This is a genomic window from Clostridium sp. YIM B02500, assembly GCF_022324665.1.
Classification (GTDB): Bacteria; Bacillota; Clostridia; order Clostridiales; family Clostridiaceae; genus Clostridium; species Clostridium beijerinckii.
This window is the reverse complement of record NZ_JAKGTE010000008.1, coordinates 57672-115342: the sequence shown is the minus strand read 5'-3', so window position 1 is coordinate 115342 and position 57671 is coordinate 57672. Positions and strand designations below refer to the sequence as shown.

Below are 57671 nucleotides of genomic sequence, written 5' to 3'. Positions count from 1 at the left end.
GAAATGCTTAAACTCACAGTAGCTACATTAACAAGCGACATGACCTTAAATAAGACTCTTGAAGGTAAAAGTGCAAATGAGATTTTAAAGGCTGCAGGAATTGTATGCGAAAGAGATATTAAGCTTATTGTAGTTAATACTATAAAGCAGCATCCATTTGCAACAGTTGAAATGCTTATGCCACTTGTACCATTAATAAGAGTAAAGAATTTTGAAATAGCTTTGGATACAGCACTTGAAATAGAACAAGGATTCAGGCACACAGCAACAATTCATTCTCAATCAATTGAAAGATTAAATGTAGCAGCAAAAGTAATGCAGACGGCAGTATTTGTTAAAAATGGTGCTTCACTCGTAGGAATTGGATGTAATGGTGAAGGTGATACCAGCTTTACAATTGCTACAATCACAGGAGAAGGCACTACTACAGCAAGGCATTTTGCAAGAAGAAGACGATGTTCCCTAACAAATGGTTTTTCAATTAGGTAGGAAAGGAGAGGAAGTTTTGAAAAGTGTGTATATTAAAACAAAAATATATTCAGGAGAAAATTCTCTGAAGCGCCTAGAGAAATTTAAAAATACAGACATCTGTGTGGTATGTGATCAATTTCTTGTGAAAAACGGCAGCGTAAAAGGTCTATTGAGTTTTATTAATGACAGTAATAATGTTTCTGTTTTTGATGAGGTTATTCCAGACCCGCCACTAAATGTAATTGGAAAAGGTGTTGCTCTTATTAAGAAAAATAATCCTAGCATAGTTATTGCGTATGGTGGAGGCTCTGCTATAGATACAGCAAAGGGAATTATTTATTTCGCAAAACAGCAAAACTTTATTGATAAAGTTAATTTTATAGCAATTCCAACTACAAGTGGAACTGGATCTGAGGTAACGTCAGCGACAGTAGTTACTGATACTGAGACAAAAACAAAGCATATTATTTTTGATGATGTGATGCTACCAGATGAAGCGATCTTAGATGCCAATCTAACAGTTTCTGTTCCAGCAGACATTACTGCAAATACAGGAATAGACGTTTTAACTCACGCAATAGAAGCATATGTTGCAAAAGATGCAAATGTATATTCAGATGCATTAGCTGAAAAAGCTGTTGAATTGGTCATTGAATCTTTAGTACAGTGCTATAAACAAGGTAATGACATCGCAGCAAGGAAAAAAATGCATGAAGCATCTAATTTGGCAGGTATGGCTTTTAATATAGCGGGTCTTGGTATAAATCATAGCATTGCTCATCAATTAGGAGGTAGATTTCATATTCCACACGGACTTGCCAATTCAATCTTGGTGAATATTGTAATAGATTATAACTGTGAAGATCATGAGATTTTAAAGAAATACGCTAAATTAGTTTATAAAACTGGTATGGTGGAAAAAGCACAAAGTGATGAATTCGCAGTTGAAGTTTTAAAAACATATATTAAAACACTGACGAAGATTATGAACATGCCTCAAAACTTAAAAGAGTGTGGTGTAGATAAAAATGAATTTGACAATGTAAAATCAATTATAGCTGAAAATGCACTAAAGGATGGATGTACACAAGCAAATAGAAGAGAAATTACAAAATTTGGTATGGAAAGACTGATTCAATTAGTGTACTAACCTAATCTTAGTATGATAGAATATATTTAGAAAAATATATTCTTGTGATGTATGAAGGAGTGGGTTAAATGCATGAATTCCATGATAGAACAAAAGGTGAAATCGTTGACAGCAATATGCAGATTGATGAGAATTTAATTAATAAATTTAATATAATCAATTTATTCGGCAAAGAAACATTAGAAGATATACAGGAAAAGATATCTAGAGCAACAGGCCTTGCATTTGTTACTGTTGATTATAAAGGTGAACCAATTACCAAAATGACTTCTTTCACAGAATTTTGTAGCGAGATTAGAAAAAATAAGAAAGCAGAATGTGTCTGTAAGTCTTCCGATGCTTTTGGTGGAATTCAGGCAGCAGTTACACAAAAGAATTGTGTATATTTTTGCCCTTGTGGATTACTTGAAATTGCAATACCTATAATCGTTAGAGGCCATTACCTAGGTGGCTTTATTGGCGGACAAGTGAGATGCTTAGATGCACCTTCAGGAGTAAGTAAACTTGAAAATGTAATAAAACATTCTCAAAATTATAGGGAAGATAAGCATATGTTAAGTTTGTTTGAGTCTGTTCAATTATATGATTATGAAAAATTTATGAGTGTTGCGGAATTAATTTCTCTTATTATAAATCAATTGGGAGAGAAAGAAGCATATAGATTAATGCAAAAAAACTCATTAAAAAAGGAAGTTGAGGAATTAAATAATTCTAAAAAAGAACTTGAAATAGAAAATGCATTGAAAAAAAATGAACTTATAAATCTCAGAGCTCAATTAAACCCACATTTTTTAATCAATGTTTTGAATTCGATTTCTAATTTAGCAGCTATTGAAGATTCACCTAAGACAAATGAAATGATTGTAATGTTTGCAGATTATTTAAAGCAGAGTTTAGGTAGTCAAAAGAGCTATACAAATTTATCAGATGAATTCGAAAATATTGAAAAATATTTAAAGATTCAGAAAGTTAAGTATGGAGATTTGCTTCAATATTCAATTAACATGAATGAAAAAATGCATTATCAAAGAATCCCAAGCCATATTATTATGCCATTTGTGGAATATGCTGTTTTTTATGGAATTGCAACAAAGAATAATGGCGGAAAAGTAGCGGTAACTTCTTATTATGAAGGTAAGGATGTTGTTATATGTATTTCTGACAATGGATCTGGATTTAGTGATGAGGCAATAGCTAAGAAATTCAAGATATATAAAGGTGGTTATGAGGGAGAATCTATTCAGATAAGCATCTCCAATGCAAGAGAAAAGCTCATAACATTATTTGGTGAAAAGTATGATACTTTTATTGAAAATACTGAAGGAGAAGGTACAAGGAGTATTATAAGATTTCCAATAAAATTCGAAGAAAGGAATGTCTAGATGTGTATGGAGTATTAATTGCGGATGATGAACCACTAATGAGAGCATCTTTAAAGGTTATGATATCTAAAGTTGAAGGATTTGAGGTCTTATATTCTGTTGGTAGCGGTGAGCAGGCAGTTGAGATATGTAAAAATAATAAAATAGATATTGTTTTTATGGATATCATGATGCCTGGTGAATCAGGGATAGAATCTAGTAAAAAGATATACACCATTAATCCAAGTACCACTATTTTTATTGTATCATCTTATAACAGTTTTGATTTTGCAATTGAAGCTTTAAAAACTAAAGTTAAAGAGTATATATCAAAACCTGTATCCTTTTCTCAAATAGAAAAATTATTGAGCAATTATAAAGATGAGAATCAGAATGTTAAAAGTGAGATAGAAGGGAATAAGTATGACAGTCTACTTTTAATAATTAAAGAAAAAAATTACAAAAAAATGTATTATGAAATTCCTAAGATAATAGATGAGATGTGTTCTTCTAAAAAGTCTGATACAAAGTTACTAAGAGAAGAATTTATGCAAATAGGAGAAAATCTTATTAATTCTGTCCAACTGCTAAACAAAAAGCCCAAAAAGCTTAATGAGCTATTTCCGATGGAAGAAGATTTAGGCAATGAGAAAAGATTTTTCGAATTTTGGTTATTCAAGGTTATGAATTATGTTTTTCAACAAAATAGCATAAAAAAGTATTCAATATTAAATGATGTGTTTAGTTATATTGAAAATAATATTGAAGAAGAGATTGGATTAAATGAGATAATTAATAATTGTTCAGTAAGCCAAGGTTATTTAAGTAGAATTTTTAAAAGGCAGTTTAACATAAGTGTTATGGAATATTTGCATATGAGAAAGATTAATATGGCGAAAAGTTATTTTTGTTTTACTGATTTAAGTATTACGGATGTTGCATTTAAACTTGGATATAATGAGAGCAGTTATTTTAGCAAAGTGTTTAAGAAGTATGAAAATACAACGGTTTATAAATATAAAAAAATGTTGTAGAATCAGAAAATCAAGGTGGGTGGTAAAATATGAGCGAATATTTTGTTACATCAGAATCTGTAACAGAAGGACATCCTGATAAAATTTGCGATCAGATATCGGATGGAATCTTAGATGCGTATTTAGCACAGGATAATAATTCAAGAGTTGCAGTAGAAACAATGGTCTCAAAGAATACAATTATGATAGCAGGAGAGGTTACTTCAAATGCAAAGGTAAATATTGTTGAGGTTGCAAGAGAGGTTGTAAAAAATATTGGTTATACGAAAGAAGAATATGGTTTTGATTATAAGACCTGCCTAGTGTTTACAAATATCAATAAACAGTCTCCAGATATTGCTTTAGGTGTTGACAAAATAGAAGAAAACAGGAAGATTACTAAAGCAATATTAGGAGCTGGTGATCAAGGAATTATGTACGGGTATGCCTTTAATGAGACTGATAATTATATGCCATTAACGTGTGATCTATCTAATAAACTTACAATGAGGTTATCTAAACTTAGAAAAAGTGAAGGAATTCCTTGGATTCGTCCTGATGGTAAATCTCAGGTTACAATGAAATATGATAGTAATGGGAATCCAATTAACATTTCAAGCATAGTAATTTCAATTCAACATGATCCGGATATTGACTATGATTATATGAAAAATGTTATTGAATATGAGGTTATTCGTAATGTTATTGATAGCAAGTGGATTAAATATGATACGAAGATACATATTAATCCTACCGGAAGATTTGTTATAGGTGGTCCTGCAGGCGATACTGGTTTAACGGGACGAAAAATTATGGTAGATACTTATGGTGGAATTGGAAGACATGGTGGTGGAGCCTTTTCAGGAAAAGACCCCACAAAAGTAGATAGATCAGCAGCATATATGGCAAGGTATGTGGCAAAAAATATAGTTGCTGCAAAGCTGGCTGACAAGGTTGAATTATCCTTAAGCTATGTAATTGGAGAAGCTGAACCAGAAGCAATAACTATTAATACATTTGGAACTGAGAAAATAGATATTAAAGATATAAGAAAAATAATTAAAGAGACTTTTTCTTTTTCGGTTGCTAATATCTTAGAGCAACTTGATTTAAAGAAACCACAATTTTTTAATACATCCGCCTATGGTCATTTTGGGCGTGAAAATAAAAATTTTAAATGGGAAAAAACTGATAAAATGGAACTTTTAAGAAAGAAGGCAATGCAATGTGTTTTGGAAAATTTTAAATAGTATTTAAGGAGTTTGATGTTATGAATATCTATGCATTAATAGCAGCATTTGGTGGAGGAGCTTTAGGAGCACTTCTTGGATCAATACCTGCTTTTATTTTAACGGGAATTTTAGCAGTTGTTGGAGGAATTTTAGGATTAGCAGGTATTGCTGAACCAACGGTTGGAAATATTACTTTTGGTTCTTTTTTAGGTCCTCATATTGCATTTGCAGCAGGAGTAGCGGCAGCAGCATTTGCTGGGAATAAAAGAAAAACATTGAGCAATGCAAACGATGTATTAACACCATTATATTCAATTAATGATTATACAGTAATACTCGTTGGAGGCCTATTCGGAGTTATAGGTTTTTTATGTCACTATGTTTATGGTGCAGTATTGAACTTTAAAACAGACCTTCCTGCTATTTCTGTTTTCACCGTTTTGATGATTTCGAGATTAGTATTTGGTAAGACAGGTCCGGTTGGTAAGTATACTGGGGCAGGCAAAAGAGATTGGCTTCCTGATACAAAAACATTAGTTAATCATATTGTGCTTGGATTAACAGTTGGAATTGTTGTAAGCGGTATTGCTATATCAATGGTTAATTCGGGTGTATCGCCTAAAGTTATGTCTATGTATCCTATCGTTTGCTTTGGAATTAGTGCAACTTCATTGATTTTCTTGCAGACTGGTTTTGGAGTTCCGGTAACACATCATATCACTTTACCAGCTGCAGCGGCTACAGTTATGACAGGAAATATATTTATAGGTGTTTGCGTAGGAATTGCCTGTGCAATAGCTTGGTTAATTGCAGGAAAAGTTATTAACAGTTATTGTGATACTTATATAGACCCACCAGCTACAGTAATATTTATTTCAATGTTTATTATTAATGCGATGTTCATTTAGATTTATATGTTAAAAAATAAGGAGGAATTTATTATGAATAATGAAGCTTTAGGAATGGTTGAAACAAAAGGCTTAGTTAGTGCAATAGAAGCAGCTGATGCAATGACAAAGGCAGCGAATGTTATGCTTGTTGGATATGAAAAAATTGGATCAGGGCTTGTAACTGTAATGGTTCGCGGGGATGTTGGAGCAGTAAAAGCGGCTGTAGATGCTGGAGTTGCAGCTGCAAGAAATGTTGGCGAAGTGATTTCGCAACATGTTATTCCAAGACCACATATTGATACAGAAAAGATATTACCAAAAACTTTATAGAGTTTTTATAGGATATCTAGAGAGTGAGTTGATAAAATGCATAGCGAAGATGTAGTAAAGTTAATTACTAAAATAGTTGTAGATAAAATCAAAGCATTAGAGAATTATAAAATTCCTATTGGCGTATCAAATAGGCATGTGCACCTAAGTCAAAAGGATTTAGATATTCTATATGGTCTAGGATATAGCTTAACTAAAAAAATTGATTTGAAACAACCAGGACAATTTGCAGCTAATGAAACTGTAACTATTAGAGGTCCTAAAGGTGAATTTGAAAATGTCCGTATTTTAGGGCCTATAAGAAGTGAAAGTCAGGTTGAAGTTTCAATGACAGATAGTTTTAGGTTGGGGGTAAAACCTCCAATTAAAGAATCAGGACAACTAGAAAATACTCCAGGACTTGAAATTATAGGACCTAAAGGGAGTGTGAAAATTCCAAACGGAACAATCATTGCTTTAAGACATATTCATATGACACCTGAATATGCTGAGAAAATGGGAGTGAAAGATAAGGAAATTGTTGAAGTGGAAACTATGGGCGAAAGACATGGTATCTTAGGCAATGTTTTAATAAGGGTTTCTGATAAGTCTTCTCTTGAAATGCATGTGGATGTTGATGAAGCTAATGCTTGTGCTTTAAAAAATGATGACTTTGTTATCCTGCATAGGAAGTAAGCAGTTAGTTACAAATTAATTATGATAGGAGAGATAAGAATGTTAATAAATAGTGACATATTAACAGAATTCTCCAATTTGATTGCTGAAAATAGAAGTAATTCATTTGAAGGAGAGCTTAAAACGGGAGTAGACCTAGGAACGGCCAATATTGTTGTATCAGTTGTAGATTCTAATAATAATCCTATTGCAGGAGCTACTTACCCTTCTACTGTTGTTAAAGATGGAATTGTAGTAGATTTTGTAGGTGCTATAAATATAGTTAAAAGTTTAAAAGCTGAGGTTGAAGAAATAATTGGTAGGGAGCTTCTAACAGCAGCAACTGCTGTACCACCAGGAATTATTTCCGGTAATGTAAAGTGTATATCCAATGTTGTAGAAGCAGCAGGATTTGAAGTTATAAATGTTGTGGATGAGCCAACAGCGGCAGCTAGGGTGATAAACATTAAGGACGGTGCAGTTGTTGATGTTGGAGGTGGAACAACAGGGATTAGTATATTGAAGGATGGACAAGTGATTTTTACTGCTGATGAAGCAACTGGGGGTACACATATGACACTTGTACTTGCAGGATATTATGGAATATCAATTAAGGAAGCAGAAGAATTAAAGAAAGATCCTAAGAAAGACAAAGATATATTTCCAATTATTAAACCTGTAGTTCAAAAGATGGCGTCAATAGTAAAACGATATTTAAATGGTTATGATGTTTCAGAAATTTATGTTGTTGGAGGAGCTTCTTCCTTTGAGGAATTTAATGATGTTTTTGAAAAAGAAATAGGTATTAAAACTATAAAGTTTAATGAACCTTTATTAGTAACGCCTTTAGGCATTGCAATGAACTGTAATAGAGGATGAAAATTTAAAAAAGAGGTGTATATAAATGGATGTAGATGTAGTTTTAGTTGAAAAACTTGTTAGGCAAGCAATAGAGGAAGTGAAAAATAAAAACTTATTAAATTTGGATAAATTTGAGTCTGTAAAAAATTACGGTATTTTTGGAACTATGGATGCGGCAGTTGAAGCATCATTTGTAGCACAAAAACAATTATTAAATGCTTCTATGACGGACAAACAAAAATATGTGGATACTATAAAAGCTACTATCTTGAAGAAAGAAAATTTAGAATTGATCTCAAGAATGTCTGTTGAAGAAACAGAAATCGGCAAATATGAACATAAGTTAATTAAAAATAGAGTAGCAGCTGAAAAAACACCGGGAATAGAAGATTTAACTACAGAGGCTATGACAGGAGATAATGGACTTACTTTGGTTGAATATTGTCCATTTGGAGTAATTGGTGCTATTACTCCTACTACAAATCCTACTGAAACTATTATTTGTAATTCTATTTCTATGATTGCGGGCGGGAATACAGTAGTGTTTAGTCCACACCCAAGAGGAAAAAATGTTTCAATAAAATTAGTAACTATGTTAAATAAAGCATTAGAAGAGGCAGGGGCTCCTGATAATCTTATAGCAACAGTTAAAGAACCTTCTATTGAAAATACAAATATTATGATGGAGCATCCAAAAATCCGAATGCTCGTAGCAACTGGTGGACCAGCCATAGTTAATAAGGTTATGTCTACGGGGAAAAAAGCTATTGGAGCGGGGGCAGGAAATCCTCCTGTTGTTGTTGATGAAACTGCTGATATAGAAAAAGCTGCTATTGATATTGTTAATGGATGCAGTTTTGATAATAATGTCCCTTGTATAGCTGAAAAAGAAGTCTTTGCGGTTGATCAAATATGTGATTATTTAATACATTACATGAAACTGAATGGAGCCTATGAAATTAAAGATAGAGACTTGATTCAAAAACTTTTAGATTTAGTTACAAATGAAAATGGCGGACCTAAGGTTTCTTTTGTAGGAAAGAGTGCACCATATATCTTAAATAAGCTTGGTATTTCAGTAGATGAGAATATTAAAGTAATTATAATGGAAGTAGAGAAAAATCATCATTTCGTTTTGGAAGAAATGATGATGCCTATTCTACCTATTGTAAGAACAAAAGATGTAGATGAGGCTATTGAATGTGCTTACATTGCTGAGCATGGAAATAGACATACAGCTATAATGCATTCAAAGAATGTTGACAAGCTCACTAAAATGGCAAGACTTTTAGAAACAACTATTTTTGTCAAAAATGCACCATCTTATGCTGGAATAGGTGTTGGTGGGGAAGGAACTACAACATTTACTATTGCAGGCCCTACTGGTGAAGGTTTAACAACAGCAAGGTCTTTCTGCAGAAAACGTAGGTGCGTTATGGTAGATGCATTTAATATAAGATAATGTAGTCAGTATGATAGTATATTTCCCTTTATACTTTGTCACTATGTTTACCTAGTAGATTACTATTAGAAAACATACTTCATTGTTTAATGGGAAATATTTATCATATTATGGAATTAATATTTTCTCTCATATATCTTAAAGAAAAAATTTGCAATAAAGAGAAGATGTGTTCAGGCGGTACTTTTTCAATGAAATAGAATTGGAGTAGAGAAGTTATGGAAAAAAGCTTTATTGATTTAATAAAAGATGCTGGAATAATTGGAGCCGGTGGAGCTGGTTTTCCAACACATGTGAAATTAAATGCAAAAGTTAAAACCGTAATAGTGAATGGTGCAGAATGTGAACCATTGCTAAAGGTAGACCAACAATTGATGGATAAGAAAGGAGATGAAATTCTTTACGCATTAGACAAAGTTGTTGATGAGACCGAAAGTGAGGTAGGGATAATTGCGCTAAAAGGGAAATATAAAAGCGCAATAAATACCTTAAATTCAAAAATCAAAGATTATCCTAAATTACAACTGTTTATGTTGGAAAATTTTTATCCTGCTGGAGATGAGCAAATTCTTGTATATGAAGTTACAAATAAGATTGTGCCAGAGGGTGGAATCCCTCTAAATGTAGGAGTCATAGTAATTAATGTAGAGACACTATTGAATGTGTATAATGCAATTAATGGTATTCCTGTCACTGAAAAATATTTAACCATCACTGGCGAGGTTAAGAATCCAATAACAGTTAAAGTACCTATAGGAATTTCTATTGAAGAAGCAATTGAAATTGCAGGCGGCAGCTCTATAAGTGATTTTTGCGTTATAGACGGCGGACCAATGATGGGAAAAATAGTAGAGGATATTCAAAGTCCAATCAAAAAAAATACAAAGGGGCTAATAGTGCTTAAAAAGGAGCATAAAATAGTACAATCTAAAATAAAGAGTATACAATCTACCATAAGAGATGCAAGAATAGCGTGTTGTCAGTGTTCCTTATGTACGGAAGTATGTCCGAGACATTTGCTAGGGCATAAAATTGAACCATCTAAAATAATGAGAATTGCTAGTTATGGCAAGACTTGTAGTACAGAAATATCACCTACAAATACTTTTCTTTGTAGCGAATGTGCTATTTGTGAACAAGTGTGTATTATGGGATTACAACCTTGGAAGTTAAATAGATTCTTTAAAGGGGAATTAAGCAAAAACGGTATAAGAAATCCTCATAATAGGATACCCGAAAAGGCTGATGAATTTAGAAGGTATAGAAAATTTCCTGTTGAGAGATTAAAGCAAAGGCTTGACATAAATAAATATAATTCAGATTCACTTTTAGAAGAGAAAGAATACGATTTTCAAAAAGTTACAATATTACGATCACAACATATAGGGGCAAAAGCTGAACCTATAGTTAAAATTGGAGATAAAGTTCAAAAAGGTGATTTGATAGGAGAAATTTCAGATGGGAAGCTAGGAGCTAAGATCCATGCAAGCATAGATGGAATTATAAAAGAAATAACAGATGAAAGTATAGTTATAGTTAAATAATATATTCATTATTAATCTATGAAAGGGGAAGAGAAAGCAATGAGAAGGTCTATTGGATTACTTGAATATAAAAGTATTGCAAAGGGAATGGAAGCATGTGATGAAATGCTTAAATCTTCAAATGTCAAATTAGTTTTAGCTTCACCAGTATGTCCTGGGAAATACATAGTGATATTATCTGGAGATGTAGGGGCAGTTGAAAATGCTGTTAAGGTAGGGATTAATATTGGAGGCAGTTATCTTATAAGTGATTATTTGATAGCAAATGTTCATGAAAATGTATTCCCGGCGATTACAGGAACAATTGATATTGGAAAAATCGATTCGTTGGGAATTGTTGAAACTATATCAGCAGTAGCTTCTATAATTGCAGGCGACGTAGCATTGAAAGCTGCAAATATAGATTTATTAGAAATAAGAATTGCAAAAGGGCTTTGTGGAAAAGGATATATGTTAATGACTGGAGAAGTGTCCGCCGTAAAATCTGCAGTTGAAGCTTGCGAAAGTAGACTTATTGAAACAGGTGAAATCATAAGTACAGTTACAATACCATCACCAAGTAAGGAATTGATTTCAAGCTTGCTTTAGGAATAGGAGTGAATATAAAGTAAAAAAGATATACTTATCTATTTATTACTTCATATATAAAGAGATAGTCTGATAAACTTCATGAAATTAATGTATTATATCATTTTTATGAAGTTTATCAGACTATTCTCTACACGAATATATATTTTCATCATATCTCAATTTACCTATTAGAAATTTGCTTTATCAATAATAAATTCATCTAGCTTCTTTCCTTCTGAGCTAATTGCGCATACTTTAATATAATCACTCTCTATATCTACAATTAAATAATGGTAAACAGCTATCGGAGCAACTACTATTCCATGTTTACTTTTGTATTTATCTCTAAGCTTTTCGCTGCCACCACCAGTAATTATTTGATTAACTTTTCTTTTATAGCAGAAATCTCCATTACTAAATGAACCGTCTATGATTCTTCTTGAATAGTTATGCTCATGGCCCGAGAAGACTATATCTATATCGCAGTCATCAACTATTTCCCAAAAAGCATCTCTATAGTCTGGATATAAATCTAGACAGTGGCCAAGATGGGCACCTGTAGGAAATGCTGGGGAATGAATAAAAACAAGTTTATTTCTTATAGGCTTAGAAGCTGCTTCTTTAAACCAACTAAGCTGATCTTTACTAATTTTGTGAGTTGAAGCAAAATGGAAGGCATTAAGTATTATAAGCCTTGTATCTTCGAAATCCTTATAATATACAGTTTTATTGTAACCTTCTAGATAAGAGTTAGGGTTTAAGTCATTATAAATTTGGCCTAGGACTTTTTCAAATCTATCATCTATCGGTTCTATATTAACCTCGTGGTTGCCTACTATTGGAAGTAATAACTTATTTGGATGATAGTTCTCGATTATGTTTCGGAATCTATCTAATTGATAAGCTAGAACTTCTTCTTTGTTGCTTCCAGCAACAGTATCTCCACACACTACAATAAATTGTGGAGATGGTTCTATTTTAGTACTTTCGTTCATTTTTGTATCCGAAATCATCTAAACCTTTAATAATTAAAGCAGGATATATGACTTTCTTTTTCATTGCTCTAGCAGTGTCGATGAGCTTAATTTTATTTGAAGTAGTTATAAAAATATGAAATAGTGCGGCATCTAACCTTCTATATCCTACTGAATTCATGGATTCATACAGTTCAATAATTCCCTGTGAAATATTTCCCTTAAGAGGATTGGTTGATAAGAATTTATCTAGCTCTATTCCTTTAATGTACTCACGTACTATATAGTTCTCGCTAAAGGTATAGAGCTTAGGAAAATGTGAGTTTATTTGTGCCATTGCTAAAGTTTCTATTTCATCAGCACATACGTGTCTTTTCTTAAAAATTTTTATACACCTTTCTGAGTCGATTTTATATACTTTGCCTTGCGTGCCTGCACCTAGAAGTTGAAGCGTATTTATATCTAAACCAGAATATTTTGCTATAACAATCACCTTATCAATAAATTAGTGTCAATATTAGCATATGATTAAAAGGTTGTTTTGATATATTAAAAAATGTAGGTTTTATTCGTTTAAAGATTATATATAGTCATAATACTGAGAAACAATAATAAAATATTATCAGCATGCAATTTATAAGCGTTTTTAGAGGGGAGGAATTTTATGATTTATAATATTTTAATTGGAGGAGCAGCTGGGCTAGGAATGGAGACCATTTCCTCTATATTAGAGAAAGTTTTAAAAAGAAAAGGCTTTGAAATATTTACTATACAAGACTATATGTCAAGGGTAAGAGGCGGGCATAATTTTTTTCAAATACGCTTTGGAAATGAGCAAATAAATTCCCATTGGGATGATATCGATGGAATAATCGCTTTAGACAGAGAAACAATAGATCTTCACATCGGCAGATTAAAGGAAGATGGGTTTATAATTGCTGACGAGCAAATTAAGCTTGAGGATAAAAGATTCTTTGGCCTTACTCTTAAGGCTTTAGCTAAAAGCATTGGAAATCCAAAAGTATATGGTAGCATAGCTTTGGGCGTTTTTGTAAAGTTATTTAATTTGGATTTAAGTGGCATTAAGGAAGTGTTAGCAGAAAAGTTCAAAGAGGGAATCGCCAATAAAAATTTCAATGCATTTGAAAAAGGATACAAGCTAGTTGCAGCAAAGTATCAAATTGAACCTAAGAACAATGATGAGAGTATTTTAATTGGAGGAAATGATGCTGTTGCTCTTGGGGCTATTGCAGCAGGATGTAAGTTTTATTCTGCTTATCCAATGACACCATCTACAAGTATAATGAATTATCTTGCTTCAAAGATGAATGAAGCAGAAATTGTGGTTGAACAGGCTGAAGATGAAATTGCTTCAATAAATATGGCTATTGGAGCCTCTTATGCAGGTGTTAGAGCAATGACAGGGTCGTCTGGAGGAGGATTTGCGCTAATGGTAGAGGCAGTAGGCTTATCCGGAATGCTTGAGGTGCCTCTTGTAATAGCAGAGATACAAAGGCCTGGGCCTACAACAGGTTTGCCAACAAGAACAGAACAAGCAGATTTGAAATTTGTTATAGCCTCATCACCAGGGGAAATACCTAAAATGGTAATAGCATTAAGGGAACCAGAAGATGCATTTTATCAAACTATAAGAGCATTTAATCTTGCTGATAAGTATCAAATACCAGTTATTTTACTTGGAGATCAGTTTTTAGCTGATAGTATAAGAACTGTAAAGCCTTTTAATTTTAATAAGATTAAAGTAGAAAGGTATTTAAAAGATGATGAATATATAAATGCTAAAGATTATAAGCGTTATGAATTAACAAAGACAGGTGTTTCGCCACGTATAACGCCAGGTAAAATACCAGGATTGACAGTATTGGTAGATAGTGATGAACATGATGAATATGGACATATTACTGAATCAGGTGAAGTAAGAAATAAAATGAATGATAAGAGACTAATGAAAATGGAATATTTAAAAGAAGAACTTTTAGAACCTGAATTCATCGGTGAAGAAAATGCAGATACTTTAATTTTAGCATGGGGATCATTATATAGTCCGGTTAAGGAAGCTATAAAACTTCTTAATGGACGTTCAGGAAATAATAATAAATACTGCTCATTAGTATTTGGGGATGTCTGGCCTTTACCTGAGAAAAATCTTAGGAAGTATGCAAAAAAAGTAAAAAATATAATAAACATAGAGCAAAATGCGACAGGACAACTAGCAGGACTTATTAGAGAATATACAGGTATTGAATGCAATAGCAGTATCTTAAAATATGATGGAAGACCTATTTCATCTCAAGAAATATACAGTAAGCTAATTGGAGGTGAGCAATAATGAATAATGAAATATTTCTAACATCAGAAACAGCTTGGTGTCCAGGATGTGGGGATCATAATATTCTTGATGCTCTAAAGCAAGCACTTATAGATTTAGGTAAGGCTCCACACGAAGTGCTTATTGTTGGTGGAATAGGTCAAGCTGCTAAAACACCTCAATATATAAATACTAATGGATTTTGTGGCCTTCATGGAAGATCATTACCACCTGCAGTTGCGGCAAAGATTGTAAATAAAAGATTAACTGTAATAGTAAATACAGGAGAAGGGGATTCTTATGGAGAAGGAGGAAATCACTTTATTCATAATATTAGGCGTAATGTAGATATAACACATTTTGTTCACGATAACCAAATATATGGGTTAACAAAAGGACAAGCATCACCTACAACTGACATCGGACATGTAACAGATGTTCAGCCAAATGGGTCAAATAACATTCCTATGAATCCAGTAGCGCTTGCAATAACGCTTGGTGCCGGTTTTGTTGCTAGAGCATTTAGTGGAGATAAGGAGCATTTGAAGAAAGTTATGATTGAAGCTATTAATCATAAAGGATACGCTCTTGTTGATATTTTACAGCCATGTGTGTCATTTAATAAAGTTAATACATTCCAATGGTATAATAAAAGAGTTTATAAGCTTGGAAAAGGATACGATCCAAGCAATAAATTGAAGGCTATTGAAAAATCAATGGAATGGGGAGACAAGATTCCTTTGGGAATTTTATATAAAGAAGAGAAATCAACTTTTCATGATAAAGTTAGCTTTTTAAAAAATGGAGAATCACTTGTTGAAAGTGAAGTTAAAATAGATAAGATCAAGGAATTTATGAAAGATTTCCTATAAAAATGGCATAGAAAAAAATTAATGATCAAAAGTAATTACATTTTAGTAATCAAGGCCCGATTTTTATTAGATTGGGCCTTTTAAATACGAATGATCGTTATAAATAACATATATTTTTTTAAGCAGATAATTTCTAATGAAATCTGAGTTTCTATTTTAATAAATGTTATATTTTTATATTACATTTATCGAAATAGATGTAAATGAAAGCATATTATTCAGGTTTTAAATAAAAACTTATAGAGTAAGATATGCTATAATTATGATAATAAAACTTAAGGAAAAATGTGGAGGAAAGCAAAATGAATACAGATACATTAAGAAAATATGCAGAGCTCGTTGTTAAGAAAGGCATAAATTTACAAGATAAGCAACAATTGCTTATAAATTCACCAATAGAATGTGCAGAGTTTGCTAGACTGATAGCAGAAGAAGCCTATGAAGCTGGTGCTATTAATGTTATAGTTGATTACAATGATGAAGAACTTGCCTTGATAAAATACAATAAGGCTCCTATGGAGAGTTTTAAAAGGGAGCCAAAACATGCTGTATTATCAAGAGAGCAACTTATAAAGGAGAAAACTGCATTTATAAGTGTTTCTGCTAGAGATCCAGAGCTATTAAGCGGAGTAGATCCTAATAAGATTTCCACTTTAGCAAAAACAGCAAATAGAGCTATGAAAGATGTTAGCGCTGCCATGATGAGTAATGAAGTTCAATGGTGTGTTGTTTCAATACCTACAAAGGGATGGGCAAGAAAAGTATTCCCTGATTTATCAGAAGCAGATGCAGTAGAAAATCTTTGGGACTCAATTTTTAGTATAGTAAGAGCTGATAAGGAATCACCTATTGAAGCGTGGAATGAACATTTAGAAAAATTAAAAAATAGAAAAGATTATTTAAATGAAAAGAATTTTAAATATCTTTATTATAAATCAGAAGGCACAGACCTAACTGTAGAACTTCCAGAAGGACATCTATGGTTAAGTGGTGAAGAGAATTCTAAAGATGGTATTAACTTTGTTGCTAATATACCGACAGAAGAGGTATTCACCCTTCCAAAGAGAGATGGAGTAAACGGCTATGTAACTAGTAAAAAGCCACTTAACTATGGAGGAAATTTGATTGATAACTTTAAGTTGACATTAAAAGATGGTAAGATAGTTGACTTTACTGCAGAAAAAGGAGAAGAAATATTAAAAGGATTACTAGATACAGATGAAGGGGCTAGATATTTAGGTGAAGTTGCTCTAGTTGGTTATAACTCACCTATATCAAATTCGGGACTAATTTTCTTTAATACATTATTTGATGAAAATGCATCATGTCATTTTGCTTTTGGAAAAGCGTATCCAACTTGTCTGAAAGATGGTGACAATATGTCGGAAGAAGAACTAATAAAAAATGGAGCTAATGATTCATTAACTCATGTAGATTTTATGGTAGGTTCGGAAGAGCTTGAAATAATAGGTGAGACTGCTGAGGGAGAAAAAATCCAAGTATTTAAAAACGGTGATTGGGTTATATAATTGTATTATCTATATAGATTATTAATGCAAAAAATTGACAAGAAGTTAATTTATATAAATAAAGATAGGCATTTATTTAATTTGGCGAAGATTCAGTGTTTTGTTATTCTATTGAAAAAATCAAAGTTGTTAAATTTGGGCCTAATAATTAAAAAGACTGTTAAATATCTAATAAATTTTGATATTTAACAGTCTTTTTAATTATTGGGGATTTTATATTAATTCATAAAAGTTGCTATTTATACAAAATGGGCATAAAAAAATACCATTGACTTTCCATATAGCCGATGATAGAATTAATTGTTAGAAAGATATTTAGATTATCTATATATAATAATCATAACATATTTAAAAAGAGAAGTCAATACTTAAAAATAAAAAAGTTTGGATGGTGTTATTTATGAAAAATTATCTTATGTCTATTTCTGATTCTATAATAAGTAAACAAACTTTTGAAGAGATTTTGCAGTGTAATGAGGAAACAGTGGAATATGGATTAAAGCTGAGTGAAGAAAATGTTAAAGAGATAGTTGAGATAAGAAGCGAAGCTTTAAGTAAGAATGGCAGAGTTGAATTTGGCGGAGGTATAATAAAACAAATAATATCAACCTTTTGCGATTCGCCATATATTTCTCAATACAATTATATTGAAACTATAGAGGAGCTAATAGAAACATTTTATTATTATAAAAATGAAACTATGGAAGAAATAGGTGACATTGAATTAATTAATTTAATGAAAGGCTATTTCGATAATGAATGCCAAGGATCTTTAGAGCTACTTAGATATAAGTATTTGGATACTATAGCTCATAATATTAAATATGGGGTTTCTGATTATTTAAATGTGGATGGAGATGAAGAGCTATAGTGGATAATTATATTATTGACAGAAATGATACCATTGAAAATTTATTAAGTAAGGAACATTATTTTCAATCGTTACTACAAGTATTTCATTCAAATGATATATTAAATAATAAAGAACTAGAAAATATTCAAGTTCAAATATTAGATATTTTAAGAGAAACTGCAAATTATTATACAAAAGCTGAAAGCTATTCGGTAAGAGTTGAAGTTGCAGAGCAAATAATGTTATCAATTTATTATACTATAGGTAGCTTTCTAAAAGGCAAAACATCAATAAAGGAAAAGATTACGTTAATAAAAGAAAATGCAATGAAATATTTGTTTTCTGAAGGGGAAAAAGTTTTAAAGACTAAAATAGAAGAAAGTAAAGAACTATTAAAGAACGTGCAAAAAAGTAAATTAAAAACAAGTAATTATGCGTATATAGATACTATAGATTACGGGATTTCATTATTTTTTATAGAATATGATAGTAGGTTTGCGGCTCATGAAATGCAGGGATCTATAGATTATCCATTAGCTATAGATGAGATGGAGTTAGTAGGAATAGAATATATAAGCGAATATTTAAAAAAAATAGACTTTGAAAATCAATTTTGTTCCCACTTTGATAGCTATGAAATTGAAAATTTGCTTAAAAGCTTTGATAAAAATTCAGATCATATATTAATAAATATCTTTGAATTGGTTCTGACTAATTATTTAGGATGTATGGTATTAGGGAAGAGAGGAATAACTCTAGATATAACAGATACTGAAAGACGTTATCTTAAAAATAAGTTAGGAGAGCTGAAAGAAGAGGAATTTAATGAAGTAATATCTAGGATAGTTGAAGGTATTTGCCAGGAGTTTAATATAAATGATATAAATTTTATTAATTATATAAATAAAACTATTTACAAGATTATGCCAAGTATTAAGAAGAATATTGAAAATAATAAATTGGAAAATACATTTATCACATTTAAAAATGAAGATGAAAATTTAATTAGATATGAAGATGGAGAAAGTTTAGAGAACAGCAGATTTAAGGATATAACTGAAGAAATTAGAGATTGTGATAAAGTGGATGATAAGATACAAATTATAAGGAAGGAAATTCATAGTCTTAGAGACTTAGTAGATGTTCTTGGCTCTGATTGCATATTTGATTATGAATTCATTGAGATATTTAAGGTCTTAGATGATTTTGAAATATCACTGTTACTTAAGTATATTCCAAATGATTCAGTTATGGATGTGGATTATGGAACTGAAAGTGATAAGGAGTGGCATGAAAAGCTTGAGGAATATCTTGATATGATTAATGAAGAGAAAAAAAGTAAAATAATTACTGAATCCTTGAATATTATATTGTAATACTAGTTTAGGCATATATAGGCAGTGATCTATGTCTCAGGTTTATATCACGAAATATATGCTGACTAAAAATAAGAGATATGTATAATATGATTATTATTTGGAGCTATTGATGATAAAAATAATGTGGATTATTATGTTATTATAAATATATTTCTGTTAGATTAAAATATTAAGTATAAGGAGTAGAGAAAGATATGAGATTAATAATGAATGCAGATGATTTTGGTATTTCAAAAGCAATTAATTTAGGCATAATTGAAGGATTCAAAAATGGAATAGTAACATCTACCACATTAATGTGTAATATGGAGACAACGGAACATGCAGTTAATTTGGCGAAAGAAAATTCTAAATTAGGTGTAGGAATTCACCTGGTACTTACCGCAGGAAGACCTTTATCAAAGAATGTGAAAACTTTAGTTGATAGTGAAGGAAATTTTTTAAAATATGATAAGATGGTTGAGTCAGCGTGTATTGAAGATATACGAAGGGAATTTAGAAAACAATTTGAAAAGTTTTTATCTTTTGGGATAGTTCCAACACATATAGATACACATCATCATGTACATTCTATTGAGAGTGTTTTTGAGGTAGTTGCTGAGTTAGCAAAGGAGCATAATATACCAATTAGACATATTAAGGTAATTGGAGAAGAAAAGTATGAAAGCATTAAAACAACAACTAAGTTTGTTGATAGTTTCTATAATCTTTCTATGATTGAACCCCAAATGTTAATAAACCTTTTGGAAGATAATATTAATGTAGATTCTTTAGAAATTATGTGCCACCCAGGATATCTTGATTCTAAGATTCTTAGTAGTAGTTCATATGCATATCCAAGAGTAAAGGAATTAGAAACATTAACTAATAAAGAAGTAATAAAGTTTATTAATGAAAAAAACATTGAATTAATAAATTTTAAAGATATATAACTAAAAATTATTATCATATATAAAGCAAAGCATTTAAAGGTGTAGATTACTGGGAAATAGTAGTCAAGGCTTTTCGTAAAGATATTATTAAATATATTGATAGATAGTATTTTTACCATTAAAGTGCTTCTGGATTTAATAAAAACACAACTGTACTAGTACAGTTGTGTTTTTATATTATTGAATAGAGGATTATATTGAGTTACTATATAGAAAACAGATCTGTTAGAATTTTATGTAAATAAGAGAAAATACAATTTTTATATAAAGCATAGAAGAGGAAATTTCCTATAAGAGCATTTAAATAAATTACTTAAAGAATAAAAAATAAGTATACCAATATAAACAAATTCTTAAATTATTAACTAAAAAATTAAAAATGATTATGCTTATATTTTATAATATATAGGAGGATATCTGATGGGAAAAGGAATTAAAATAGTAACAATTGGTGGGGGATCGAGCTATACTCCAGAATTAGTGGAAGGATTTATAAAAAGGTATAATGAACTTCCGGTAAGGGAATTATGGCTAGTTGATATTGAAAGCGGAAAAGAAAAATTAGATATTGTAGGGAAATTAGCTAAAAGAATGGTTAAAAAAGCTGGCGTACCTATGCAAATTCATTTGACTTTAGACAGAAGAGAGGCACTAAAGGATGCGGATTTTGTAACTACACAATTAAGAGTTGGTCTGTTAGATTCTAGGATTCAGGATGAAAGAATACCATTAAGCCATGGCGTAATAGGACAAGAAACAAATGGTGCAGGAGGTATGTTTAAAGCATTAAGAACAATACCTGTGATTTTAGATATAGATAAGGATATGTCAGAGCTATGTCCAAATGCATGGCTTATAAATTTTACAAATCCTGCAGGAATGGTAACAGAGGCTCTTCTTAGGTATGGAAATAATAAAAAAGTTATTGGATTATGTAATGTTCCAATTGGAATGGAAAAAGCAGTAGCGGACATGCTTGAAGTAGATCATAGCAGAATTACTATGGATTTCATGGGATTGAATCATATGGTATTTGGTAGAGAAATTTATTTAGATGGTGAAAAAATTACTGATAAAGTAATAGACTCACTAGCAGAAGGTAAACTGGGGTCAATTGTAAAAAATATTCAAGATTTAGAGTGGAATCCAGAATTTATTAAAGCTCTTAGAATGATGCCATGCCCATATCATAGGTATTACTTTCAAACAGCAGATATGCTTGAAGAAGAATTAAAAGAATTTTCTAAGGGAGAAACTAGAGCAGAAGTAGTTAAGAGATTAGAAAATGATTTATTTGAACTATACAAAGATGAAAATTTAGATATTAAGCCACCGCAATTAGAAAAAAGAGGTGGAGCATATTATTCAGATGCAGCTTGCAGATTAATTAACTCTATTTATAACAACAAGGGAGATATTCAACCAGTTAATACTAAAAACAATGGGGCTATTGAAGGAATAGAGAATGACTCGGCAGTCGAAATTTCATGTATTATAACTAAGGATGGGCCTAAACCTATTGCTATGGGAAAATTACCAGTAAGTGTGAATGGATTGGTTCAAACAATAAAATCATTTGAACGTTTAGTAGTTGAAGCAGCAGTTGAAGGGGATTATCATAAAGCACTTCTTGCATTAACTATTAATCCATTAATTCCATCAGAGAAAATGGCAAAAATATTATTGGATGAATTACTAGAGGCACATAAAGATTATTTACCACAATTTGCTTAATATTATAAAAGATTTAAGGGAGAGAATATAACCCTTAGATCTTTTATTATTGTATTTGTGATAATTTTAATATTTCATCATAAATAATATTTAATGCTAATTTCAAATCAGCAGAATTAATTCTAGCAATACTAAGTCTTAGACTATTGTCAAAATTCTCTGTATTATAGTATGATGCTGAATTATGGGCTAGAAAGATATTTTTGCTTTTTAAGTTGTCTAATAATTTATTACAGCTGATATGAGGAGCTAATCTTATAGTAGAATAATAACCAGAACTTCCGCCAAGTATCTTAACTAAATTTGAGTCCCAAGTAGAAGTTATTTTCCTAAATAATTTTAAAGTGTCCTTTAAATTGTTAGAAAGAATAGTTACATGCTTATTATATATAGAGCTTTTTATATATGATTCAAGTGTTGCTTGAGACACCAATGATGGCATATAATATGAAAAATAATATGAGTATCTCATCCATTCCCTAAAGCCATTAATTAAATCATCAGGAATTATAGCTACACCAATTCGTATATAAGGTATTGTCTTTGAAAAGCTTCTAAGGTATATACAATTCCTAAAATCCGAGTAATAGTAAAGAGGTGAATATCTTGACAAGGTGCTTAAATCTGAAAAATAATCATCTTCGATAATATATACATTGTAAGTATGGGCAAGCTTCATTATTGCTTTTCTTTGATTTAATGAATAATAAGTGCCTAAAGGGTTATGATTTCTAGGAATCGTATAAAAGAATTTAATATTTTGGGTTTTAAATATTTCTTCAAGTTTATATAAATTAATTCCATTCACATCTCTTTTTATAGTTTTAACTTTCATATTCTCATACTTTAAAAAGTTTATATAATAAGTATAAGATGGATCCTCGATAAGTATAGTATCATTGCCGTTTGGAAATTCCATCTTTGAAAAAAGAGTTAATACTTGTAGAATACCTTGAGATAGAATTAAATTTTTGCTTTTAGAATATATATCATCCTTCATAAGTAAATCAGTTAACAGTTCACGTAGAGAAGGAAGTCCTTCTAAATCCATATTTAGAGACATGTTGCCATGGAGCTCTAAGGCTGAGTTTAGACAATGCTGAATGTCCTTTATTGGGATATTGCTAACTAAAGAGTTACCAGTCGATAGGTCATAAATATTAGTTTGATTTGTATTAAATCGTACAAGGTTATCAGCAACGTAAAATCCACTCTGAGGTGAAGAGTAAACTATATGTTCATTGCATAGGTTATCGTAGGCTTTAATCACAGTTCCTTTACTGCATTTGTATTCTTTGCAGAGGGATGTAATTGATGGTAGTTTAGCACCTTGAGGCATTTGATCAAGTATTATTTTTTGTTTTATATCACATGAAATTTGTTCGTATATCTTCAACAATTTAATCCCCCCCTTAAATTTTTATAAAATTAGTTTAACATATATAAAAAATTTTATAAATAATCTCTAAATGACTATTCGAAAGCATAATATATAATTTCTATTTGAAAATATTACATGATAAGTTCACTTAAAAATAATTTGAGTACTTATAGGACGAAAAATAATGTGATGTTGTATTTAATGTTAATAATTATATATATTAATACATTTATTTGTATTAAGTTTAAAAATTCGATATTTTAATGAAAGAGTATGTTATAATTTTCTTGTTAAAATGGAGCATATTTAAATAAAATATTGAAGTTGGAAATGAGATAAGGTAGACAATATATAGTAAAAAGTAATCGGTAAATTATATATAGTTAATAAGTAGGATGATTTGTTTAAAAATAAACTATTTAGTATTAGTAGCTTAGGAGAAAACAATGGAGAAGAATTCAGTTAGATATACTAGAGTTATAAAAACGATAAGAAAAAGATATATATTAGCATTGTGCATAATTATTTTTGCATTATTACTAAGCCAAATAATAGTGCAATATAATATAAATAATGAAATGAGCTATTCTAGAATAATAAATATTGCAGGAAGGCAAAGAATGCTTAGTCAAAAGATTTCAAAAGATGTATATGCTATTTATTTATCAGAAAATAAGGAAACGGAAGATTTATATATAGATGAATTAGCTTCAGCTTTAGAAATATGGGAAAAATCTAATACTGATTTGCAAAGAGGGAATATTGAAGAGGGGATTTCGAAAATAAGCAATAAAAAAATTGAAGATATGTTTTTAGCTATAAAGAAACCACATGAGGCAATGATTAATAGTTCTCATGAGATTATAGATATGGTAAAGGGCAGTAATTATAACAAAAGTGAATTTTCAAGTAAAATGCAAATAATCCAGGATAATGAAAAGGTGTTTCTTAAAGGAATGGATGATATAGTTTTTCAGTATGACTTAGATGCCAAAGAAAAAATTTTAATGATAAAGAATATTGAAATTATTTTATTAGCTATAACATTGATACTAATATTATTCGAAATTTTATTCATATTTGCTCCGGCAGAAAAGAGCATAATTAAGGCTTTTAGAGATATTAATGAAAGCCGAAAGAATTTTTATAAACTATTTGAAGTAGCGCCTGGGGCGATGTTTTTGGTAGATTATGATACAGAAGATGTAATCCTTATAAATAAGCAGGGGAAGGATTTTAAAAGCAAGTTATTTGGAAAGGATAAAAAATTAAATATAAGAAATATTACATTTTCCAAAGTTGAAAATAATGATGAGTTGATTAAAAAAATAAAACTTAATGAAAGACTTGAAAATCAGGAGATGGTTATTACAACTGAAGCAGAAAAAAATATAGCAATGCTTATATCATCTATTAAATTATATTTTGGTAAGAAAAGTACCATATTATTGGCAATTGCTGATGTAACAAATCAGAAGAAAGAAAAAGAAAATTTAAAAAAACTAGCCAACATTGATGAACTTACTGGGATTTTTAATAGAAGATACGGATTGAGTATCCTTGAAGATAATTATATGAAAGCGAAAATTGAGGGTGGAGATTTTTCTATATGTTTTATTGACATTGATGGTCTAAAGTTAGTAAACGATAAATTTGGGCATGATGAAGGTGATTGGTACATAAAAACAGTTGCCAATTGTATTAAAGAAAACATAGGAGAAAATAATTCTGTATTTAGACATGGTGGAGATGAATTTATTGTTATTTTTCCTAAAATAGATAGTGGACAAGTAAACGAAATTATTGATAAAATACAAAAAAGATTAAAAATAATAGAAGATTCAGAAGGTAAAACATATAAACTAGAAATAAGTTTTGGATTAACTAGTTATAAGCTGAATGAAGCAGATAATTTAGAAGAGCTGTTAAAGAAAGCTGATTATAAAATGTATGAAAATAAAAAATTAAAAAAAGTTTCTAGGTAATGAAATATATGCCTCTTATAATCTCAATGAAGGAGGTATATATTTCATTATAAATCTGGAACACGTGTGCAAAAAGCGTTATTTAGTTAAGATACATATGAAAGGCAAGCTACATGCAAAAGTGAAGATTATATAATGAATAAGAATTTAAGCATGGTAGGAGAAAGTAAAAATGATAAAATATTTACAATCTAAAACTCTTAAAATGGCATTATCAGCTACAATAGCAATTATTATATCAAATTATGTTGGTTTACAATTTGGAGTGACTTCAGGAATTATTGCAATCCTAAGTATTCAAGATACAAAAAAAGAATCTTTATTAGTTGCAGGGAGAAGAATAATTGCTTCTGCATTAGCCATTCTTTTGTCGTTTATGCTATATTTATTACTTGGAAATAACCCAATCATATTCGGATTATTTTTAATTATATTTATACAAACAACAATAATTTTAAAAATAGAGGAAGGAATGGTAGTTGGATCTGTATTATCAACACATTTACTTACAAGCACAAATATAAATATTTCATGGATTATAAACGAAGCACAATTAACTGTAATAGGAATTGGAGTAGCAATGATGTTTAATTTATATACCGCATCATTGGAAGAACAATTTGAAAAAAACAAAGAAAGAATAGAAGATTATTATAGAGCTATATTATCAGATATGGCAGTAAGCCTTGTTACTCAAGCTGTACCAATTTATGAAAAGCAAATATCAGTGAGCGTTGAGGAATTAATTAATAAGTCTAAATTTATGGCGCAGATAATAAATAATAACCATTTATTTAAAAAAAATGATTATTATTTGAGTTATATAGAGATGAGAATAATACAGCTAGATACAATGAAAAGAATGAAGAGGCATTTCTCGAGATTTTATATGACTTATGATCAAACTAGAATATTATCAGAATTTACAAATGAAGTTGCAATGAATCTTAAGGAAGATAATGATTGTGTAGAGCTTATAGATAAACTAAATTTGCTTAGGAAAGATTATGAAAAAATGGATTTGCCTAAAAATCGAAACGAATTTGAAAATAGAGCGTTATTATTTCAGTTTTTGAATGATTTAGAAGATTTCCTAGTTATTAAGAAAGAATTCAAGGAATCTTTTCAAAATAAGTAGAAATTATAAATATAACTTACTAAAATTAGTTTTAATGCCATTAATGGTAAAAATATTGGTATAAATATTGAAATTTATCAAAAATAAGTGTAAAATTATGCATATCATATGCATTGATAATAGCACACTTGCCGAAAGGTAGGGCCGCAAAGCTATGGGTCTAAAGAAATTCATTTTCAATGATTGCCAGGTTGCCAAAATGTAGTTATATAAACATTAGTCATTTGTTTATTTTTGGTGCCTATTAATAATTAATAGGTACCTTTTTATTTTGATACAAAATCATTGAAATATGTGTATATGGTAACAATTTAAATAAAGAAAGGTTAGGTGTAGTAAATGAAAAAGTATCAACTGTCTTTGGACAAAGCAAAAAAGGAGATTAATATAAGGATATGGGGAATGTTTGAACCAAACGATGCTAATAGTTTTGTTGAAGATTTTAGAAAAGAACTATCTCCTATACAAACTTCAGAATATGTATTGAATTTTGACGCAAGAGAGTTAAACGTTTCAAGACAAGAGATGTTACCAATGTTAGAAGGATGTTTTCAAATGTACAAGGCTTGCAAGTTTGTAAAGGTTATAGCAAATGTTGGTAGCAATATTACTTTAAAGATGCAATTATCAAGAATAAGTAGGAACACTGGATTGGTAATTGAAATAATTTAAAATGATACATAATTTATAATATTAAATTGAATTACATTAGCTAGGAGATTATTATGGGAATAAGACTAAGTTGTATTGATGTTTGTCATGCATCAGAAGTTGTTTCAAATGATATTTATTTAAAACATTTTGAAAAACAAGATAAAGATGTAGAACATTTATTAGTAGATATAATGGGTAGAGATAAACGATTTATGTTTAATGAACAGGAGACAACTTTATCTCTAGCAGTAAAAGTAGCAAAATCAGTATTAGATAAGGCTAACTTGACAGGTAGTGATATAGATGTACTAGTTTATTCATCTATATTATCGGAATATGTAGCACCAGCAACATCTATTTTAATACATAAGGAATTAAATGCAGGAAGAAATGTAATGTGTTTTGATATGAATGCTAATTGTGCTGGCATGACTGTTGCATTAGAGAATATGTCAAATTATTTAGAATCGTCGAAGCGAGCTAAAAGAGCATTAATTATTGGTTGTGATGATGTTGATTCATTAGCTGACCCAAATAATGAGCTTTGCTATGGAAATTATGGACATGCTGCATGTGCAATAATTTTAGAAAAAGTTGAAGAAGAGTGTGGGATAGTTGATGCAGAATATTATATAAACACAGAGGAAAGTCATAACATTATGTATCCAAGTGAAGGATTCTCTAATTTTTTCAAATCAAAAGATGTAAGCGAACTTTATTTGAAATGGTTGCCATTTGATGGTGGGGCATGTGTTTATCCCGCAGCAGAGATTGCTAAAAAGATGCTGAAGAAAAATGGCTTAGAAAATGAAGATATTAAGATGTTTTGCTTTTCTCAGTTTGCGTTTATAAATATAAAAAATATAAGACAACTTTTAGATATAGGAGAAGATAAGAGTATCTATATAGGAAATAAATATGGATATACTGGAACTACTAGCCCTTTCATAGCATTGTATGAATCGATAAAGGAAGGTAAAGTTAAAAGAGGGGACTATGTAATTTTCTGGACTATTGGATCTGGTTCTCAGAGTATAGTTATGTTATATAAATATTAATATTAGAAAACGCACTTCATAAATATAACCTTCTGTAGTAAAATCTATAGAAGGTTATATTTATGAGTTTGATGCTATCATATGAAATGCAAGTAAATATACTTCGGATAAATATATATTAGAATATCACTAATTTAAGAATAAATACTTATAAAGAATTTAATGAAGTAGAAATATATATGTAGATAGTGTTAGAACTTAAAAAATACTATATTAATTAAAGAATAACAGGGGAGATGGTTTGATAATGTACGATTATCCACTATATAGGCCTCCAAGTGAAAGTAATAGTCTTATAATACAAGTAACTTTAGGGTGTTCTCATAATAAATGTAATTTTTGTAATATGTATAAATCTAAAAAATTTACAATAAAATCTTTGGAAGATATTAAAGCAGACGTAAATTACTTTAGAGAAATGTATTCTTATGTAGAAAAAATATTTTTGGCAGATGGTGATGCTTTAATCATTCCAACGGAAAAATTAAAAGAAATATTAACGCTTATAAGAAATACATTTTCTGAATGCAGGAGAGTAACGCTTTATGGGTCACCAAAATCAATATTAGGTAAAACTCATCAAGAGTTGAAAGAACTTAAAGATTTAGGTTTATATATGATATATATGGGCGTTGAAAGTGGAAGCGATGAGGTTTTAAACGATATAAATAAAGGAGTGAGTAGTAACGAGATAATTGATGCTGCTAGAATAGTTAAAAATGCTGATATCTTACTATCAGTAACAGTTATAGCTGGAGTTGGTGGCATTGAAAAGAGCGATATTCATGCAATCAAAACAGGCAAATTAATAAGCGATATGGCTCCAAATTATTTAGGCGTATTAACTCTTATGGTTGAAGAAGAAACGGATTTGTATAATAAAATATTAAGGAAAGAATTTAAACTTCTAAGTGATAGAGAAATATTAAATGAGATAGGGATATTAATACAACATATTAATGTCAATGAATCAGTTACATTTAGATGCAATCACGCATCAAATTATGTTTCTCTAAGAGGAAGTTTACCAGAAGATAAAGAAAAATTGCTTAATCAAATTAACTACTATTTAAAAACTAATCAAATAAAACAAGAGGAATATAGAAGATTGTAAGCAAACAATTGAAGTTAATAATCCAGCATTCGATGTTATTGGGATAAAATCTATTGATGGAGCAGGAGAGTTTAGGAGTGATACAGATGGTAGAATGCAGAACTTTAAGGCAGCGATTAAACAGTTAAAGGATATAGGGCATACTCAGTATATAAAAAATATAGATGAGAATGATATTAGAATAATTGGAGCTGTAGTGGTTGGAAGTCCAAAAGAACTAAAGGCAATCGAGAACAATCCTATTATAAAACATGCTGTCTTAGGTACTGTGGTTGATAAATATTAATTAAAGGGAAAAATTTAATTTTAGTAGTAATAGTGTAATAGTTGATTATAAAAGTAACTTTTGGTTCTAGACTGAAAGTTACTTTTTTATTCTATATGAATTCATATTGTAATGAAATCTGTGGACATTGTGTTCCTTGTGGGTGCAAGTTATGGAAAAGGCTGATTCACATTTTTAAGAATGTATATATTTTTCAAGCTAAGGTTAATATAGTAAATGATTTTATGAAATTAAAATATTAAGTATATTACAGGGAGAGCAAAGTATGAGCATGTTTAGAACAAAGTTAATTGATAATATTATAGGGCTTGTTGAAAAATGTTACTACATTATATTAATAGTTATATTGTTAATTGCATCCTTTAATATATTTTACAATTTAGGTGTCATTCCTATATATAGCTGGGATGAGGCACGACATGGTGTTAGCGCTTATGAGATGATAAAAAATAGCAATTATATAGTAAATACATATGCTTATAAAAATGATTATTGGAATTTGAAACCACCAATAAGCTTTTGGGCAATAGCTATGGGATATAAAATTGCAGGATTTAATGCTTTAGGACTAAGAGTATTTTCTGCATTTGCAGCAATAATAACTATAGTACTCGTAGCAATTTTTAGTTTCAATATATATGGGAGATTGACATCTCTGATTGCGACAATTGTTTTAACAACAACAATACCATTTATTACAGAGCATTGTGCAAGAACCGGAGATGCAGATGCCATATACGTTTTATTTTTTACAATATCAGTAATGTCTTTAATTTTAATTGAAAGGAGTACTAAATGGCTATATGTATTTGGATTATCATTTTCAGCAGCTTTTTTAACTAAAAGTTTCCATGCAGGTAATATCTTTTTTATAGGAATATTATATTTAATATTTAGTAAAAATTTATTTAAATTAACATTAAAGCAAATTCTGGCATTAGTATTAAGTGCATCTTTTCCGATTCTTATATGGGCAATCTTGAGATATTCCAATGATGGAATAGATTTTTTTAAGACTATGATAGAATTTGATTTGCTAGCAAGAACATCAAGACCTTTAGAAGGGCATATTGGCGGAAAGTGTTACTACATTGAACATTTGCAATGGTCATATTTTTACTGGAATCTTGTATTTGTAGGTGTTAGCATGGCATATTTAACTATAGCCCATAGATATATTACGGATAGGAAACTAATAAATTGTAATTTGATAATATGGCTGTCGATGATTATTCCGTTTATATTATATACTATTTCAAAAACGAAAATTTCATGGTATGTTTTACCGATATATCCTGCCGCAGCAATATGGATAGGATATGCATCAGGTTTTATATTAAAAGAGCGTAATAGAAATTTTGCTACACAAATAGTATTGGTTGCTATGATTATATTATCGATATATAAAAGTGAAGAAGTTATAGTAACTAGAATTTTAAATCCAAAAGAGGACTTGAGTCAAGAGCTTATTAAGGAAATCGGAAACTTGCCAGAATATTATGGAGAAAAAATATATGTAAATCATTTTGAGCAAAGCTATTGGCTGGATAGTGAGCTTTATGCAGATTTGACTCCGCTAGAAGGTGGTATAGAAGGATTTTTGAAAGATAATGAAGATAAAACATTATTGTTTATTAAAAAAGAAGATTTCGACTCACTTGGAAATGAAAAAGATAATTTAAAAGTTATACTTGAAAATGATGAGGCCTATATTTTTGCAAAATAATATAATTATGGTTTTTGTTGACGAAATTCATTACGAATTATACAATAGAAAAAGTGTTTTATTTAATATTATATATATAAAATTTAAAATTGAGTCAGGAGATGACTAGCATGAATGAATCAACGCAAAAGAATAAGGAAACTGTTATTCCTAAAGGTTTAAAAAAAGAAATAGGACTTATTGAAGCTATTACTATAGTTATAGGTGTAGTTATAGGGTCAGGAATTTTCTTTAAGGCGTCATCAGTATTTAAAAATGCAGGTACCCCAACTCTGGGAATAATGGCTTGGCTGATTGGTGGATGTATAACTATAGCTTCAGCTTTAACCGTTGCTGAAATTGCAGTAGCAATTCCTAAGACAGGTGGAGTTTTTGTTTATATTAAGGAATTATATAGTGAAAAATGGGCATTTTTATTTGGTTGGATGCAGACTTTAATCTATGTGCCAGGGGTGGCAGCTGCATTATCAATAGTTTTTGTTACTCAAGCAACGTATTTTATTCCAGATCTAACACCAATGATGCAGAAAATATTCGCTATATGCATTCTATTTTTTGTAATGGCTTTAAATGTTCTATCATCAAGACTTGGTGGGAAGGTTCAAGTAATTTCTACAATTGGTAAGCTTGTTCCAATAATTTTTATTGTTATATTTGGATTAATAAATGGTACAGCTCATGATTTCTCGACAACTGTATTTGCTTCAAATACATCAGGAGCAGCAGGATTCGGAGCTGCAATACTGGGGACTCTATGGGCTTACGACGGATGGATTAGCGTAGGAAATATGGCTGGGGAGCTTAAAAATCCAGAAAAAGATCTCCCAAAGTCAATAATAATGGGATTAATAGCAATAATAATAGTGTATATATTAATTAATGTAGCAATAATAAATATAATGCCAGTTAACGATGTAATACTTTCTTCCAAGCCAGCTTCAGATGCAGCGGTAATATTGTTTGGAAATATGGGAGCTGCCTTAATCGCAGTAGGCATAATGATTTCTATTTTTGGAGCGCTAAATGGATATCTAATGACAGGGGTTAGAATACCTTTTGCTATGGCTCAGGATAATCTTTTCCCTTTTCCTAAATTTTTTGGGAAAATCAATGAAAAATTTGAGACCCCTATAAATACATTTGCTTTTGAAGTATTACTAGCAAGTTTATATGTATTAAGTGGATCTTTTGACAAACTTACAAACTTGGCTGTGTTTGTAATGTGGATATTTTTTGTTATGTGCGTATGTGGGATTTTTATATTGAGACGTAAACATAAAGAATTAAAAACTTCATACAAAGTTCCTTTATATCCAATTGTTCCATTGATCGGAATAGTTGGTGGGCTGTACATATTAATAAGTACTTTTATAACAGATTCATTAAGTGCAATATATGGAATAGGAATAACTTTAATAGGTCTTCCAGTTTATTTTTATATAAGAAAAAAATATAAAAGAGATTAATATTATATTGCAATACAGACTAAGTAATTAAAATCAATCGCTTAGTCTGTATTTTTTATCCTTAATTATGTAAGAAACAATTATGGTTTTATTATTAAGCACCTTTAGTAATATTTTCATTAATGGTATTGGTCCATTTTCCACAGCGATCTCCAAAGCATCCTATTATTATACTATCATCTTCTATTCGTACAACTTCGCACCGATTAGAGCAGACTTCACATTCAAAGCTAGTGGATATAAAACTAGAATCAGTAATATCAAAGCCTCTAAAGTTAGTAGCGCCGGTCTTGTCAACAGTTTCTTTAGCAATAATTGCGGCACCTATGGCGCCCATAACATTATAATGTTCAGGAATGTATACTTCACATCCTAAAGCTTTTTCAAAAGATGCCTTCATACCCTTGTTAGCTGCTACACCACCTTGAAAGAATATTTTAGGGCATATTTCTTTTCCTTTCCCAATATCATTGAGATAATTTCTAACAAGGGCTTCGCATAACCCGTTTATAATATCAGGCTCATTATAACCAAGCTGTTGTTTGTGTATCATATCAGACTCGGCAAAAACTGCACATCTTCCAGCTATTCTTAGTGGAGTTATTGATTTTAAAGCATAATCTCCGAACTCTTCTATTGGAATTCCTAATCTTTCAGCTTGCCTATCAAGGAATGATCCAGTTCCAGCTGCACAGACATTGTTCATCGCAAAGTCTATAGCAACTCCATCTTTTAATATTATTATTTTTGAATCCTGTCCCCCTATTTCTAAAATTGTCTTAACATCGTTATCTATAGCAAGTGCAGCACATGCGTGAGCTGTTATCTCATTTTTTACTGCATCTGCTCCAAGGATAGAGGATGCGATTTGTCTTCCACTACCTGTAGTACCAACAGCTTTAATTTGTTCATCATCGTATTTCTCTTTCAAGATTTTAAACCCCTGTTGGATCGCATTTATTGGCTTTCCTTTTGTTCTTAAATATAGTTTATCTACGACATTCAGATTATTATCTAAAAGAACAATGTCAGTACTTACTGAGCCAACATCAACACCTAAATAATACATTTTTGCTTTCTCCTTTCCAATAGATCTAGGAATGCTTCTATTCTTGTAATATATCCTGTTTCACCCGTCATTTCGTCAACTACAAGAGTTAAAATAGGGAAATTCTTATCTTTAGATATGGAAGGAAGCACAGCTTTGCAAACAATTTCTGGCATACATCCCATAGGGAATATTTGTATGGCACCATCAAAGCCATCATGTGCCGCCATTACTGCTTCTCCAATGCATTCTCGTGCGTGTCCTCCAATATATAATGGAAGATATTCTTTAGAAGCTTTTCGTATGTCTAAAGAATTCATTCCAACAACTGACATAATAGAGTTTTTAGCCCACCAGCTTGGCGTAAGTTTTCTTTGGGTTGAAACTCCATATTCCATAAGTTTATCCTCAATAAAAAGGTTCGAAAATGGCTCTATTATTGTATAGATTTCTCCTATTATTGCTACTTTTATTGGATTCCTATCACTACATATCTCTAGGGAATCTAGTCTTTTATCATATTTGTTTAGTATTTTTATCATATCATTAGGACTATTACTATTTTCGGCATCAATTTTACAATTGCTTAAGAGTTTTTTACATTCATTTTTATTTTTTTCATACCCTGCTAAGTAATGTGCTTTTGCCTCTATTTTATCTATTAGATTTAAAACTTTAAATCCTATGCGTAATGCATTTAGCTTTTGCGGCATATTTTTATTGCTGCTAGATGAGATGGAAGATATCCTATTTAGAAATTCTTTTGGGCCTATTTCTGACGGTTTATCTAATACAATAAAATTTAAATTATGTCCTAATTTTTTTAGAGTGTTTATTTGGAGTTCGCAATATTCTCCATATCTGCAAGGTCCGCAGCTTCCAGTAATTATTATTGTATCTGCGCCTTGTTCGATTCCCTGTATGTAATTTCCCATCATAAGTTTAAATGGGAGGCACATATCATCTGGAGAATACATAGATCCTATTTCTAATGATTTTTTACTGTTGAATTCCGGAATTATATAGTCTATACCAAGAGTATCAAACACTGCTTTAGTAACCAGATATGTATTTCCTAAATGAGGCGTCATAATTTTCATAACATTACTTCCTTTCTAACATGTCGACAAAGGCTTCTATTCTTGTGTCAAATCCAGATTCTCCAGTATGTTCATCGACTTTTAATACTAAGAAAGGAAAATCTTTCACTTTTTGTTTTATAAGATCTATAACAACAGAATCAATACCACAAGCAAACGAAGATATGTATACTATACCGTTAATTTTTTTATTTTCTGCTAAGTATGTAGATGCCCCATAAGCATTTTTTGCAAATGTCCAGAAAGGTCTTTTAAATAATTCAGTTGTTTTGTCAGCAATAGAGGCTTCGTCTATAAATTCTTCCGTTATGATACCAACACCTAATTTATTTAATTTTTTCACTAAGTTCATATTCACAAATTTATCATAAATATTGTAAGGATGGCCAATTAGAGCTATATTTAATTTATATCCATCGCTTTTAATTCCTATTTCATATTCATCTTGTGCTATTAAAGCTTTATCATAAGCATCCCGAATTCTTTTTTTGTTTGTTGTTATTAGGCTTCCAGTTGAAACTATCCATTTATATAATTTTTCTTTTGACGTTGCATAAATAGGAACCATAGTAACTTTTGGCATATTGGGAATGCTATTTATGATCATTTCAGGTAAGCCGCAAAATTTTGGACAGATAAATTCATGTTCACTTAATTGCATAATTCTAGGGATAACCATTAAATCACATTTATCTTTTATTGCATTTACATGACCGTGAAAAATTTTAATAGGCAAACATGCTTCATTTACACAATTCTTTACACCTTCATCTAATATTGTTTTGTTTGTATCTGGTGATCTAACAATATCTGCACCAAGTTCAGAAAAGAACTTCTCAAGGAAAGCAGAATATTTGTAATTTAATAATCCATTGGGAATTCCAACCTTCATATACATTTCACTCCTATAAAATTCATGCTCATTATTATATTTTTTTCAAAATTACTAGAATTATTCATAAAAATTGGATTAATTTATATTTTACTTTAAAGTTTTACATTAAATTATTAAAATACCATTTTATCTAATATTAAAAACAAGAAAGTACTTTTAGATATATCTATATAAATTGTTGTAGATGGTATTTTTTTATAGTATACTTACTTGGAAATTTATATATTTAAGGGATCTATAATAACTTTTGAGTTCTTGACCTCTTAAGTTCATATTTTAAGATCTATGTACAAGGAAGGAAATGACATAAATATGAAAAATAAATCACATATAATTCCATACTTTACTGCTATAATAACTAATTTTATTTTTGGATTAAGCTTCTTATTTTCGAAGCAAGCATTAAGTGTAGCTACGCCAATAGAATTACTTTCGTTTAGATTCTTAGCAGCTTTGCTAATAATGACAATTTTGATATTTTTAAAAGTAATAAAGGTAAATTATAAAAATAAGCCTATGAAATGGCTTATTATTTTGGCTGTTATAGAGCCTATAGTTTACTTTATATTTGAAACCTATGGAATTAAGAAAACATCTTCGTCTTTAGGCGGACTTATGATTGCTCTTATACCAATAGTTGTGACAGTTTTAGCTGTGTATCTATTAAAAGAAAAACCATCTCCTAAGCAAATCGTAAGTATAATACTTTCGGTATCTGGAGTAATACTGATAATTCTTATGGAAAATTCTAATGATTCAGGAGGGAGTACTCTATTAGGAATTATCCTTCTAGGAGGAGCTGTATTTTCAGCTGCATTATTTAATATAATAGCAAGAAAAATATCACGACAATTTACAGCGATTGAAGTAACATACTTTATGATGCTTATTGGAGCTATATTTTTTAATATTGTTTCAATTACTAATCACGTGATAAATGCAAATTTATCAGAATATTTTATACCATTAAGAAGTATAAACTTTATAGTATCTATATTATATCTTGGAATATTATCTTCAGTTGTAGCATATTTTCTGGCTAATTATACGCTTTCTAAAATGGAAGCTTCTAGATCAGCTGTATTTGCCAATATATCAACTATAGTATCTATCGCAGCTGGTGTGCTCGTATTACATGAAAACTTCCAATTATACCATGTAATAGGATCAGTGATGATTCTAGTGGGTGTATGGGGAACAAATTATTATCAAAAAAAGCTTAATTCAGAAGAGTTTACACCAACTGTTGGTTCTTTTGAACAATAAGCTATATGAATGTATTAGTCTTCTTTCTAATGGATTAAAGTTAAAATTTTCAAATTCTTCTTTAATTATGTAAAATATTCTGGTAATATTTACTATAGAGGGGGATGAGAAAGTTGGATAATTTTAAGGTGAAATTAGTTACTTTCGTACTTGGTTTTGCAATAGTGTCAAGTTTGGCTCCAGCAATACGTGTACAAGCATCAACATTAACACAAAGCACTTTAAGCAGCCAGGCAATGACCGCTATAGCTAACCTTGATAAAAAGAAAAAGACAATAGTGGTTGATCCAGGTCATAACTACGGTGGTGATCTAGGAGCTGCATCTACAATTAAAGGCATAACGTATAAAGAAGTAGATTTAAATATGCAGGTTGCATCTAAGTTAAAAACGGAATTAGAGAAAAGAGGATATAATGTTGTAATGACTAGATATCCTAAGGAAGTACAAACGATAGGGACCAATCAGAGTCTTAAAGATAGAATTACAATTGCCAATACAGCAAATGCAAGTTTATTTGTAAGTATACACCATAATGCTGTAAAGGATGCTCCAGACGCAAAAGGGGTAGAAGTTTATTATAGTTCGGCACAGCAAAGTCAAAATTTTAAAGGTGGGGTATCTCCTAACAAGTTAACGATAAGTAAGAACGTAGCAACAGTTATTGATAACAATATTGTTAAGAAGTTTAATTTTAATGATAGAGGTGCAAAGGATAGCAGACTATTCATAAAAAGCACAAATATGCCATCAGTAATTGTGGAAGCAGGATTTATAACTAACGAGGAAGAGGCGAAAAGGTGTTCGGATCCAGTGAGTCAGCAAAAATTAGCAGAAAACATTGCTGAATCTATAAAAACTGTTATATAAATATAATAATGAAAATGAAGAACATGTTTTGGTATTAAGTTGATAAATACTTATATGAAACATGTTCTTTTTAATGTGAATACACTAATATATAGTTTTTAGATATATTGTTGTAATTTTATTTTGAATTATAAATGAAGATATTCTATAATTAAGCTTCATTCGCAGAATATAAAAGATCATTTAGCATTTTTTCAGTGAATGTTCCATTACTTAAGGTAGTAAATCTTCCTATAGGAATATTTTTAAAGTAATTTATAAGCTTTTCTTGCGCATTTGTATCAGAAGTTATGGATTGAGCAGCGCTGCTTAATAAAGGTTCTACAATTGCCTTAGTTTTTGGATTAATGAGAAAATCTTGTGCGAGTGTATCTCTAGTATAATTAGTCTTAGGTAGATATGGTGACTGAACATAAATGTTTTTAGATAAAGGAAGATCTCTAGAAGATTTACCAATTAAAATTTCATAAGGACCGCTTTCAATTACCCAGCTATTTGTGTTTATATCATAGTGAGAAAAATCTTTTGTATCAATCAAAAAACTCACCTCTTTTTCTTCATCTGGAAAAAGAGATACTTTTGTAAAGGCTTTTAATTCTTTTTCAGGTCTTAAAATGTTACTATCAGTATTCTTTATATATAACTGTACAATTTCTTTACCAAAATATTTTCCAGTATTTTTTACTTTAAGTTTAATTTCTAATGTATCATTATCAGTTAATATATCTTTATCAAGAGTTAAGCTGCTATATTTAAAAGTAGTATAGGACAATCCGAATCCAAAAGGAAATTCAACATTCATATTTTTTTTATCATAATATCTATAGCCTACAAAAACCCCTTCTTTATACTGTAAATTATTTTCTGAATCTATATAATCTAAATATGTTGGAGTGTCTGACAATTGTATAGGGAAAGTAGTTGGTAATTTACCGGATGGATTAGCGATGCCAAATAGGATTTCTGCAAGAGCACCTCCACTTGCTTGTCCTGGAAGCCAGGTTTCTAAAATAGAATCAGCATATTTGGCCCAAGATGATATAGTAACTGGAGATCCATTGCTAAGTACTACAATTAAATTTTTCTGGACTTTACCTATTTCCTTAATTAATTTCACTTGATCAGTGGGGAGATCTAGGTTTACATTGTCAGCATATTCTTTATCATAGTATTGTGGAGTTCCTACAAATAATATAACTATATCCGCGGTACGTGCAGTTTTTCTTGCATCTGCAAGAAGTGTGTTATCATCATCTTCTGAATTTTTAGAAGTATTATAACCTTTTTCATAATATATTTTGACGGAACTTCCGACGAGTTTTACTATTTCATCATAGGCATTTTCAAACATTATAGGTATGACGTTAGAATTACCATCACCTTGACATCTTGTTTCTTTTGCATATTCTCCAATTATCGCTAATTTCCTATTTTTTAACCTATCTTTTTTTAAAGGTAAAAGATTACGTTTATTTTTCAAAAGGACAATGCTATCTTCAGCAACTTCTCTTGCTAAATCATTATGTTTTTCTTTGTCATAAATATTGCATTCACATTCTTTTACAGGTTTAATAACTTTAGATATAGTATTTAATATATCTTCAATAGCATTATCAAGGATTGATGAATCTAAAGTACCACTAAGTACAGCTTCTATAATTTGTTTTGTATTATTAGGTGAGTTTGGAAATTCTAAGTCTAATCCAGACTGTAATGAATTTATTATTGAATTTACTGCATATAAGTCTGATAAAACTAATCCGTCAAAATTCCATCTATTTCTTAAAATATCGATTAACAAATAGTCATTTTCGGTACAAGGTATTCCATTTATTTTATTGTAAGCAACCATTACAGCGAAGGGATTAGAATTTTTTATTACCCGCTCAAAGTTTGATAAATAAATTTCATTTAAAGTCTGTTCATCAATTATGTTATTAATATTTTGTCTATGTGATTCCTGGTTATTTCCAATGTAATATTTAACACATGCTCCAATACCCTCACTTTGGATTCCATTTATAAAAGCTGCACCCATTTCACCACTTAGAACTGGATCTTCTGAAAAATATTGAAAATTTCTTCCGCTTAATGGAGAACGTTGAATATTTACAGCAGGACCAAAGAGAATATTAACATTTTCAGCTAAGCATTCTTCACCAATAGCTTTTCCGACAGAATAAGCAAGATTAACATCCCAAGTTGCGGCCAAGGCAGTAGGCGTAGGAAAACACGTAGCTGGAACAGGGTCATAAGAATTTCAGTTTATTTTTGATAATCCATAGGGACCATTCGCAAAAGTTATTGAAGGAATTCCGAATCTTTCAATTTCTTTAGTTGCCCAAAGGTTTTTTCCAGAACAGAGAGATGCTTTCTCTTCTAAGGTCATTTCATTGATTAATTTCTTTATATCCACTCAGATACCACCTTATCTTTCTTAATAGTATTAATTTATACATTTGAAATTAAATTGCAACATATTTTAAGGAAAATTTAGCTCTCATTATTATATATTTAAAGTAAATAATATATATTACCTTTTACTTCTTTTGTTATTAATGTATGATATAGTTGTGGATGTAATTGTTTTTTAAGGAGGTAAGAATGGAAAAGAAGGCAGTTTTTTTTGATATAGATGGGACACTATATAATCGTGAAGTTGGTGTGCCAAAGAGTACAATAGAAGGTATTAGGCAGCTAAGGGAGAATGGTCATCTTGCTTTTATATCAACTGGAAGGGCAAGAGCAATGATTTCACAAGATCTAATTGATATTGGGTTTGATGGGATACTCGCATCTTGTGGTTGTTATGTAGAATATGATGGAAACGTAGTTTATAACATAGATTTGGAAAAGCAAATAGCTGATAATGCAATAAGTGTTTTAAAAAATAATAAAGTATTTTGCATTCTAGAAGGGCAAGATTATTTATATATGGATGAAGAGGAATTTATAGATGATAAAAGATCTTCAATAATGATGTTTAAAAATAAATATAGGGAAAAAATAAAGCCAATAACAGGAAATGAACATAGTTTCAATAAAATTACATGCAGAACATATGAGAATAGTAATTTTAAAGAAGCATATTCAATAATAGAAAAGGATTTTGACTGCATATGCCATAGTTCAGAATTTATTGAATTAGTACCAAAAGGATTTTCTAAGGTAAAGGGAATAGAGGAGATTATAAAGCGTTTAGAAATTGATATTGAAAATACATATGCATTTGGTGATAGTTTAAATGATATAGATATGTTGAAATATGTTAAATATGGAGTTGCAATGGGAAACAGTAGTCCTGAGATTCTTGATGTTGTAAAATATAAAACAGATAATATTGAGAATGATGGTATTTATAAAGGATTAAAACAGTTTAAATTAATATAACCTTATAATTACTAACTGAGTATGATATTAAAATCATGTCACTAGTAATTTTAACAGTACTAATATAAATTATATATTTTTCACTGTATATAAATTTATTTAGAATTAAAATATAAGTAAAATTAGTTGAGAGTTATAAGCCCAATATAAACAACTATCCAATTAGAGAGAAATTGGATAGTTGTTTTATTATTTATACTGGCTTATTTCACACTTTATGTTTGATTTGATAAAAAGTAATATTGTGCTAAAAAATTATTGTAAATATGAAACATAGGTATAGTAAGAATATACAAATATACTTAATTTTTAGAACAAACAGACAGAATAATACAAGCATTGACTTTTAAAGATAAATCATTTAAATTATAATCAGATAGTTGTTTACATAATACAACCAATTTATGCAAGTATTTCACCTATAAACGTTTGCAGATAAAATATGCTTGCAATTATTTTTAATATAATTTATAAAAGGTTATTATTTAAATAGATTGGAAGAATTATGTAGTAATATAGATTGAAATATTAATTATCTTAATAAAGTTATGATAAAACGGGAGGGTATTATTTATGAAAAGAATACTTGTAGTTGATGATGCTGCATTTATGAGGCTATCTTTAAAAACAATGCTTGAAAAAAATGGTTATGAAGTTGTTGGGGAAGCCGAAAATGGTCGTAAAGCTGTTGAAATGTATAAAATGCTAAACCCTGAACTTGTGACAATGGATATTACGATGCCTGATATGGATGGCATTGAGGCATTAACTGAAATAATGAAATTTGATTCAAAGGCTAAGGTAATTATGTTAAGTGCTATGGGGCAAGAAACCAAAATTAGGGAAGCTGTAATTCAAGGTGCTAAAGGTTTCGTAGTAAAACCATTTAAAGAAGATTATCTTGTTAAAGCATTAAGCAAGTTTTAAGAGTGTTTACTAAGGAGGACAAGCATGGATACTAGAGAACCGATGCTAGAAATGTTTATATTCGAAACATTTGATATGATAGAACAACTTCAGCAACTCATTATTGATAGTGAAAAGAATAAGAGACTAGAAACAGAAGCTATAAATGAAATATTTAGAATAATGCACACAATTAAAGGTTCTTCTGGGATGATGATGTTTGATAACATTTCTAATCTTTCTCACACTATAGAAGATTTATTCTATTTTATTAGAGAATCAAAGCCAGGGAAAATAGATTATTCAAAACTTACAGATTTAGTTTTAGAAGGAAGCGATTTAATAAAAATAGAAACAGAAAAAATAAATAATAATAAAGACACAGATGGAGATTTTACTTTATTTATAGAGAAAGTTAAGGGGTTTTTAAAACTCCTTAAAACATACGATGAAAATTCAGAAGATTCGGGAAATGGCGGGTCAGATGAATTAGTAAGTGAGGAAGATGTAGAACAAAAATATTACTTAAGCACTGATAGGGTAAATTCAAACCTTAATTTATTTAGTTCTACTTTGTTTTTTGATGAAGAATGTGATATGGAGAATATAAGATGCTTTACTGTTGTGCATCAGCTTAAAGAGATTTCTGAAGTTTCATATTATTATCCTGAAGATATTATTGAAAATAATGATACGTGTGAAATTATAAAGAAGCAGGGATTTAAAATATTTTTCAAGACAAATCAAAGTATTGAGGATATTAGAACACTTTTGATGGAAAATGCTTTTTTGAATAATGTTGATATAAACAAATTTTATAGTGAAATTGAATTCAGTGAGCAATTTAGTAAGAAGAACGAAAAACCACAAGAAGATATTATAAAGTCAATTAATAATATAGTTAATGATACAAATGACAATGAGAAAGTAGCTTCTAAAAGCTTATCGTATAAACAAAGTTTAATTAGCGTAGATGTAAATAAATTAGATAAGTTAATGGATTTAGTAGGAGAATTAGTTATTTCAGAAGCGATGGTAACTAAAAATCCAGAAATATCTGAATTGCAATTGGATAGTTTTAATAAGGCAGCGAGGCAGCATAGAAAAAGGCTTTCTGATCTTCAAGATGTTGTTATGTCAATAAGAATGGTATCACTTGCCCCGACATTAACTAAAATGAATAGAATAGTTAGAGATATGTGTAAGAAATTGAATAAGGAAGTAGAACTTGAAATAATAGGACAAGAGACAGAAGTAGATAAAAATATAATTGAACATATAGGTGATCCATTAATGCATATAGTAAGAAATTCAATGGACCATGGAATAGAAACCAAAGAAGAGAGACTTGCAAATGGGAAATCTTCAATTGGAAAAATAACTATTGAGGCTAAAAACACTGGTGGAGAAGTTTGGATTATCATAAAAGATAATGGTAAAGGCCTTAATAAAGATAAGATATTAAAAAAGGCAAAAGATAATGGACTACTAAAAGTAAAGGAAAACGATTTGACAGATAGAGAGATATATTCAATGATTTTTCTACCTGGGTTCTCAACCAAGGAAAATGTTACAGAATTCTCAGGACGTGGAGTTGGAATGGATGTGGTTACCAAGGAGATTGAGAAAATTAGGGGGATTGTAACAGTTGATAGTATACCTGGTGAAGAAACAACAACTTCGATAAAAATTCCGTTAACTCTTGCGATTATTGATGGTATGACAATAAAAGTAGGAAAATCAGTTTTTACCATTCCTGTTACTTCAATAAGGCAATCATTTATTATTAAAAGGGAAGATATTATAAGAGATATAGATAATAATGAAATGATATTAATAAGAGGAGAATGTTATTCCATATTAAAGCTTCATGAGTTCTATAATATAAAAACTAATGTAGTAAATATAGAAGATGGTATTGTAATTATGGTTGAAGATCAAGGTAAAGCAAAATGTATTTTCGCAGATGAACTTATTGGAGAGCAACAAGTTGTTATTAAGGCACTTCCAGAATATATAAAAAAGGTGAAAGCAATAAGTGGTTGTTCATTATTGGGAGATGCAACTATAAGCTTAATATTAGATATATCTGAAATTGTTAACTTATAAAATTGCGTTATGGGAGGATTAGAATGTCAGAGTTAGTGGATGTAATGATTGAAAATGAAGAAGATACTCAAAAGGATAAATACCTAATATTTTCGATCGGTCAAGAGTGCTATGGAATTGATATTAAATATGTAATAGAAATAATAGGAGTTGAGCCAATAACAGAGGTGCCGGAATTACCTAAGTATATTAAAGGTGTAATAAATCTAAGAGGAAAAATAATACCAGTGATGGATGTCAGGATTAAACTGAAAAAAGAGGAAAAAGAATATGACGATAGGACATGCATTATTGTAGTTGAAATTGAAAATATAGATATCGGTTTAATAATAGATAAAGTTATAGAGGTTGCCAATATTGATGAAAGTAATATTTCTCCTCCTCCAAAAGTAAATCTAGAGAAACACAATTCAAATAGTTATATAAAGGGTATTGGAAAGATTCAGAATGAAGTAAGGCTTCTTATAGATTGTAATAGGCTTTTAGAAGATGATGAAATAGAAGAATTAAAGAATGGAGAAAATTAATAATTGTAAGAGCATATTAAGTAAGTTTAAATGAAATTACGTTCAGATAAAATTTGAAGAAGATGAGAGGTAAAGAATATGAAGTGGTTTTTGAATTTAAAGATAAGGAGTAAAATTTTAACGGCGTTTTTAGGAATTGTTATATTAATGGGAATTGTAGGATCGGTGGGGATTTTTAATTTACAAAAAATCAGTAAATTAGATAGTGATCTATATGAAGACAACACAAAAGCTATTAGTTTTGCCAGTACTATACAGGTAAATTTACAAAAAAATAAAGTATTGTGTAGAACTTTGTTAATTGAAACTGATACATATAAAAATAATGAAAGTAAGAATATAATATCTAAAAATGATGAAGAAATAGATAAAGCTATGGAAGAGCTTAAGCTCACCCTTAAAGATCAAGAATTAGTTAATGAATATAATAATTTAAAAGTAAATATGGATAAATACAGACCACTTAGAGATAAATTTATTGATTTAGCGTTGCAAAATAAAGATACAGAGGCTGTAGGTATCATGAATGGTGATGCAGGCATATTCTCTAGTAATATTGATAATTCAGCTACCAAACTTATTGAGCTAAAAGAAGCAGAAGGTAAAGTGAAGGCTGACATTAATTCAAAAGCTGCGAGTAGTGCAATTATTATAATGCTTGTAGTAATTTCTATGGGAATAGTTATTGCCTTAGTATTCGGAATTATAATATCGGGATTAATTAGTAGACCGATAAATAAAGTATTAACTATTCTTGGTGAAATGAGTAAAGGGCATCTTGGTGAAAGAGTGGACATATCAACTAACGATGAAATAGGACAAATGGCTAAGGTTATGGACTCGTTTTCTAACACATTACAGAATGATGTTATAGGGGCTATGAATAAAATAGCTAAAGGTAACATGGATATTAATATAGTTGCGAAAGATGAAAAAGATGAAATAGCTCCTGCATTAAATAAGGTTGTAGAAAATGTAAGGATGCTAGTGACAGATGTAAATATGTTATCAAATTCGGCAATAGAAGGAAAGTTTGAAACAAGAGCTGATGCAGGAAAACATGAAGGAGATTTCAGAAAAGTAATAGATGGAGTAAATGGAACTTTAGATACTGTAGTAGATAAGGCTGTTTGGTATGAGGCTATTATAGATGCTATACCTTTCCCAATTCATGTTACAGACAATGATATGAATTGGACGTATATGAACAAGTCATTTGAACATTTAATGATTAATCAAGGTGTCATTAGAGATCGAAAATCTGGTTACGGGTTGGCGTGTAGTCATGCGGGGGCTAATATATGTAATACTGAAAAATGTGGTATAAAACAGCTACATAAGGGAAAATCAGAAAGTTTCTTTGAATGGTGTGGCATGAGCAATAAGCAAGATACGTCTTACTTAAAGAATAAAAATGGTGAGAATGTAGGATATGTGGAAGTTGTAACTGATTTAACACCTATTATTAGGGTAAGCGATTATACAAAGGGTGAAGTTAAGAGACTTGAGGGAAATCTAAAGCTTTTGGCATGTGGAAATACTAATTTTGACTTAAAAATTAAAGAAGCAGATCAATTTACTGATGAAGTTAGCAGACAATTTGAAGGAATATCTAATAGTTTAAAAGATGTTAAGCGTGCAATAGATAATCTTATATTTGATGCCAAAATGCTGTCAAATGCTGCGATAGAAGGAAAATTAGATATAAGAGCAGATGAAACAAAACACAGTGGAGACTTTAAACAGGTTGTAGAGGGTGTAAATCAATTGATTGGAGCTATGGTAGAACCAATTAAGGAAGTTACAAGTGTTATGAGTGAAATATCTAAAGGGAACCTTGATGTTCCAGTAAGTGAAAATTATAAAGGGGAGTTTGGAATTCTAGCTAAAGCTGTTAATGAGACCGAAGATGGATTAAAACGTGTTGTTGGAGAAATCTCTGATATAATAGGACAAATCTCACAAGGTAATCTCAATATTGAAAATGTAAAAGAGTTTCATGGTAATTTTAATAATATATCAGTTTCTCTAAATACAATAATAGACTCGTTAAATTCAGTTCTTAGTGAAATAAATAATGTGTCAGAACAAGTTTATACAGGTGCGAGCCAGGTTTCAGACGGTAGTCAGTTATTATCACAGGGAGCTACAGAGCAAGCAAGTGCGATAGAACAATTGACATCGTCAATAACCGAAATTGCAGCACAAACTAAGGAAAATGCTTTTAATGCGAATCAGGCTAAGGAGTTAGCTCTTGAAGTAAAAGTAAATGCAGAACAAGGAAGTAGGCATATGAATGAAATGCTTAAATCTATGGGTGAAATAAATGAATCTTCAGCGAATATTTCAAAAATTATAAAGGTAATAGATGAAATAGCATTTCAGACCAATATACTTGCGCTAAATGCAGCAGTTGAGGCCGCAAGGGCAGGACAACATGGAAAAGGCTTTGCAGTAGTTGCTGAAGAAGTTAGGAATCTAGCAGCTAGGAGTGCAAATGCAGCGAAAGAAACAACAGCTCTTATTGAAGGTTCCATAAAGAAATCGGAAAATGGAACTGAAATTGCTAATAACACAGCAAAAGCTTTATACGAAATAGTTGATGGGGTATCTAAAGCAGCGACTCTCGTATCAGAAATAGCAGCGTCTTCAGATGAACAGGCTACTGGAATATCACAAGTAAATTTAGGAATAGAGCAAGTATCACAAGTTGTTCAAACAAACTCAGCAACAGCGGAAGAAAGTGCAGCGGCTAGTGAGGAACTTTCAAGTCAATCAGAACTGCTTAAAGATTTAGTTTCTAGTTTTAAACTTAAAAATGATAGCTCGAGAGGAAGAGTAAGCAAAAATAGTAAGAACTATATATTGAGACAATCGTATGATATTGGAGACAACTCGCTAGATAAAGAAGTGGCAGTTACTTCAAATAAAAAAAGAATAAAACTAAGTGATAGTGAATTTGGTAAATACTAATCTACAAAGATAAAGGTAGGAAGAGAAAATTAAGAGAAATTTTTGTTTTGCTTCCTACCTTAATTATATAGAATGAGATAAGATAAGTGGTTTATTCCTCTAAAATAAGGATAGTATTAACAGGAGTTAATATATCTAAAGGGAAAGGTTGGGGAATATTGTGAGGAATGAAAGAGAAAATGTGTATAAGTTTGACCGAGCACTGACAAAAGAAGAACTTTTCAAACTTAAAGAAGCAGCAGAGGCAGCCAATAGAGCTAAAGGTGAGTTTCTAGCAAATATGAGTCACGAAATAAGAACTCCGTTGAATGGAATAATAGGTATGACAGATCTGACGCTTTCAACTAATCTTACAGAAGAGCAAAAAGAAAATCTGAGTATTGTAAAAAGTTGTGCTCATTCGTTATTATCATTAATAAATAATATTTTAGATTTGTCAAAAATTGAAGCAGAGAAAGTTTTGATTGAGAATGTGAATTTTAATATACAAGTTCTTATTAAAAATGTAATATATACTAACTTGCCAAAGGCTAATGAAAAGTATATACAACTTCACTATACGATTGATGAGAATATTCCGCAAGTTTTAGTTGGAGATGTATATAGACTTGAGCAAGTATTAAATAATTTAGTTTCTAATGCTGTAAAATTCACAGAATCTGGATTTGTAATTATAAAAGTAAAAAAGATAAACAAAAGTAAAAATGAATATGAAATTCAGTTTGTGGTCGAAGATGTAGGGATTGGAATTAGCAGAGATGAGATGCAACACCTTTTTAAGAGTTTTAGTCAGGTTGATGGATCTATAACAAGAAAATATGGAGGAACGGGACTTGGACTTTCTATCTCCAAAAAACTTGTAGAATTAATGGGTGGTAATATAGAAGTAGAGAGTGAAAAAGGAGTTGGAAGTAAATTTTACTTTGCCATTAAATTAGAAAAGGCAATGGATGATATTGGAGAATTAGATCATCAAAAAATAAATGATGAAAATTCTAAGAGTGAAAAAATTCTCGTAGTAGAAGATGATAAGATCAATCAGATAGTGATTAAAAAAGTGTTGAAAGAGCTGGGATATATTAATATAAAGATTGCATCAAATGGAGTTGAAGCTTTGAAGTTTATTGAAAATTACAGATTTGATTTAATTCTAATGGATGTACAATTGCCTGAATTAGATGGAAGTGAAACTGTTAGGATAATTAGAAAAAATGAAATAAAAACAGGAGGGCATATTCCTATTGTAGCGATGACAGCCTATGCTTTGAAGGGAGATCGAGAAAGATTTTTATCACAAGGTATGGATGACTATATTTCAAAACCAATAGATATAAATAAACTTAAAAAAATTTTAGAAAGGACTCTAAAGAACATCGACTTAGAGGCAAAAAGCACCATTCAACTATTCTTAAGAAATACTACATATAATAATAGTCTTATTATAGTTGATAAAGAGATTAAGGAGACGTTGTTAAAATGGTTATATAGCATGGAGAGATATATTATTGAAGAAAAAACGCTAGAAGATTACATTAAGATTGAAAATATAGCTCATGAAATAAAAGAATATTGTGAAGAAAACAGTTTGAATAATATTAAGATTTTAGCATTTAAAATTGAACTTGCGGCAAGAAAGAAAGATGAGTTGGGAATTAAAAATAACTACGAGAAAATTACAAATAGTTTATAAGTTTTATACTATATATTTTATAAGGGGGCTTAACAGTGAAAATTTTAATAGTAGAAGATGATCTTTCAAGTAGAAAGCTTTTGTTTAAATTTATGTCCAAGTATGGTGAGTGCGATATCACACTTGATGGAATGGAAGGATTAGATGCCTATTTAATTGCATTAGATGAAGGCGAACCTTATGATTTGGTGTGCTTAGATATAATGATGCCAAAGGTAGATGGAGTGAAGGTTCTAAAGACTATTCGAGAAATAGAAAAGCAAAAAGATATTGAGAATAATAAGAAAGTTAAAATAATAATGACAACAGCTCTAAATGATGCGGACTTAGTCAAAAGTATTTTTAACAATGGTTGTGAAGTATATGCGACAAAGCCTATTGATATAAAAAAATTGGATCTTGTAATGGAAAAATTGAACTTTAAAAAGATAGAATAAGGGTTTTAAGTATATTATTCAATGGGAAGTATAAAATATATCATAAATAGATAATTAATAAGATATTTATGTTTCAATGACAAATCTACATTATAAAACTTTTATCACACTAGGTGATAGATAACTAGCGAATGTAGAAATTTAATTGCAAAATGGATATTAGAGAATAATTATATTATTTAAGAAAAATTCTTTATTTTTCTTGAATAAAGATATATAATATTATTAGTTAATAATTATTATTTATAAGTAAAAATTATCGAAAAGATTTCAGGAGGATATGATATGAAGGTTATTGTAATTGGATGTACACATGCAGGAACAGCTGCTATTGTTAATTTAAAGGAATTATACCCAGATAGTGATGTCGTAGTTTATGAAAGAAACGATAATATATCATTTCTATCTTGTGGAATTGCGTTAAGTATAGGCGGAATAGTTACTGAAACAGAAAAGTTATTTTATAATTCGCCAGATAATTTGAGCTCTTTAGGAGTTAAAACAAAGATGAAACATGACGTTTTAGATATTGACTTTGATAATAAAATTGTTAAAGTTAAGAATTTAGAAAATGGTGAAATATTTGAAGATAGTTATGAAAAGCTAGTTTTAACATTAGGGTCTTGGCCAATAATACCTAAGTTTGAAGGCGGAAATTTACAAAATATTTTATTATGTAAGAACTATAATCATGCGAAAGAAATTGAAGCTAGACGTAGTGATGCAAAGAATGTAGTTGTAATTGGTGGCGGATACATTGGTGTGGAACTTGCAGAAGCTTTCAAAATTCAGAATAAAAATGTTACATTAATTGATGCTGAAGAGAGAATAATGTCTAAGTACTTGGACAAAGAATTTACTGATATTGCAGAAAATGAATTTAGAGATCATGGAATAAACCTAGTTTTAGGGGAAAAAGTTAAATTGTTCAAGGGAGATAATGATAAAGTTTCACATGTAGTAACTGATAATAATGAATATGAGGCAGACTTAGTTATATTATGCATTGGCTTTGCACCAAGCACTGCTCTTGTAAAAGGTAAATTGGAGACACTTCAAAATGGTGCAATTATGATTGATGAATATATGCAAACAAGTAGAAAAGATGTATTCGCAGCAGGAGATTGCTGTGTTGTTAAGTTCAATCCGGCTGATGATACACGATATATACCTTTAGCAACAAATGCAGTGAGAATGGGAACTTTAATTGCGCATAATATAGTTGAGCCTAAATTAAAGTATATGGGAACACAAGGCACATCAGGAATTAAGATATATGAAAAATGTATTGCATCTACAGGATTAACTGAAGAAGTTGCAAAAAATACAACATCATTTAATGTAGGAGCTGTTTCTGTTACAGATAACTATAGACCAGAGTTTATGCCTACTTACGAAGAAGCATTATTAAAATTAGTTTATGATAAAGATAGTAGAAGAATACTTGGAGGTCAAATAATTTCGAATTTAGATTTAACACAATTTATGAACACATTGTCAGTAGTAATTCAAAATAAAATGACTATAGAAGAACTTGCAATGACAGATTTCTTCTTCCAACCACATTTTAATAAACCTTGGAGTTTACTAAATATAGCTGCTTTGCAGGCATTAAAAAATATATAGTAAAAATTCTTATAATAGGTGTTAAATAAAAAAATCATTGGCCATAATTTTGTGGCAATGATTTTTTTACTTTAAGTAGATACTAATTATCCAAAAGTCTTATATTTTTTCCTATTATCGCAATGCCCTTTTTTATATTTTCGTCACTTACTCGACCAAATCCAATTCTAAAAGTATCATAGCCTTTTAAGCTTTTTTTTCTATGGCTAATAGGCTTGTTATCATCTGTTTTAGTATGAAATTCTACATTATCATTGGAATTTTCATAAAAAATATCACCAGGCATAAATAATACATTATCTTTATAGCAGAGTTCTAGAAGAGTTCTTGCATTTATGTTGTTCTTTAGCTTTATGAATACATGAAGGCCACCCTCACCAGTTATATATTCATATGGAATATATTTTTCAACCATATCGAGTACAAGATTGTATTTATCTCTATAATATTTTCTTACATTTTTAACATATCTGTTGAAGGCACCACTTTTTAAATAATAGAAAAATGCGCTTTGATCTAAAAAAGAAGAATGAATATTTCTTCCACGTTTTACACTTTCTAAAGTTTCTATAAGCTTATCATCTGCGAATATCCATCCTATTCTAAGACCTGGAAACAGTATTTTAGAAAGACTTCCTATATATATGACTCCATTACCAGTTCCACATAGTGATGCTATTGGATCAATTGGGGAGCTTGAGTAGAGTAATTCTTCATTAAAGCCATCTTCTATTATAGGAACAGAATATTTTCTAAAAAGTTTATATATTTCCTTTCTTCTTTCAGTTTTAGTTACTATTCCAGTTGGATTATTGTAAGACGGAATCAAATATCCGAACTTTGGATTATATTTACTTAAAGCACTTTCAAGAGATATCAAATCTAGGCCTTCTTTATCCATTTTTACTTGAACTATCTTTAATCCATAGCTTTTCATAATTTTTAAAGCTGTATTATGTGTTGGTTCTTCGCATAAAATAATATCACCATTATTTGTTAGCGAACTAATTACTATATCAAAGGCTTCGGTAAATCCATTAGTTACTAAGATATCTTTGTTATTAGTATCAACTCTTTTATCTCTCATATAATCTAAAAAATAATCTATTAATGGCTTATATCCTTTAGCATAACCGTAATTTAATAGATTGGCTTCCTCGTAAGTCCAAGCATCTAACAGAGATCTTTTAAAATCATCAAGATTAAAGAGATGACTTTCAGGAGAAATGGATTTGAATGATATCATTCCCTTCTTATACGGCAATTCACTTTTTATGATATCAAACTTCTTTAAGGTAGTTCCATAATTGTTAATCCTTTTAGAAAAATCCACATTATATTCATAACTTTCATTTTCACTTTCTATGGAGATAAAAGTACCTATTCCTCTTTTTGTTGTTATTATTCCTATGCTTTCTAATTCCTCATAAGCTGAAATTACAGAATTCCTACTTATATTCAAAAACTTACTTACTTCCCTTGTAGATGGAAGCTTACTATCTTTTTTTAATTCACCGTTTTTAATGCCTTGTTTTATATGTCTTTCAATTTGAATATAAATAGGCTCATCTTTATTTATATTAAGATTAGAAAATATCAATGCTGAATCACCTCACTACTTTAGATAAGCAACAACAAATTTAATAAGAAAATACTTAATGTTTAAATTATATTGTTAATACTAATATCTAATGAATTTTATAAATGCAATTAAACTGTATAGAATTAATTTATTTCAATTATTTTAGATTTACCATACTATTTCTTTTGTGTCAATAAAATGGTGCGATGGTTATTAAAAATAAAGATATGAAGATATTAAATAATAATATATATTAACTAGTAATATATTTACTGACTAAAGGAAATAAGTGTATAATTATATTATACAATAACGTGAAATATGATAAATGGCATGAAATACTGTTATAGAAAAATAGAAAAGGAGGTAATGTGTTTATGAAAGGGACCGTTGTATCAACATGGATGAAGACAAATAGAAAGTTGTTTGGAGACTCAATTGTCAACGAAGCAATGGATTATATAGGTTGGGGAACAACAAAAATATTTTCACCTATTGAAAATGTAGACGATGGAGAAGTTAAGAAAATAATATCATACATAGCTAAATCTCAAAATATAGAGGTAGGAACTCTTTGGAGAAAAATTGGACAAGATAATATAAAAGCTTTTAGCCATGATTATCCAGCATTTTTCAAACATGACAATGTATATTCATTTTTAAAGTCGATGTTTGATGTACATGTAGTGATGACAAAAAAGTTTGCAGGAGCGAAGCCACCTTTGGTATCTATAGAACCAATATCGAGTAGGGAAGCTATCTTTAGCTATAATTCTTCTAGAGGAATGTTTGACTATTTTTTAGGTATGCTTCAAGGGACTTGCGAACACTTTAACGAAAAAGTGGATATAAAAGAAATATCAAGAACGAGCAGTGAGCTTAAATTAAAACTTACTTTTGAAAGAGACGTATATTACAATAAAAAATACTTTTTTAATAGAGTTTTTTCTTTGGGTATTATAAAAAGTTTTGGGGCAAAGGCAGGAGTATTTTCATTCGTAATATCGGCTATAGTTTTTTTGATAATGTTAGGAATAAATGATATTACAAAGGTTTTAATAGGAAGCTTAGTATCCGGTTTAGCTACATTTGTAGGTGTTTCTTTAATTATGTCACCTATAGGAAAAATAAAAGAGGAAATAGAACGAATAATTAAAAATGAATACAATATTGATGGAAAAATTACCACTAATGATTTCTTTGAAGAAATTTATGATTTACTTAAGGAACATAAAAAAGTAATTCAGGCAGATTTCGTTGGATTTAAAGGTGTTACAGATGAAATGAATACTTTTGTAAATACAATAAACAAGATTTCTGATTCGATGAATCATACTTCAACAGAAATAAGTGGCGTTGTTGAACAGGTTGCGAATGGGGCTGTTACACAAGCTCAGAATACAGATAAAGCTGTACAAGCACTTAATGGAAACATCGAAGCCTTAAGGAATATAGTTGAAAACGAGAATGAAAATAAATCAGAACTTGAAGATGCCATGCTTAAAATTAATAATAGCTATGAAAATGTTGAAAATGCAAGTAAAAATATTTTGAAATCTTTACAGAGTTTTAATGAAGTTAAAGAGAAGGGGACACAGCTTGAAGGAAGGGCTAAAGATATAAATAATATTGTATCTATAGTATCAGGAATAGCAGAACAAACTAATTTATTAGCATTGAATGCATCCATAGAAGCAGCTAGGGCAGGAGAACAAGGGAAGGGGTTTGCTGTTGTTGCAGAATCAATAAGAAAACTTGCTGAACAGTCCAAAGAGGCAGTACTTGATATTAACTCTAATTTAGCTCAATTTGTTAAAGAAATAGGTTTCTTAGTGGATCACATAGATGTTCAATATAATGTATTAGAAAAAGAAACCAATAACTTAGACGTCGTACGAAATATTAGCTATGAAGCTAATCAATCAGTACAGAGTGTAGCAACTTCTATGATTGAGACTATAAGCAAGTTAAATATTGAAGCTGATTCTATATCTGATGTATATGATAGTATAGAGTCGTTAGCAGCCATTGCGGAAGAAAATTCAGCATCATCGGAAGAAGTAAGTGCTAGTGTAATAAATTATACAAATGAGATAAAAAAACTTATAGATAATATATCTGATTTTAAAGGTATTACAAAAACCTTTAAAAATGATCTAGAGAAATATAAAATTTAAATTCATGATATATAAAAATACCTACTAAAAGAAAATCATTTACTTTTAGTAGGTATTTTTATTAAATATTAATTGAACAACTTGGTTGTAAATTAAGAGTAGCTCCAAATTTTTGAGAAGCTGTTATAAAGCATATTAGAGCAATAAGCTCTGAAATTTCTTTTTCAGAAAGTTCATTATTTAAAGGGATGAAATCCTCATCGCTAACTACAGAATTTTTTGAAAATGAATTTGCAAATTTGGTAGCTACTAAAATCTTTGAATCGTTTATGTTATTGAATGGCTTACCTTTAGCCATACAATATTCACAGCCATTATTAAATGCCAAAGTACGTCTTACCTGTTCTTTTAATTCAGAAGTGAATGTATTGGTAGAGAAAAGAAAATTCTCTAAATCGGACCACTTTAACATAATATCTTTATTGTGTCCTAATAGTTTTTGAAATGGTGTATTTCCTTCTTTTGAAAAATTGATTCTTGCCATAATAAATCTCCTTTTATATAATATTAACAATTAATATTATATAGGAGTTATAGTATTATTTACATTCTAGATGACATATAATACTAATGATAAGGTTATATTTGGAACAAAAAATATACTAGGAGCGTTACATATGAAATTTGATGAAATAGATATATCAATATTATCAGAGTTGCAAAGAAATAGTAGGTTATCAATAAGAGAATTATCTAAGCGTATAAATTTATCACCTCCCTCCGTTACAGAGAGAGTGAACAGACTTCAAGATAGCGGTATTATAGAAGGCTATACAATTAGAATAAATAAGAAAAAGCTGGGATTATCAATTGATTGTATAATGAAGATTACAATGAAGAACGGAGAATATAACAAATTTAAAAATTTTATTAAAAATCATAAACGAAGTGAATGGGGATATAGGATAGCAGGGGATGGATGTTTCTTAGTAAAATTATCTGTAAAGAATTTAGAAGAGATAGAAGAGTTTATAAATGATATATCAGAATATTCACTGACAACAACAATTATTGCATTTTCAGAAGTAGAAATAGATAATAACATAAATAAGTTTATGGAACATATATAAATAAATAGTTATTAATAAATATGCATGAACTTACATATGAAGTTTTAATAATAGCTAGGAGATACAGTATGTATATAGCAAATAATAATATTATTCAAAAAGGGTTTAGTGGATTTTCTTTGAAGATAATCGCATTAGTATTAATGACAATGGACCATATGCATGAATTCTTAGCATCGACTGGAATTCCAATTTGGTTTAATTGGCTTGGGCGATTATCGGCTCCACTTTTTTTCTTTACAATGGCAGAAGGCTTTTTTTATACAGGGAATAGAAAAACTTATGTTAAAAGATTATATTTATTTTCAATAGTAATGTCTTTAGGAAAATTTATTTCATGGAAGATATCAGTTGATGATCCATCATATTTTCCAGTGAGTAATAATATATTCGAGACATTCTTTTTGATAGCATTAAATATATTACTAATTGAATATTTAAGAGATGAAAACAAAGATTTGTATAGGAAAATTTATATTATTTTTTTAGCGATAATGTTTGAAGTTGTATTACCAATAAGTACTTATTCAATATTTTCAAAAAACATAGCTGGAATTATTATATCCTTTTTACCTTGTCCATTGCTTTGTGAAGGAAGTGTTTCATTTGTTGCTCTCGGAATAATATTTTTTTATTTAAGAAATGACAGAAAAAAAATGATGATTGTTTATGCAATTTTTTCAGTATCGTTTTTTCCATTTGCGAGTTTTTCATTTAAGAATATATTTTATGGTTACAATCAGTGGATTATGATTTTCGCTATACCGCTAATGATGCTTTATAATGGAAAAAAGGGACGAGGATTAAAATATTTATTTTATTTTTATTATCCTATCCATATATTCATATTATTTTTATTGGGAGGAATTACACATATAAACTGAAGTTAAATAATGGCTTATGAAAATGCAAAATGGAGATCGTGTTCAAAAGAATAGGATCTTCATTTTGTTTTTTTATTTCTAGGATATGCTTTTTTTATATTTGCATAGTACACAAGCTAATATGTCTAAAAAGATATCTATTGATGCTATGTGAAAAAGTTATTTAGGGCAATT

The 57671-nt window shown here is 29.9% G+C and carries 50 protein-coding genes, 1 pseudogene and 1 riboswitch (1 of these 52 only partly in view); of the genes and pseudogenes, 40 read left to right on the top strand and 11 right to left on the bottom strand.

Annotated elements, in window-relative coordinates; all coding sequences use genetic code 11:
- The 12 genes from L1S46_RS08935 to L1S46_RS08880 form a co-directional block, all read left to right on the top strand.
- On the top strand, positions 1–489 hold the 3' end of the coding sequence (locus L1S46_RS08935; RefSeq protein ID WP_238899790.1) for an aldehyde dehydrogenase family protein. It extends 861 nt beyond the left edge of the window; the window shows 489 of its 1350 coding nt (coding positions 862–1350); the start codon falls outside the window, past its left edge; the stop codon is at positions 487–489.
- Between the two features lie 25 nt (positions 490–514).
- Complete coding sequence (locus L1S46_RS08930) at positions 515–1621, top strand: 1-propanol dehydrogenase PduQ (RefSeq protein ID WP_236892364.1); 1107 nt, start codon at positions 515–517, stop codon at positions 1619–1621.
- A 68-nt stretch (positions 1622–1689) separates the two neighbouring features.
- The gene (locus tag L1S46_RS08925; RefSeq protein WP_238899789.1) at positions 1690–3003 is read left to right on the top strand and encodes a PocR ligand-binding domain-containing protein; all 1314 of its coding nucleotides are present in this window, start codon (positions 1690–1692) and stop codon (positions 3001–3003) included.
- A gap of 2 nt (positions 3004–3005) precedes the next feature.
- Positions 3006–4016, top strand: coding sequence for a response regulator (locus tag L1S46_RS26515; protein WP_041899167.1), 1011 nt, complete (start codon positions 3006–3008; stop codon positions 4014–4016).
- 29 nt (positions 4017–4045) lie between these two features.
- Positions 4046–5245: a methionine adenosyltransferase gene (metK, locus tag L1S46_RS08915; RefSeq protein WP_238899788.1), complete on the top strand. Its 1200-nt coding sequence runs from the start codon at positions 4046–4048 to the stop codon at positions 5243–5245.
- Positions 5246–5265: 20 nt separating this feature from the next.
- The gene (locus tag L1S46_RS08910; protein ID WP_012060206.1) at positions 5266–6135 is read left to right on the top strand and encodes a hypothetical protein; all 870 of its coding nucleotides are present in this window, start codon (positions 5266–5268) and stop codon (positions 6133–6135) included.
- 33 nt (positions 6136–6168) lie between these two features.
- Complete coding sequence (pduA, locus tag L1S46_RS08905; protein ID WP_012060205.1) at positions 6169–6447, top strand: propanediol utilization microcompartment protein PduA; 279 nt, start codon at positions 6169–6171, stop codon at positions 6445–6447.
- A gap of 36 nt (positions 6448–6483) precedes the next feature.
- Positions 6484–7122, top strand: a complete 639-nt coding sequence (locus L1S46_RS08900; protein ID WP_012060204.1) for a phosphate propanoyltransferase — start codon at positions 6484–6486, stop codon at positions 7120–7122.
- Between the two features lie 39 nt (positions 7123–7161).
- Positions 7162–7980 carry an ethanolamine utilization protein EutJ gene (eutJ, locus tag L1S46_RS08895; RefSeq protein WP_017209037.1) on the top strand — a complete coding sequence of 273 codons (819 nt, stop codon included), beginning with the start codon at positions 7162–7164 and terminating at the stop codon, positions 7978–7980.
- A 25-nt stretch (positions 7981–8005) separates the two neighbouring features.
- Complete coding sequence (locus L1S46_RS08890) at positions 8006–9424, top strand: aldehyde dehydrogenase family protein (protein ID WP_238899787.1); 1419 nt, start codon at positions 8006–8008, stop codon at positions 9422–9424.
- A gap of 218 nt (positions 9425–9642) precedes the next feature.
- On the top strand, positions 9643–10968 hold the full coding sequence (locus L1S46_RS08885; RefSeq protein WP_238899786.1) for a 4Fe-4S dicluster domain-containing protein: 1326 nt from the start codon (positions 9643–9645) through the stop codon (positions 10966–10968).
- A 39-nt stretch (positions 10969–11007) separates the two neighbouring features.
- The gene (locus L1S46_RS08880; RefSeq protein ID WP_039771807.1) at positions 11008–11556 is read left to right on the top strand and encodes a BMC domain-containing protein; all 549 of its coding nucleotides are present in this window, start codon (positions 11008–11010) and stop codon (positions 11554–11556) included.
- A 170-nt stretch (positions 11557–11726) separates the two neighbouring features.
- On the opposite strand, the gene L1S46_RS08875 is transcribed toward L1S46_RS08880, so the two are convergent.
- Positions 11727–12533 (bottom strand): metallophosphoesterase, encoded by an 807-nt coding sequence (locus tag L1S46_RS08875; RefSeq protein ID WP_238899785.1) that lies wholly within the window; start codon positions 12531–12533, stop codon positions 11727–11729.
- Positions 12517–13005 carry a hypothetical protein gene (locus L1S46_RS08870; protein ID WP_238899784.1) on the bottom strand — a complete coding sequence of 163 codons (489 nt, stop codon included), beginning with the start codon at positions 13003–13005 and terminating at the stop codon, positions 12517–12519. Before L1S46_RS08870 ends, L1S46_RS08875 begins: the two co-directional genes overlap by 17 nt.
- 171 nt (positions 13006–13176) lie before the next feature.
- On the opposite strand from L1S46_RS08870, the gene L1S46_RS08865 reads away from it, so the two are divergent.
- The 7 genes from L1S46_RS08865 to L1S46_RS08835 all read left to right on the top strand — a co-directional run bounded on the left by L1S46_RS08865 (position 13177) and on the right by L1S46_RS08835 (position 22140).
- Positions 13177–14862 carry a 2-oxoacid:acceptor oxidoreductase subunit alpha gene (locus tag L1S46_RS08865; RefSeq protein WP_238899783.1) on the top strand — a complete coding sequence of 562 codons (1686 nt, stop codon included), beginning with the start codon at positions 13177–13179 and terminating at the stop codon, positions 14860–14862.
- On the top strand, positions 14862–15713 hold the full coding sequence (locus L1S46_RS08860; RefSeq protein ID WP_238899782.1) for a 2-oxoacid:ferredoxin oxidoreductase subunit beta: 852 nt from the start codon (positions 14862–14864) through the stop codon (positions 15711–15713). Before L1S46_RS08865 ends, L1S46_RS08860 begins: the two co-directional genes overlap by 1 nt.
- A gap of 302 nt (positions 15714–16015) precedes the next feature.
- Positions 16016–17242, top strand: a complete 1227-nt coding sequence (locus L1S46_RS08855; RefSeq protein ID WP_238899781.1) for an aminopeptidase — start codon at positions 16016–16018, stop codon at positions 17240–17242.
- Positions 17243–17642: 400 nt separating this feature from the next.
- Entirely contained in the window at positions 17643–18113 is a 471-nt protein-coding gene (locus tag L1S46_RS08850) for a DUF6323 family protein (protein WP_012060196.1), read from the top strand.
- On the top strand, positions 18113–19471 hold the full coding sequence (locus L1S46_RS08845) for a DUF6179 domain-containing protein (protein ID WP_238899780.1): 1359 nt from the start codon (positions 18113–18115) through the stop codon (positions 19469–19471). The genes L1S46_RS08850 and L1S46_RS08845 overlap by 1 nt, the downstream gene beginning before the upstream one ends.
- 197 nt (positions 19472–19668) lie before the next feature.
- Complete coding sequence (gene chbG / locus L1S46_RS08840) at positions 19669–20406, top strand: chitin disaccharide deacetylase (protein ID WP_238899779.1); 738 nt, start codon at positions 19669–19671, stop codon at positions 20404–20406.
- Between the two features lie 420 nt (positions 20407–20826).
- Positions 20827–22140, top strand: a complete 1314-nt coding sequence (locus L1S46_RS08835) for a 6-phospho-beta-glucosidase (RefSeq protein ID WP_238899778.1) — start codon at positions 20827–20829, stop codon at positions 22138–22140.
- Between the two features lie 46 nt (positions 22141–22186).
- Here the strand turns inward: L1S46_RS08835 and L1S46_RS08830 are convergent, their stop codons facing one another.
- Positions 22187–23536, bottom strand: coding sequence for a PLP-dependent aminotransferase family protein (locus L1S46_RS08830; RefSeq protein ID WP_238899777.1), 1350 nt, complete (start codon positions 23534–23536; stop codon positions 22187–22189).
- 431 nt (positions 23537–23967) lie between these two features.
- On the opposite strand from L1S46_RS08830, the gene L1S46_RS08825 reads away from it, so the two are divergent.
- The 8 genes from L1S46_RS08825 (at position 23968) to L1S46_RS08790 (ending at position 32948) form a co-directional block, all read left to right on the top strand.
- On the top strand, positions 23968–25506 hold the full coding sequence (locus tag L1S46_RS08825; protein WP_238861241.1) for a diguanylate cyclase: 1539 nt from the start codon (positions 23968–23970) through the stop codon (positions 25504–25506).
- A gap of 172 nt (positions 25507–25678) precedes the next feature.
- A complete protein-coding gene (locus L1S46_RS08820; protein ID WP_012060191.1) occupies positions 25679–26644 on the top strand; it encodes an aromatic acid exporter family protein in 966 nt (321 codons plus the stop codon).
- A 111-nt stretch (positions 26645–26755) separates the two neighbouring features.
- Positions 26756–26843, top strand: a riboswitch (cyclic di-GMP riboswitch).
- Between the two features lie 140 nt (positions 26844–26983).
- Positions 26984–27316, top strand: a complete 333-nt coding sequence (locus L1S46_RS08815) for a hypothetical protein (protein WP_012060190.1) — start codon at positions 26984–26986, stop codon at positions 27314–27316.
- 53 nt (positions 27317–27369) lie between these two features.
- Entirely contained in the window at positions 27370–28356 is a 987-nt protein-coding gene (locus L1S46_RS08810; protein ID WP_012060189.1) for a 3-oxoacyl-[acyl-carrier-protein] synthase III C-terminal domain-containing protein, read from the top strand.
- A gap of 247 nt (positions 28357–28603) precedes the next feature.
- Entirely contained in the window at positions 28604–29470 is an 867-nt protein-coding gene (locus tag L1S46_RS08805; RefSeq protein WP_077854616.1) for a radical SAM protein, read from the top strand.
- 94 nt (positions 29471–29564) lie between these two features.
- Positions 29565–29756, top strand: a complete 192-nt coding sequence (locus L1S46_RS08800; protein WP_238861246.1) for an anti sigma factor C-terminal domain-containing protein — start codon at positions 29565–29567, stop codon at positions 29754–29756.
- Positions 29757–30021: 265 nt separating this feature from the next.
- Positions 30022–31482: a glycosyltransferase family 39 protein gene (locus L1S46_RS08795; RefSeq protein WP_077854615.1), complete on the top strand. Its 1461-nt coding sequence runs from the start codon at positions 30022–30024 to the stop codon at positions 31480–31482.
- A 110-nt stretch (positions 31483–31592) separates the two neighbouring features.
- Positions 31593–32948 carry an amino acid permease gene (locus L1S46_RS08790; RefSeq protein ID WP_012060185.1) on the top strand — a complete coding sequence of 452 codons (1356 nt, stop codon included), beginning with the start codon at positions 31593–31595 and terminating at the stop codon, positions 32946–32948.
- A 94-nt stretch (positions 32949–33042) separates the two neighbouring features.
- Here L1S46_RS08790 and L1S46_RS08785 read toward each other — a convergent pair whose 3' ends face one another.
- The 3 genes from L1S46_RS08785 to L1S46_RS08775 are packed head-to-tail and all read right to left on the bottom strand — an operon-like array spanning position 33043 to position 35988.
- Positions 33043–34017: an acyl-CoA dehydratase activase gene (locus L1S46_RS08785; protein WP_238899776.1), complete on the bottom strand. Its 975-nt coding sequence runs from the start codon at positions 34015–34017 to the stop codon at positions 33043–33045.
- A complete protein-coding gene (locus tag L1S46_RS08780) occupies positions 34005–35096 on the bottom strand; it encodes a 2-hydroxyglutaryl-CoA dehydratase (protein WP_065418697.1) in 1092 nt (363 codons plus the stop codon). Before L1S46_RS08780 ends, L1S46_RS08785 begins: the two co-directional genes overlap by 13 nt.
- Positions 35097–35100: 4 nt before the next feature.
- On the bottom strand, positions 35101–35988 hold the full coding sequence (locus L1S46_RS08775; RefSeq protein ID WP_026015642.1) for an acyl-CoA dehydratase activase-related protein: 888 nt from the start codon (positions 35986–35988) through the stop codon (positions 35101–35103).
- Positions 35989–36303: 315 nt separating this feature from the next.
- Between L1S46_RS08775 and L1S46_RS08770 the strand changes: the two genes are divergently transcribed.
- Both L1S46_RS08770 and L1S46_RS08765 read left to right on the top strand, forming a co-directional pair.
- Positions 36304–37257, top strand: coding sequence for a DMT family transporter (locus L1S46_RS08770; RefSeq protein WP_238899775.1), 954 nt, complete (start codon positions 36304–36306; stop codon positions 37255–37257).
- Between the two features lie 104 nt (positions 37258–37361).
- Positions 37362–38126 (top strand): N-acetylmuramoyl-L-alanine amidase, encoded by a 765-nt coding sequence (locus tag L1S46_RS08765; protein ID WP_035768630.1) that lies wholly within the window; start codon positions 37362–37364, stop codon positions 38124–38126.
- Positions 38127–38277: 151 nt separating this feature from the next.
- Here L1S46_RS08765 and L1S46_RS26320 read toward each other — a convergent pair whose 3' ends face one another.
- The 3 genes and pseudogenes from L1S46_RS26320 to L1S46_RS08755 all read right to left on the bottom strand — a co-directional run bounded on the left by L1S46_RS26320 (position 38278) and on the right by L1S46_RS08755 (position 40542).
- Positions 38278–38928: a fibronectin type III-like domain-contianing protein gene (locus L1S46_RS26320; protein WP_275298982.1), complete on the bottom strand. Its 651-nt coding sequence runs from the start codon at positions 38926–38928 to the stop codon at positions 38278–38280.
- Positions 38902–40353: pseudogene (locus L1S46_RS08760) on the bottom strand (glycoside hydrolase family 3 C-terminal domain-containing protein); the annotation flags it as partial. The pseudogene L1S46_RS08760 and the gene L1S46_RS26320, both read right to left, overlap by 27 nt.
- 33 nt (positions 40354–40386) lie before the next feature.
- The gene (locus L1S46_RS08755) at positions 40387–40542 is read right to left on the bottom strand and encodes a hypothetical protein (protein WP_238899773.1); all 156 of its coding nucleotides are present in this window, start codon (positions 40540–40542) and stop codon (positions 40387–40389) included.
- Between the two features lie 188 nt (positions 40543–40730).
- Between L1S46_RS08755 and L1S46_RS08750 the strand changes: the two genes are divergently transcribed.
- The 8 genes from L1S46_RS08750 (at position 40731) to L1S46_RS08715 (ending at position 51784) form a co-directional block, all read left to right on the top strand.
- The gene (locus L1S46_RS08750) at positions 40731–41516 is read left to right on the top strand and encodes a Cof-type HAD-IIB family hydrolase (RefSeq protein ID WP_238861252.1); all 786 of its coding nucleotides are present in this window, start codon (positions 40731–40733) and stop codon (positions 41514–41516) included.
- Positions 41517–42089: 573 nt separating this feature from the next.
- Complete coding sequence (locus tag L1S46_RS08745) at positions 42090–42443, top strand: response regulator (protein WP_012060177.1); 354 nt, start codon at positions 42090–42092, stop codon at positions 42441–42443.
- A gap of 24 nt (positions 42444–42467) precedes the next feature.
- Positions 42468–44531 (top strand): chemotaxis protein CheA, encoded by a 2064-nt coding sequence (locus L1S46_RS08740; RefSeq protein ID WP_238899772.1) that lies wholly within the window; start codon positions 42468–42470, stop codon positions 44529–44531.
- A gap of 23 nt (positions 44532–44554) precedes the next feature.
- Complete coding sequence (locus tag L1S46_RS08735) at positions 44555–45058, top strand: chemotaxis protein CheW (RefSeq protein WP_012060175.1); 504 nt, start codon at positions 44555–44557, stop codon at positions 45056–45058.
- Positions 45059–45136: 78 nt separating this feature from the next.
- The gene (locus L1S46_RS08730; RefSeq protein ID WP_238899771.1) at positions 45137–48031 is read left to right on the top strand and encodes a methyl-accepting chemotaxis protein; all 2895 of its coding nucleotides are present in this window, start codon (positions 45137–45139) and stop codon (positions 48029–48031) included.
- A 160-nt stretch (positions 48032–48191) separates the two neighbouring features.
- Entirely contained in the window at positions 48192–49721 is a 1530-nt protein-coding gene (locus L1S46_RS08725) for an ATP-binding protein (protein WP_238899770.1), read from the top strand.
- Between the two features lie 35 nt (positions 49722–49756).
- Complete coding sequence (locus L1S46_RS08720) at positions 49757–50158, top strand: response regulator (protein WP_012060172.1); 402 nt, start codon at positions 49757–49759, stop codon at positions 50156–50158.
- 285 nt (positions 50159–50443) lie between these two features.
- Entirely contained in the window at positions 50444–51784 is a 1341-nt protein-coding gene (locus L1S46_RS08715; protein ID WP_171787647.1) for an FAD-dependent oxidoreductase, read from the top strand.
- A gap of 82 nt (positions 51785–51866) precedes the next feature.
- Here L1S46_RS08715 and L1S46_RS08710 read toward each other — a convergent pair whose 3' ends face one another.
- The gene (locus tag L1S46_RS08710; protein WP_077829388.1) at positions 51867–53384 is read right to left on the bottom strand and encodes a PLP-dependent aminotransferase family protein; all 1518 of its coding nucleotides are present in this window, start codon (positions 53382–53384) and stop codon (positions 51867–51869) included.
- Between the two features lie 359 nt (positions 53385–53743).
- Between L1S46_RS08710 and L1S46_RS08705 the strand changes: the two genes are divergently transcribed.
- Positions 53744–55543 carry a heme NO-binding domain-containing protein gene (locus L1S46_RS08705; protein WP_238899769.1) on the top strand — a complete coding sequence of 600 codons (1800 nt, stop codon included), beginning with the start codon at positions 53744–53746 and terminating at the stop codon, positions 55541–55543.
- Between the two features lie 61 nt (positions 55544–55604).
- Here the strand turns inward: L1S46_RS08705 and L1S46_RS08700 are convergent, their stop codons facing one another.
- The gene (locus L1S46_RS08700) at positions 55605–56027 is read right to left on the bottom strand and encodes a carboxymuconolactone decarboxylase family protein (RefSeq protein ID WP_238899768.1); all 423 of its coding nucleotides are present in this window, start codon (positions 56025–56027) and stop codon (positions 55605–55607) included.
- Between the two features lie 133 nt (positions 56028–56160).
- Here L1S46_RS08700 and L1S46_RS08695 point away from each other — a divergent pair, with 133 nt between their 5' ends.
- Together L1S46_RS08695 and L1S46_RS08690 are read left to right on the top strand one after the other, a co-directional pair.
- Positions 56161–56613, top strand: coding sequence for an Lrp/AsnC family transcriptional regulator (locus L1S46_RS08695; protein ID WP_077854694.1), 453 nt, complete (start codon positions 56161–56163; stop codon positions 56611–56613).
- 68 nt (positions 56614–56681) lie between these two features.
- Positions 56682–57497: a TraX family protein gene (locus L1S46_RS08690; protein ID WP_077308863.1), complete on the top strand. Its 816-nt coding sequence runs from the start codon at positions 56682–56684 to the stop codon at positions 57495–57497.
- Positions 57498–57671 lie beyond the last annotated feature (174 nt).

Coding starts and splice junctions, on each gene's coding strand:
- L1S46_RS08925 (WP_238899789.1), top strand. CDS start 1,690: ATGCATGAATTCCATGATAGAACAAAAGGTGAAATCGTTGACAGCAAT.
- metK (WP_238899788.1), top strand. CDS start 4,046: ATGAGCGAATATTTTGTTACATCAGAATCTGTAACAGAAGGACATCCT.
- L1S46_RS08910 (WP_012060206.1), top strand. CDS start 5,266: ATGAATATCTATGCATTAATAGCAGCATTTGGTGGAGGAGCTTTAGGA.
- pduA (WP_012060205.1), top strand. CDS start 6,169: ATGAATAATGAAGCTTTAGGAATGGTTGAAACAAAAGGCTTAGTTAGT.
- L1S46_RS08900 (WP_012060204.1), top strand. CDS start 6,484: ATGCATAGCGAAGATGTAGTAAAGTTAATTACTAAAATAGTTGTAGAT.
- eutJ (WP_017209037.1), top strand. CDS start 7,162: ATGTTAATAAATAGTGACATATTAACAGAATTCTCCAATTTGATTGCT.
- L1S46_RS08890 (WP_238899787.1), top strand. CDS start 8,006: ATGGATGTAGATGTAGTTTTAGTTGAAAAACTTGTTAGGCAAGCAATA.
- L1S46_RS08885 (WP_238899786.1), top strand. CDS start 9,643: ATGGAAAAAAGCTTTATTGATTTAATAAAAGATGCTGGAATAATTGGA.
- L1S46_RS08880 (WP_039771807.1), top strand. CDS start 11,008: ATGAGAAGGTCTATTGGATTACTTGAATATAAAAGTATTGCAAAGGGA.
- L1S46_RS08875 (WP_238899785.1), bottom strand. CDS start 12,533: ATGAACGAAAGTACTAAAATAGAACCATCTCCACAATTTATTGTAGTG.
- L1S46_RS08865 (WP_238899783.1), top strand. CDS start 13,177: ATGATTTATAATATTTTAATTGGAGGAGCAGCTGGGCTAGGAATGGAG.
- L1S46_RS08860 (WP_238899782.1), top strand. CDS start 14,862: ATGAATAATGAAATATTTCTAACATCAGAAACAGCTTGGTGTCCAGGA.
- L1S46_RS08855 (WP_238899781.1), top strand. CDS start 16,016: ATGAATACAGATACATTAAGAAAATATGCAGAGCTCGTTGTTAAGAAA.
- L1S46_RS08850 (WP_012060196.1), top strand. CDS start 17,643: ATGAAAAATTATCTTATGTCTATTTCTGATTCTATAATAAGTAAACAA.
- chbG (WP_238899779.1), top strand. CDS start 19,669: ATGAGATTAATAATGAATGCAGATGATTTTGGTATTTCAAAAGCAATT.
- L1S46_RS08835 (WP_238899778.1), top strand. CDS start 20,827: ATGGGAAAAGGAATTAAAATAGTAACAATTGGTGGGGGATCGAGCTAT.
- L1S46_RS08825 (WP_238861241.1), top strand. CDS start 23,968: ATGGAGAAGAATTCAGTTAGATATACTAGAGTTATAAAAACGATAAGA.
- L1S46_RS08820 (WP_012060191.1), top strand. CDS start 25,679: ATGATAAAATATTTACAATCTAAAACTCTTAAAATGGCATTATCAGCT.
- L1S46_RS08815 (WP_012060190.1), top strand. CDS start 26,984: ATGAAAAAGTATCAACTGTCTTTGGACAAAGCAAAAAAGGAGATTAAT.
- L1S46_RS08810 (WP_012060189.1), top strand. CDS start 27,370: ATGGGAATAAGACTAAGTTGTATTGATGTTTGTCATGCATCAGAAGTT.
- L1S46_RS08805 (WP_077854616.1), top strand. CDS start 28,604: ATGTACGATTATCCACTATATAGGCCTCCAAGTGAAAGTAATAGTCTT.
- L1S46_RS08800 (WP_238861246.1), top strand. CDS start 29,565: ATGCAGAACTTTAAGGCAGCGATTAAACAGTTAAAGGATATAGGGCAT.
- L1S46_RS08795 (WP_077854615.1), top strand. CDS start 30,022: ATGAGCATGTTTAGAACAAAGTTAATTGATAATATTATAGGGCTTGTT.
- L1S46_RS08790 (WP_012060185.1), top strand. CDS start 31,593: ATGAATGAATCAACGCAAAAGAATAAGGAAACTGTTATTCCTAAAGGT.
- L1S46_RS08785 (WP_238899776.1), bottom strand. CDS start 34,017: ATGTATTATTTAGGTGTTGATGTTGGCTCAGTAAGTACTGACATTGTT.
- L1S46_RS08780 (WP_065418697.1), bottom strand. CDS start 35,096: ATGAAAATTATGACGCCTCATTTAGGAAATACATATCTGGTTACTAAA.
- L1S46_RS08775 (WP_026015642.1), bottom strand. CDS start 35,988: ATGAAGGTTGGAATTCCCAATGGATTATTAAATTACAAATATTCTGCT.
- L1S46_RS08770 (WP_238899775.1), top strand. CDS start 36,304: ATGAAAAATAAATCACATATAATTCCATACTTTACTGCTATAATAACT.
- L1S46_RS08765 (WP_035768630.1), top strand. CDS start 37,362: ATGAGAAAGTTGGATAATTTTAAGGTGAAATTAGTTACTTTCGTACTT.
- L1S46_RS26320 (WP_275298982.1), bottom strand. CDS start 38,928: ATGAATGTTGAATTTCCTTTTGGATTCGGATTGTCCTATACTACTTTT.
- L1S46_RS08750 (WP_238861252.1), top strand. CDS start 40,731: ATGGAAAAGAAGGCAGTTTTTTTTGATATAGATGGGACACTATATAAT.
- L1S46_RS08745 (WP_012060177.1), top strand. CDS start 42,090: ATGAAAAGAATACTTGTAGTTGATGATGCTGCATTTATGAGGCTATCT.
- L1S46_RS08740 (WP_238899772.1), top strand. CDS start 42,468: ATGGATACTAGAGAACCGATGCTAGAAATGTTTATATTCGAAACATTT.
- L1S46_RS08735 (WP_012060175.1), top strand. CDS start 44,555: ATGTCAGAGTTAGTGGATGTAATGATTGAAAATGAAGAAGATACTCAA.
- L1S46_RS08730 (WP_238899771.1), top strand. CDS start 45,137: ATGAAGTGGTTTTTGAATTTAAAGATAAGGAGTAAAATTTTAACGGCG.
- L1S46_RS08715 (WP_171787647.1), top strand. CDS start 50,444: ATGAAGGTTATTGTAATTGGATGTACACATGCAGGAACAGCTGCTATT.
- L1S46_RS08705 (WP_238899769.1), top strand. CDS start 53,744: ATGAAAGGGACCGTTGTATCAACATGGATGAAGACAAATAGAAAGTTG.
- L1S46_RS08700 (WP_238899768.1), bottom strand. CDS start 56,027: ATGGCAAGAATCAATTTTTCAAAAGAAGGAAATACACCATTTCAAAAA.
- L1S46_RS08695 (WP_077854694.1), top strand. CDS start 56,161: ATGAAATTTGATGAAATAGATATATCAATATTATCAGAGTTGCAAAGA.
- L1S46_RS08690 (WP_077308863.1), top strand. CDS start 56,682: ATGTATATAGCAAATAATAATATTATTCAAAAAGGGTTTAGTGGATTT.